We start from the raw sequence: 55617 nt of genomic DNA, 5'->3' as shown, positions 1-55617 counted from the left end.
TTCCCCTTCCCCGACGGCCTGGAGATCCTGACCGAGGCCGGCGTCAAGGCGGTCGTCCAGCCCGGCGGTTCGGTCCGCGACGAGCAGGTGATCGAGGCGGCGAAGAAGGCGGGCGTGACGATGTACTTCACGGGGACGCGGCACTTCTTCCACTGAGTCCACGCGTAAAGGGCCGTGTCCCCCTGATCCGGGTGGGACACGGCCCTCGCTGCGCAAGGGCGCGCACTGTTCAGTACCGCGGGCGCTTGAACCACTCCGCGCTCGACCGCTTCGCCGCGAAGACGATCACCAGGATCGCGAGGATCATGATGAGCAGGCCCAGGAGGTAGATGCCGAGTGCGAAGATGCCGCTGACGATCGCGAACGACGCGTAGACGATCGAGCAGACGCGGACGCCGTTGCGGCCCTTGGCGAACTGCAGCAGCAGCACCAGCCCGAGGATCGCGAAGACGGCGGCCAGGCCCAGGAAGAAGACCACGACGCCCTTGCCCAGATCCGCGTAGCGCTCGGCCTCGGCGTCACCGGTGACGCCCGCCTCGAGCATCGTCTGGTCCCAGTCGGCCAACGCCACGCCGTACACGGCGGCGATGACGATGTGGCACAGGGCGATCACGCCGAGCATGATCTGCGCGGCACGGGTGATGCCGGGCATCTGGGCCGGACCGGCCGGCGGGTAGCCGTAACCGCCGGGGTGCACCGGAGGACCCGCGGGGTAGGCGCCGTAGCCCTGCGGCGGGACGCCGGGCGGCTGGCCCTGCTGCGGATAGCCGTAACCGGGGTTCGGCTGCTGGGGCGGGGGCCCGTACGGGCTGTTCGGTTCGCCGAAACTCATGGCGGTGTTCCTCCGTGTGACTGCGGGGACGACGAGCGGCACGGTTCGGAGGAAGGTTCAACAGATGCGGTTCGTCCCCCCGGTACTGCCCGCGGCACTGTGGCCACAATCGTTCTTCAGTGGCCGGTTCGTTGTCCAGCCGTACTCCCTATGTGTTGTGCAAGTGCAACACACCTGATCATGGGCGGACAGCCGGCCGGGGGCCCGGATTGGAAGAGGGACCCCGTCATCCGCGAGGATGGGGCCATGACCGCCCAGATTCTCGATGGCAAGGCCACCGCAGCCGCGATCAAGTCCGATCTGACCGCCCGTGTGGCGGCGCTGAAGGAGAAGGGCGTCACGCCCGGCCTCGGCACGATCCTGGTCGGGGACGACCCCGGCAGCCAGAAGTACGTCGCCGGCAAGCACCGCGACTGCGCCGAGGTCGGCATCGCCTCCATCCAGCGCCAACTGCCCGCCACCGCCACCCAGGACGAGATCGAGGCGGTCGTACGGGAGCTGAACGAGGACCCCGCCTGCACCGGCTACATCGTCCAGCTGCCGCTGCCCAAGGGCATCGACGAGAACCGCATCCTGGAGCTGATGGACCCGGACAAGGACGCGGACGGCCTGCACCCGATGAACCTCGGCCGCCTCGTCCTGAACGAGCCGGCCCCCCTGCCCTGCACCCCCAACGGCGTCCTCACCCTCCTGCGCCGCTACGGCGTGGAGATCAAGGGCGCCGAGGTCGTGGTCGTCGGCCGTGGTGTGACCATCGGCCGGCCGATGCCGCTGCTGCTCACCCGGCGCAGCGAGAACGCCACCGTGACCCAGTGCCACACCGGCACCCGCGATCTGTCGGCGCACCTCAAGCGCGCGGACATCATCGTCGCGGCCGCCGGTTCCGCCCACCTCATCCGTCCCGAGGACGTGAAGCCCGGCGCGGCCGTGCTCGACGTCGGTGTCTCGCGCAGCGCCGAGGGCAGGATCGTCGGCGACGTCCACCCGGACGTGGCGGAGGTGGCCGGCTGGATCTCCCCCAACCCCGGCGGCGTCGGCCCGATGACCCGGGCCCAGCTGCTGGTCAACGTGGTCGAGGCGGCGGAGCGCAGTGTCGGCTGAGCGGCCCTTCGAGCCGGACGACGAGATCGAGGTCCGGGACGCGGTCAGCGCGCCGGACGCCGAGGGCCGGCCGCGCCGTACGACCCGCCGCTTCCCGCTGTTCACCCGGGACACCGCGCGCCCCGAGGGCGGCGGCCGGGCCGCTCCCGGTGACGCCCCGGCACCGGCTCGCCAGTGGCCGGTCCTGCTGGTGCTCGTGCTCGTCGGCACCGGCCTGCTCGTGACCGCTCTGGACGCCTTCCGCGCCGGGACCCTGCTGATCGGGGTGGCCCTGATCGGTGGCGGGCTGCTGCGCTGGCTGGTCCCGGACGTCGGCATGCTCGCGGTCCGCTCCCGCTTCACCGACATCCTCACCTACGGCGTGCTCGGCACCGCGATTCTCCTGCTGGCGCTGATGGTGCAGCCGGACCCCTTGCTGGAGATCCCGTTCCTCAAGGACACCCTGCACTTCACGGTCAGCAACTAGCACATCCGTACGACGGCGGCCCGTCCTCTCCCCCGAGCAAGGACGGGCCGCCGCCGTGCGTCCACCTTCCCGCGCCGGGAAGTGCCTGTTCAACGGCTGTCAGGGCGCTGTGGCACAGCGGTGACCGTTCCGCCACGGTGTGCGCGGCCTGCCACAGCGCGCGGAGCTCCGGAACCGCTGGGGCCGGATGGGCGTCGTGTGCATGCGGTGACGGGATATGTGCGGTCTGTGTGTTGATGTGTTGACAAGTTTGCGGATTTGGATCGAAGTCGGTCGACAGTCGGGCTAGCGTGGCCAATCGGGACGGTCCGGGACGTCCCGCACGGCTGTCAGCGGCGTCACCGGGGGGAGACGGGCCGAGAGGAAACGGGCGGTGGGAGACTGGACCACGGCCCGCCAGGCGTGCGACGGTGCATGCCCACGGCCCCCTACGCTCCCGTGCGCCCCCACCCCGGGAACTGAGATCCTGACTCGGCGCATCCCACTGGGTAGCCAGAACGGGACTCGGCAGAGGGTGACACGCGCGGGGAACGTACAGCACGAACCGGGGGGAAGAGGGGGGAAGCAATGCCTCGTTGGAAGGACTTGCCGGATGAACTGGATCCGCAGGTCAGAGAGTTCGCCAGCCAGTTGCGCCGACTCGTGGACCGCAGTGGCCTGAGCATCGCAGCGGTGGCCGACCGGACGGGTTACAGCAAGACGTCCTGGGAGCGGTATCTGAACGGGCGGCTGCTCGCGCCGAAGGGCGCGATCGTGGCGCTGGCCGAGGTGACCGGGACCAATCCGGTCCACCTCACGACGATGTGGGAGCTCGCCGAGCGCGCCTGGAGCCGTTCGGAGATGCGGCACGACATGACGATGGAGGCGATCCGGATCTCGCAGGCGCGCGCCGCGCTGGGCGAGTTCGGTGCGCCTCCGGCGAACGCGAAGGGTGCCCGGACGGCCCGCAGGAACGGCAGCGCGACGGCGACGCCGGGCATCGCGGGTCCGGCGGGGGTGGCGCCGACGGTGCCGCCGCGGTCCGCGGACGCCGATGACGTACGGGACTCGGTGGAGGAAGCGGCGGCGTCGGGCCCCAACTCCTGGGGCATGGCGGGGTACCGGGGCCCGTCGCGGACCGGGAGCAACGGCGGCGGTACGGCACCGTCCGCGAGCCCGGCACCGGCTCCGCAGCCGACTCCGTCGTACAGCGAACCGCCGCGTGGGCCGCGGGCCGGGCATGCCGCCGCTCCCTCGGGCGAGAGCCGGGGCAAGCGTCGGCTGACGATGTTCCTGGCGGGCGTCGTGGGCGTGCTGGTGGTGGTCGCCGCCGCGTTCTTCCTGACGGACGGCGGCGGCGCGAAGAACGAGAGCGGTACGAAGTCCCCCTCGCCGACGGTGACCAAGGACGCGGAGCTGCCTCCGGGCGTGGAGTGCAGCGGGGCGTCCTGCACCGGCAAGGACGCGGAGAGCATGGGGTGCAGCGGTGACCTGGTGACGACCGCGAAGACGGCGACCGTGGGCACGACGGTGGTGGAGGTCCGGTACAGCGAGACCTGCAGTGCCGCGTGGGGCCGGATCACCCAGGGGGCCGAGGGCGACCAGGTCCGGGTGAGCGTGGGCAAGTCGGAGCAGACCGGCGCGATCACGGTCACCGGCGACACGATCGCGTACACCCCGATGGTCGCGGTCAAGGACGCGGGCGACGCGACGGCCTGCGTGACCCTCGCGGCGGGTCAGGAGGGCTGCACGAAGTAGCGCGGCGGGCGAGCTGAGCGGGAGGGTGCGTCCCCGCGCGGGGGCCGAGCTGGGGGTGCGTCCGCGCGCGGCGGCCGAGCGGGGGGCGTCCCCCGGTCAGGGGACGTCAGGGGGCGAGGTGCGGCCGCCGGGCCCGGCGGCACCGGGACGGTCGCTGAGGCGGGTAAAGAAATTCGGCGGCGCAGGATTAGCCGCCGTCATCCCGGGCACGCGCACGGTACCCCCACGGGAGTCCGGCAACCCGGCACCCCCACTCGGCGGCCGCCTCGTTCCACCTCTCCCGGACGGGCGGCCGCCCCCTTTGGGGGGTCTGTGGGGTGGGCCACACCGACCCGGACGCCCGGGATCCCGGAGGCGCGATAGCCTGACCGCTGGATCTCTCTTGACGCCAAGAGATCGATCAAACATCCGGGGCAGCGACGCCCCACCGCCAGCTGTCATACGGAGAACGCCATGACCCGCACTCCCGTGAACGTCACCGTCACCGGCGCGGCCGGCCAGATCGGTTACGCCCTGCTCTTCCGCATCGCCTCCGGCCAGCTGCTCGGCGCGGACGTGCCGGTCAAGCTGCGCCTCCTGGAGATCACCCCGGCGCTGAAGGCCGCCGAAGGCACGGCCATGGAGCTGGACGACTGCGCGTTCCCGCTTCTCCAGGGCATCGAGATCAGCGACGACCCGAACGTCGCCTTCGACGGCGCCAACGTCGCCCTCCTCGTCGGCGCCCGCCCCCGCACCAAGGGCATGGAGCGCGGCGACCTGCTGGAGGCCAACGGCGGCATCTTCAAGCCGCAGGGCAAGGCCATCAACGACCACGCCGCGGACGACATCAAGGTCCTCGTCGTCGGCAACCCGGCCAACACCAACGCCCTGATCGCCCAGGCCGCCGCCCCGGACGTACCGGCCGAGCGCTTCACCGCGATGACCCGCCTCGACCACAATCGCGCGCTGACCCAGCTCGCGAAGAAGACCGGTTCCACGGTCGCCGACATCCAGCGGCTCACCATCTGGGGCAACCACTCCGCCACCCAGTACCCGGACATCTTCCACGCCACCATCGCCGGCAAGAACGCCGCCGAGGTCGTGAACGACGAGCAGTGGCTGGCCGACGACTTCATCCCGACCGTCGCCAAGCGTGGCGCCGCCATCATCGAGGCCCGCGGCGCCTCTTCGGCCGCCTCGGCCGCCAACGCCGCCATCGACCACGTTCACACCTGGGTCAACGGCACCGCCGACGGCGACTGGGTCTCCATGGGCATCCCGTCGGACGGCTCCTACGGCGTCCCGGAGGGTCTGATCTCCTCCTTCCCCGTCACCTGCAAGGACGGCAAGTACGAGATCGTCCAGGGCCTGGAGATCAACGAGTTCTCCCGCGCCCGTATCGACGCCTCCGTGGCCGAGCTCGCGGAGGAGCGCGAGGCGGTCCGCGCCCTCGGCCTCATCTGAGCCCCGGCTCGGTCAGTACCCCGCACAGGCCCCGCTCCGGTCTCCGCCGGAACGGGGCCTGTGGTCCGTTCGGTTCACTTCCCCGGGCGGACCGTCACAGCCGCTTCTCGAACCAGTGCCCGGCGTACACGTTGTCGTCGTACCGCGGGATCTCCCGGTACCCGCACGCCCGGTACATCGCCTGCGCCTCCGCGAGCACGACGTGCGTGTCCAGCCGTACGACCGTCAAGTCCCGTGCCGACGCCTCGCGTTCGAGCGCGCTGAGCAGCCGGCGGGCCAGTCCCAGGCGCCGGGCGTCCGGGTGCACCCACACATGGCGGATCTCGCCGACGCCCGGCTCCAGCCGCCGCAGCGCCCCGCAGCCCACCGGCAGGCCCTCCTCGTACGCCACGAAGAACGCCCCGGCGTCCCCGGAGACCTCCTCCGGCCGGACGAGAGCGCCGGGGTCGAAGCCTTCCGGGAAGCGGGCGTCGAGGTCGGTGGCGTAGGCGTCGAGGCACGCGCGTGCGTCCCCGCTCGCGCCGTCGACGTGCCGCACGGTGATGGCGGCGAGGCGCAGCAGGCGGCGGGTGGTGGCCATCGCCTCGGTCAGTTCGGTGCGCTGGCCCTCGGTGAGGCCGCCGAGGAGGTCCGCCACCAGGGCGTTGGCGCGCCGCTGCTGCTCCTTGAGCTCGACGCGTCCGGCGGGCGTCAGCTCCACCATCCGTGACCGGCTGTCCTCGGGATGCACCCTGACCCGGACCACGCCCTGCGCCTCCAGCGCCCGGGTCATCCGGCTCAAGTACCCGGCGTCCAGGCCGAGTCGGCTCCTGAGCTCCCGCAGGGACACCCCGTCACCGATCTCGAACAGCAGCCGGGCCTCGCCGAGAGGGCGGTCCTGGCCGAGGTAGTGGTCGTCGAGGGCGCCGATCCGGCGCGTGAAGTAGCGGTTGAAGCGGCGGAAAGCCGTCACATGCTCCGTCGACACGGGCTCCATATTTCTTTGACTTTAGTCAAAGTTCTCGGGGGAGTCCAGGTTCCAGGAGGACGCGCCGTGTAATTCGCCCTCTTTGCCCGCATCTTCCGTGACGCCGCCCACTTTCGGCCATGGATCGCGCATGCAATCGAGGAGGCCAGGGCAGGTGCTGCCGGTCCCAGAAGGTGACACCCAGGTGACTCAGGGGCACCGAACAGGAACGGAAGGCAATACCGATCATGGCAAGGCAGCACGAACGACGGACGATCCATGTCGGCGGCGAGTGGCGCGAAGCGATCTCCGGCGCCACCCGCGACATCGTCGACCCAGCGGTCGCCCGGCCCTTCGCCGTGGTCGCGGAGGGCGACGAGCAGGACACCGACCTGGCGGTCGCGGCCGCCCGCCGTGCCTTCGACGAGGGCGACTGGCCGCGCACCCCGGCCGCCGAACGCGCCGCCCTGCTGCGCCGCGTCGCCGACCTGCTGGTGCGCGACCGCGAGGAACTCGGCGCGCTGGAGAGCCGGGACGCGGGCAAGACCCTGGAAGAGGGCCGCGTCGACATCGACTGCGTCGCCGATGCCTTCCGCTACTTCGCCGACCTCGTCGCCGCCGAGGCCCCGGGCCGGGTGGTGGACGCGGGCTCACCCGACATCCACAGCGTCGTCGTGCACGAGCCGGTCGGCGTCTGCGCCCTGATCACCCCCTGGAACTACCCGCTCCTCCAGGCCAGTTGGAAGATCGCTCCGGCACTCGCCGCGGGCAACACCTTCGTCGTCAAGCCGAGCGAGATCACCCCGCTGACGACCGTCGCGCTGATCGGCCTGCTGACCGAGGCAGGACTGCCGAGCGGTGTCGCCAACATCGTGACCGGGCCGGGCCATTCGGTCGGCGCCCGGCTCGCCGAGCACCCCGACGTCGACCTCATCTCCTTCACCGGCGGCCTGGTCAGCGGCACCAAGGTGGCGCAGGCCGCCGCACCGGGCGTCAAGAAGGTCGCCCTCGAACTCGGCGGCAAGAACCCCAACGTCGTCTTCGCCGACGCCTGCGCCACCGACGAGAGCTTCGACACCGCCGTCGACCAGGCCCTCAACGCCGCCTTCATCCACAGCGGCCAGGTCTGCTCGGCCGGTGCCCGCCTCATCGTCGAGGAGTCGGTGCGGGACCGCTTCGTCACCGAACTCGCCCGCCGGGCAGGCCGCATCAGGCTCGGCCGCGGCACCGACGAGGGCGTCGAGTGCGGCCCCCTCGTCTCCGAGCAGCAGCGCGCGAAGGTCGAGGCGTACGTCGCCTCCGCGCTGGAGGAGGGCGCCGTCCTGCGCACCGGCGGCAAGCGCCCGGAAGGGCTCGGCGCCGGCTACTTCTACGAGCCGACCGTCCTCGACGCCTGCCACCGCGAGATGAAGGTCGTCCGCGAAGAGGTCTTCGGCCCGGTCCTCACCGTCGAGACCTTCCGCACCGAGGACGAGGCCGTCGCCCTCGCCAACGACACCGAGTACGGCCTCGCGGGCGCCGTCTGGACCGCCGACGCCGGCCGCGCCCGCCGGGTCGCCGGCCGGCTGCGCCACGGCACCGTCTGGATCAACGACTTCCACCCCTACCTCCCGCAGGCGGAGTGGGGCGGCTTCGGCAAGAGCGGCGTCGGCCGCGAGCTGGGCCCCGCCGGCCTCGCCGAGTACCGCGAGAGCAAGCACGTCTACCAGAACCTCGCCCCGAAGCCCGTCCGCTGGTTCGCCGGCTGACCCCCTCCGCCTCGCACCTCCTGGAGCACCCCCATGCCCCCTCTGTCCGCGAACACCCATGTCTACGACTACGTCGTCATCGGCGGCGGCACCGCAGGCTCCGTCATCGCCTCCCGGCTGACCGAGAACCCCGATGTCACCGTCGCCGTCATCGAGGGCGGCCCCAGCGACGTCGGCCGGGACGACGTGCTGACCCTGCGCCGCTGGATGGGCCTGCTCGGCGGCGACCTCGACTACGACTACCCCACCACCGAGCAGCCACGCGGCAACTCCCACATCCGGCACAGCCGCGCCCGCGTGCTCGGCGGATGTTCGTCGCACAACACCCTGATCGCCTTCAAGCCCCTGCCCTCCGACTGGGACGAGTGGGAGGCGGCCGGCGCCGAGGGCTGGGGCGCGGTGCCGATGGAGGCGTACTGGGCGCGGCTGCTGAACAACATCGTCCCGGTCGACGAGAAGGACCGGAACGCCATCGCCCGCGACTTCGTCGACGCGGCGCAGAAGGCGCTCGGCGTCCCGCGCGTGGAGGGCTTCAACGACAAGCCGTTCACCGAGGGCGCCGGCTTCTTCGACCTCGCCTACCACCCGGAGAACAACAAGCGGTCGTCCGCCTCGGTGGCGTATCTGCACCCGGTGATGGACGAGCGCCCCAACCTGACGATCCTGCTGGAGACCTGGGCCTACCGGCTGGAGCTGGACGGCACCCGCGCACAAGGCGTGCACGTACGCGCCAAGGACGGCGAGGAGTTCCTCGTCCGCGCCCGCAACGAGGTGCTGCTGTGCGCCGGTGCCGTCGACTCGCCGCGGCTACTGCTGCACTCGGGCATCGGGCGCCGCGCGGACCTGGAGGCGCTCGGCATACCCGTGGCGCTCGACCTGCCCGGCGTCGGCGAGAACCTGCTCGACCACCCCGAGTCGGTGATCGTCTGGGAGACCGACGGCCCCATCCCGGAGAACTCCGCGATGGACTCCGACGCGGGCCTGTTCGTGCGCCGCGACCCCGAACACGCGGGCCCCGACCTGATGTTCCACTTCTACCAGATCCCCTTCACGGACAACCCCGAGCGCCTGGGCTACCAACGTCCGGAGTTCGGCGTCTCGATGACCCCCAACATCCCCAAGCCGAAGAGCCGTGGCCGGCTGTACCTGACCAGCCCGGACCCCTCGGTCAAGCCCGCGCTGGACTTCCGCTACTTCACCGACGAGGACGACTACGACGCGCGGACCCTGGTCGACGGCATCCGCATCGCCCGCGAGATCGCCAGGACCGAGCCGCTGGCCGGCTGGCTCAAGCGCGAGGTCTGCCCGGGCCCGGAGATCGTCGGTGACGCGGAGCTCAGCGAGTACGCCCGCAAGGCCGCGCACACCGTCTACCACCCGGCCGGCACCTGCCGGATGGGCGCGGCCGACGACGAACTCGCCGTGGTGGACCCCGAGCTGCGCATCCGCGGCCTGGAGAACATCCGCATCGCCGACGCCTCCGTCTTCCCGACCATGCCCGCCGTGAACCCGATGATCGGCGTACTGATGGTCGGGGAACGCGCGGTGGACCTGATCGGCGGCGATGCCCGATGAGCGGCACTCCGGTCTTCTCCGTGCAGGGCCTGTGGAAGGTCTTCGGCCGCAAGGCCGACCGCGTCCCCGCCGACCCCGGACTCGCCGCGCTCGCCCCCGCCGAGCTGCGCGCCCGCACCGGCTGCACGGCGGCGGTGCGGGACGTCTCCTTCGACGTCCGCAAGGGCGAGGTCTTCGTGGTGATGGGCCTGTCCGGCTCGGGCAAGTCCACGCTCGTGCGCTGTCTGACCCGCTTGATCGAGCCGACCTCCGGCACGATCGCCATCGACGGCGAGGACGTCCGCGCCATGGACACCGCCCGGCTGCGCCGGCTGCGCCGCCACCGCGCGGCGATGGTCTTCCAGCACTTCGGCCTGCTGCCCCACCGCACGGTCCTCGACAACGTCGCCTACGGCCTGCAGATCCAGGGCGTCGGCAGGTCCGAACGCCGCGCACGCGCCGCCGAGGTCGTGGCCAAGGTCGGCCTGGCCGGTCTGGAACAGCGCAGACCCAGCCAGCTCTCGGGCGGCCAGCGCCAGCGCGTGGGCCTGGCCCGCGCCCTCGCGGTGGACCCCGAAGTGCTGCTGTTCGACGAGCCCTTCAGCGCCCTCGACCCCCTGATCCGCCGGGACATGCAGGAGGAGGTCGTCCGGCTGCACCGCGAAGAGGGCCGCACCATGGTCTTCATCACGCACGACCTGAACGAGGCCCTCAAACTGGGCGACCGCATCGCCCTGATGCGCGACGGCAAGGTGGTCCAACTGGGCACCCCGGAACAGATCGTGGGCTCCCCGGCCGACGACTACGTCCGGGAGTTCGTCCGGGACGTACCGCGCGAGCAGGTCATGACGGTGCGTACGGCGATGCGGCCCGCGTCCGCGGAGGAGGCCGGCAACGGCCCGGCGCTCGCCCCGGACGCCACGGTGTCCGAGGCCATCGAGGCGGTCGCCCGTACGGGCAGCCCCGCCCGGATCGTGGACCGCGGCCGCTGCCTCGGCGTGGTGGACGCCGCCGCCCTGCTGGGCGTCGTGGCCGGCGGATCCGCCGTCGGCACGGGTGGCCGTGCCGCCGGGCCGACGCCCGTCGATCCCACCCCGGAGCCGGTCTGATGGCGACGATCACCGCACCGGCGCCCCGCACCCTGCCGCGCGTCCTGAGAAACCGAGCCGCGGCCAAGCTCACCCTGCTCGCCCTGGCCGCCGCGATCCTCGTCCCGCTGGCCCACGCCCGCTGGGCGAGCGGCAGCTGGCCGGACGCCCTCACCGTCGACCTCACCGGCCCGCTGACCCTGACCAGCGACTGGATCATCGACAACCGGGACAGCCACCCCCTGTTCCTCCACTTCCTGGGCCACGTCAGCAACACCGTCGTCCTCGGCGTACGCGCCGTGTACCTGGTGCTGCTCGCCGCGGGCTGGGCCGGCGTCACCGCGGTCGGCGCGCTTGTCGCCTGGCGCGTCGCAGGCGCCGGGCTCGCCCTGGGCACCGCCGCCGCCTTTCTGGCCTGCGGCGCCCTCGGCATGTGGGTGCCGACCATGCAGACCCTCGCCCTGATGACGGTCGCCGTGCTGGCGTCCCTCGCCGTCGGCGCCCTCCTCGGGCTCGCCGCGGGCCTCTCGGACCGGATGGACCGCGCCCTGCGCCCGGTCCTGGACACCATGCAGGTCCTCCCCGCCTTCGCCTACCTCCTCCCGGTCGTCCTGGTCTTCGGCATCGGTGTCCCCGCGGCCGTCCTCGCCACCGTCGTCTACGCCGCCCCGCCCATGGCCCGCCTCACCGCGCTCGGCCTGCGCGGCGCCGACCAGGAGGTGCTGGAGGCCGTCGACTCCCTCGGCGCCACCGCCCGCCAGCGGCTGCTGACCGCCCGAATCCCGCTGGCCCGCAAGGAACTCCTCCTCGGCGTCAACCAGTCGATCATGATGGCGCTGTCCATGGCCGTCATCGCGTCGGTCATCGGCGCCGGCGGCCTCGGTGACCGCGTCTACCAGGCGCTGGCCTCGGTCGACGTGGGCGCCGCCCTGGCGGCCGGCATCCCGATCGTGCTGCTGGCGGTCGTCCTGGACCGCGTCACCGCCGCGGCCGCCGACGGCACCGAACGGACGGGCCGCGCGGCATGGGCGTACGCCCTCGGCGCCGCCCTGGCCGCCGCCGTCGCCGGACGTCTCGTGGGCCGCCTCGACTGGCCCGACGCCTGGGTGCTGAACATCGCCGCCCCGGTCAACCGGGCCGTCGACTGGATGACCGCCCACCTCTACTCGGGCGTCCCGGTCGTCGGCGGCACCGCGGAGTGGGCGGGCCACTTCACGACCTGGGTCCTGGACCCCGTACGCGACGGCCTGCAGTGGCTGCCCTGGTGGGCCGTCCTGCTCGTCGTCGCCGCCCTCGCCTGGCTGATCGGCACCTGGCGCACCGCGCTCACCGCGACCCTCGCCATGGCCGCGATCGGCGTGCTCGGAGCCTGGGAACCGTCCCTGGACACCCTGTCCCAGGTGCTCGCCGCCGTCGCCGTCACCCTCGTCCTGGGCGTCGCGACCGGCATCGCCGCGGCCCGCAACGACCGGGTGGACCGCGCTCTGCGCCCCGTCCTGGACGTCTTCCAGACGATGCCGCAGTTCGTGTACCTGATCCCGGTCGTCGCCCTGTTCGGCGTCGGCCGCGCCCCCGCGGTGGCGGCGGCCGTCGTCTACGCCCTGCCCGCCGTCGTCCGGATCACCGCCCAGGGCCTGCGCCGGATCGACCCCGCCGCCCTGGAGTCGGCCCGCTCGCTCGGCGCGACCCCGGCCCAGCAGCTGTGGCAGGTGCAGCTCCCGCTCGCCCGCCGCTCCTTGCTGCTCGCCGTCAACCAGGGCGTGGTCCTGGTCCTCGCCGTCGTCATCATCGGCGGCCTGGTCGGCGGCGGCGCGCTCGGCTACGACGTCGTCTTCGGCCTCGCCCAGGGCGACCTCGCCACCGGCCTGGTGGCCGGCGTCGCGATCGTCTGCCTCGGTCTGATGCTCGACCGGGTGACCCAGCCGACGGAACGCCGCACGAAGAAGGGAGCGTGACATGCGCGTCCGTGTCACCACGACCGCGGCGGTGGGTGCGCTGCTGCTGCTCACCGGCTGCGGCGCCGCCGACATGACCCGGCAGGCCTCGCCGTTCGCCAACGCCCAGGGCGCGAAGACGGTCACCCTGTCCGTCCAGTCCTGGGTCGGCGCCCAGGCCAACGTGGCCGTCGCCCAGTACCTGCTGGAACACGAACTCGGCTACCGCGTCGACACCGTCCAGGTCGACGAGGTCCCCGCCTGGGACGCGCTCAGCCAGGGCCGGGTCGACGCGATCATGGAGGACTGGGGCCACCCCGACCAGGAACAGCGGTACGTCGAGGACAAGAAGACGATCGTGAACGGCGGCGGCCTCGGCGTCACCGGCCACATCGGCTGGTACGTCCCCACGTACTTCGCGAAGCAGCACCCCGACGTCACCGACTGGAAGAACCTCAACCGGTACGCCGACCGGCTCCGCACCCCGGAGAGCGGCGGCAAGGGCCAGCTGTTGGACGGCTCGCCCTCCTACGTCACCCACGACAAGGCACTGGTGAAGAACCTCGACCTGGACTACCAGGTGGTCTTCGCCGGTTCCGAGGCCGCCCAGATCACCCAGATCAAGCAGTTCGCCAAGGAGAGGAAGCCCTTCCTGACCTACTGGTACGCCCCCCAGTGGCTGTTCGGGAAGGTCCCCATGACCGAGGTGAAGCTGCCGGCGTACCAGGAGGGCTGCGACGCGGATCCGGAGAAGGTCGCCTGCGCCTATCCGCACACCCCGCTGCAGAAGTACCTCAACGCCGACTTCGCGCAGGACGGCGGGAAGGCCGCGGCCTTCCTGAAGAAGTTCCGCTGGACGACCGAGGACCAGAACGAGGTCTCCCTGATGATCGCCGAACAGAAGCTCACCCCCGAGGAGGCGGCGAGGAAGTGGGCGGACAGCCACGAGTCCACCTGGCGTCCGTGGCTGTCCTGACGGTCACGGCCCGGACGTGATCCGGGCGCGGCACACCCCGGCGGTCAGTGCCGGCCCGGCTGGTAGTGCCCCGGCGTCACCCGGCAGGTCACGCCGAACCGGTTCCAGGCGTTGATCACCGCGATCGAGGCGATCAACTGGGCCAGTTCCGGCTCCTCGAAGTGGGCGGCGGCCTTCGCGTACACCTCGTCGGGCACGAAACCCTCGGTGAGCACGGTGACCGCCTCGGTCAGCGCGAGCGCCGCGAGCTCCTTCTCGGTGTAGAAGTGCGCCGACTCCTCCCAGGCGGAGAGCTGGATGATCCGCTCCACGCTCTCCCCGGCCGCCAGGGCGTCCTTGGAGTGCATGTCCACGCACATGGCGCAGTGGTTGAGCTGCGAGGCGCGGACCTTCACCAGCTCCAGCAGCTTCGGGTCCAGACCCCGCCGGGCCGCCGCGTCGAGCCGGACCATCGCCTTGTAGACCTCGGGCGCGTGGTCGGCCCAGCGCAGCCGAGGGGGGTGCTCGGGCGCGTACTCGACGGTGGCTTCGGCAGGGGCGGTGTGATCACTGGTCATCGTCATGCCTCGACCCTACGAAGCGAAAGGCCCAGGAGTATGGTCCATTTCCATGGCAGACGCATGGGCCACTTCTCGGGCCCTGGGGATCGACCTCCACCTGGACCCGGCCACCGGACCCGGTCTGCGCCGGGGCCTCACCGACGCCCTGCGCGAGGCCGTCCGCACGGGCCGGCTGGCGCCCGGCACCCGGCTGCCCTCCTCCCGCTCCCTCTCCGCCGACCTCGGCATCGCCCGCAACACGGTCGCCGACGCCTACACCGACCTCGTCGCCGAGGGCTGGCTCACCGCCCGCCAGGGCTCGGGCACCCGGGTCGCCGAGGGCCGCTCCACACCCCCCACGGCCACCGCTCCGACCCGCCGAGCCCGCCCCCGCCCCACCCACGACCTGACCGCCGGCACCCCCGACCTCGCCGCCTTCCCCCGCGCCGAATGGCTCAAGGCGGCCCGCCGAGCCCTCAACACCGCCCCCTACGACGTCCTCGGCTACGGCGACCCCCGCGGCCGCATCGAACTGCGCACCGCCCTCGCGACCTACCTCTCCCGCGCCCGCGGCGTCCGCGCCCACCCCGAACGCATCGTCATCTGCTCCGGCTTCCCCCAGGGCCTGCACCTGCTCGGCTCGGTCCTGCGGGCCCGCGGAGCCCGGACGATCGCCGTCGAGTCGTACGGACTCCCCGAACACCGCGCCGTCCTGGCTGGCACCGGCCTCGCCACCACCCCCTTGCCCTTCGACGAACTCGGCACCGACCCAGCCGACTTGACCGACGAGGGTGCCGTACTGCTCACCCCCGCCCACCAGTTCCCGATGGGCGCCGACCTGCACCGCTCCCGGCGGGCGGCCGTCGTGGACTGGGCCCGCCGCACCGGCGGCCTGATCCTGGAGGACGACTACGACGGCGAGTTCCGCTACGACCGCCAGCCCGTCGGCGCACTCCAGGGCCTGGACCCCGACCACGTCGTCTACCTGGGAACCGCCAGCAAGTCCCTCGCCCCCGGCCTGCGCCTGGCCTGGCTGGTCCTGCCGCCCGCCCTGGTGGAACCGGTGACCCGGGCCAAGGGCGACGTGGACAGCTGCGGGGTGCTCGACCAGCTGACCCTGGCCGAGTTCATCGCCCACGGTGCCCATGACCGCCATGTCCGCGCCTCCCGGCTGCGCTACCGCCGACGCCGGGACGCCCTGGTCACCGCCCTCACCGAGCGCGCCCCGACGGTCCGGGCCACCGGGATCGCGGCCGGCCTGCACGCCGTGCTGTGCCTGCCGCCCGGCACCGAGGCATCGGTCCTCCAGGCGGCCCGCTGGCAGGGCCTGTCCCTGTTCGGCCTGGCCCACTTCCGCCATGACAAGGCCATCGCCGAACCCCTCGACGCCCTGGTCGTCGGCTACGGAACCCCGCCCAACCATGCCTGGGCGGGGGCCCTCGAAGCCCTTTGCCGGGTGCTGCCGTAGGGTAATCGTCCAGCCGAAGGACACGGGGAGAGACGGGACATGGCTCGCACGAAGCGCCGACTGCGCTCCAGCACGGTGGTGTTGGGCGGTATGGGAGTCGTCGCGGCGGCACTGACCTCCTGCGGCTCCGAGCCCGACCGCCGCTGCGTCGACCGGGACAGCTACACCTGGGACGGCTACAAGGTCATCGCCGACAAGAACTGCACGTCGGGCGCCTCGGGTTCCTCCGGCTCCTCGTACGGCAAGGGCGGCAAGAGCGGCAAGAGTGGCAAGAAGAAGGGCGGCGGCGCCGACGCCGCCTGGTACTACGACGCCGAAGTCGACGGCGGCTACGCCGACTACGGCACCTTCAGCCGCAGCGACGCCGTCGACCGCGGCGGCTTCGGGTGCTCGGGCTCCGGCAGCGGCGGCGGCTGACCCGGACCGTCCGGACGTCCACCATGGAACGCCGCACCATAGAACCCCGCCCCGGCTGGCAGCGGACCGTCGAGGAACAGGGCCTGATCTACCCGCTCACCCGCTACCCCGACAACTCCCTGCGCCCGTACTGGGACGAGAGCGCCTACTACGTCTTCTCCCTGGATGAGGTCGAGGCGCTGGAGGAGGTCGTCGAGGAACTCCACCGCATGTGCCTGCGGGCGGCGGAGCACATCGTCACCTCCGGGCGCCTCACCGACCTCGGCATCACCGACCCGCGCGTGGCGGAAGCGGTCACCGAGGCCTGGCACCGCCGCGCCGAACTCCCGTCCCTCTACGGCCGCTTCGACCTGCGCTACGACGGCCGCGGCCCGGCGAAGCTCCTGGAGTACAACGCCGACACCCCCACCTCCCTGGTCGAGGCCGCCTCCCCGCAGTGGTTCTGGATGGAGGAGCGCTTCCCGGGCGCCGACCAGTGGAACTCGCTGCACGAACGCCTGGTCGCCGCCTGGAGGAAACAAGCCCCCCTCCTCCCGCCCGGCAGCCCGCTGTACTTCGCGCACTCCGCCGCCGACGAGCTCGGCGAGGACCTGATGACGGTCGCCTACCTCAAGGAGACCGCCGAGCAGGCCGGCCTCGACACTGACTGGATCTCCATGGAGGAGATCGGCTGGGACCGTCTCTCCGGCCGCTTCGTCGACAACCGGCTCCGCTTCATCCGCAGCTGCTTCAAGCTCTACCCCTGGGAGTGGCTCACCACCGACCGCTTCGCCGGCCACGTCCTGGACACCCTCGACAACGGCGGCGGCACCGGATCCACCCTCTGGATCGAACCCGCCTGGAAGATGCTCCTGTCCAACAAGGCCCTGCTGGCGATGCTCTGGGAGCTCCACCCCGGCCACCCCAACCTGCTCCCCGCCCACCTCGACGGCCCCCGCGACCTCGCCCGCACCACCGGCTACGTCGCCAAGCCCCTGCTGGGCCGCGAAGGCGCGGGCGTCACCGTCCACCAACCGGGGACCGACCCCGTCCCGCGCGACGAGCCCTGCTGCTACCAGGAGCTGGCACCCCTGCCCGACTTCGACGGCAACCGGGTCGTCCTCGGCGCCTGGGTCGTCGAGGACGAAGCGGCGGGCCTGGGCATCCGCGAATCGGCGGGACTGATCACCGACGAGTACGCCCGCTTCCTGCCGCATGTGATCCTCTAGACCCCCAGCACCGTCCGCAGCTGGGCGAGCCCCCAGTCCAGATCCTCCTTGCCGATCACCAGCGGCGGGGCGATCCTCAGCGTCGCGCCATGGGTGTCCTTCACCAGCACACCCCGCTCCATCAGCTTCTCCGACACCTCCCGGCCCGTCCCGTACGCCGGGGCGATGTCCACCCCCGCCCACAGCCCGCGCCCCCGCACCTGTGTCACCCGCCCCATGTCCACCAGGGCGGCCAGCTCCCGGTGCAGATGCGTGCCGAGCTCCGCCGACCGCGCCTGGTACTCGCCCGACCGCACCATCGCGATCACCTCCAGCGCCACCGCACAGGCCAGCGGATTCCCCCCGAACGTCGACCCGTGCTCCCCGGGCCGGAACACCCCCAGCACCTCGGCCGACGACACCACCGCCGACACCGGCACCACGCCACCGCCGAGCGCCTTGCCCAGCACATACATGTCCGGCACCACCCCCTCGTGCTCACACGCGAAGGTCCGCCCCGTCCGCCCGAGCCCCGACTGGATCTCATCGGCCACGAACAGCACGTTCCGCTCCCGGGCCAGCTCCCGCACCGCCGGCAGATAACCGGACGGCGGCACGATCACCCCCGACTCGCCCTGGATCGGCTCCAGCAGCACCGCGACCGTGTTCTCCGTCATCGCCGCCCGCATCGCCGTCAGATCCCCGTACGGCACGATCTCGAACCCGGGCGTGTACGGCCCGAAGTCGGCGCGCGCCTCCCGGTCGGTGGAGAAGCTGATGACCGTCGTCGTACGGCCGTGGAAGTTGCCGCCCGCGACCACGATCTTCGCCATCTCCGCGGGCACGCCCTTGACCCGGTACCCCCACTTCCGGGCCGTCTTCACCGCGGTCTCCACCGCCTCCGCCCCGGTGTTCATCGGCAGCACCATCTCCATGCCGCACAGCCGCGCGAGCTCCTCGCAGAACGCGGCGTACCGGTCGTGATGGAACGCCCGCGACGTCAGCGTCACCCGCTCCAGCTGCGCCTTGGCCGCCTCGATGATCCGCCGGTTGCGATGACCGAAGTTGAGCGCCGAGTAACCGGCCAGCAGATCCAGATACCGCCGCCCCTCCACATCCGTCATCCACGCCCCCTCGGCCGAGGCGACGACGACCGGCAGCGGCGCGTAGTTGTGCGCGCCGTGCGCCTCGGCCGCGGCGATGAGGGTTTCCGTAGTGGTCACGGGACCTCCAGAAGACTCCGGGAGACGAGCGGAGTCCCCTTCCTATCCTCGCTCGGATGGTGGACGCGGGACCTTCACCCGACGGCGCGCCCGGTAGGCTGACGGCGGGCCGTGACTGGCGCGCTGGGATGGGACCGACCATCGGGGAGCGGCCCGGTCGTGACTGTGTGCCGTGCGCCTGGGCCGAACCGTGAACGCTGAAACCACGCCGTCCGGAGGCCGACTTGCCCGAGCAGCCCCTTTCCCACGAATCCACCGCCTTCCGCGCCGCCCTCGACGTCATCCGCGCCGTGGAACCGCGGGTCGCCGACGCCATCGGCCAGGAGGTCCACGACCAGCGCGAGATGCTCAAGCTGATCGCCTCCGAGAACTACGCCTCCCCGGCCACCCTGCTGGCGATGGGCAACTGGTTCAGCGACAAGTACGCCGAGGGCACCGTCGGCCGCCGCTTCTACGCCGGCTGCCGCAACGTCGACACCGTCGAGTCGCTCGCCGCCGAACACGCCAGGGAACTCTTCGGCGCCCGCCACGCCTACGTCCAGCCGCACTCCGGCATCGACGCCAACCTCGTCGCCTTCTGGTCGGTCCTCGCCGCCCGTGTCGAGGCCCCCGCCCTGGAGAAGGCCGGCGTCCGCCAGGTCAACGAGCTCTCCGATGCCGACTGGGCCGAACTGCGCCAGGCCTTCGGCAACCAGCGGATGCTCGGCATGTCCCTGGACGCCGGCGGCCATCTCACCCACGGCTTCCGCCCGAACATCTCCGGCAAGATGTTCGACCAGCGCTCCTACGGCACCGACCCCGCCACCGGCCTCATCGACTACGAGGCCCTGCGCACCTCCGCCCGCGACTTCAAGCCGCTGATCATCGTCGCCGGCTACTCCGCCTACCCCCGTCTGGTGAACTTCCGGATCATGCGTGAGATCGCCGACGAGGTCGGCGCGACCCTGATGGTCGACATGGCCCACTTCGCGGGACTGGTCGCCGGCAAGGTCCTCACCGGCGACTTCGACCCGGTCCCGCACGCCCAGATCGTCACCACGACCACCCACAAGTCGCTGCGCGGCCCGCGCGGCGGCATGGTCCTGTGCGACGACTCCCTCAAGGACCAGGTCGACCGCGGCTGCCCGATGGTCCTCGGCGGCCCGCTCCCGCACGTCATGGCCGCCAAGGCCGTCGCCCTCGCCGAGGCCCGGCAGCCCTCCTTCCAGGACTACGCCCAGCGCATCGTCGACAACTCCCGCGCCCTCGCCGAGGGCCTGATGCGCCGGGGCGCGACCCTGGTCACGGGCGGCACGGACAACCACCTGAACCTGATCGACGTGGCCACCTCCTACGGCCTCACCGGCCGCCAGGCCGAGGCCGCGCTGCTGGAGTCCGGCATCGTCACCAACCGCAACGCCATCCCGGCCGACCCCAACGGCGCCTGGTACACCTCCGGCGTCCGCATCGGCACCCCCGCCCTGACCACCCGTGGTCTGGGCACCGCCGAGATGGACGAGGTCGCCGGTCTCATCGACCGCGTCCTGACCACCGCGGAGCCCGGCACCACCAAGTCGGGCGCCCCCTCCAAGGCCGCCCACGTCCTCGACCCAAAGATCGCGGACGAGATCTCCCGCCGGGCGACCGACCTGGTGGCCGGTTTCCCGCTGTACCCGGAGATCGACCTCGGCTGACCGGCACTCCCTGTTGAGTTGTCAAGGAACGGTGACGCGCACGGGTCGGTGACACTCACGGATCGGTGACGCGCACGGATCGGTGACGCTCACAGATCGATGAGCTGCTGTCGTGGCTCCTCCCGCGGCGGCCCCCCTCCAGGGCGGGCCGCCGCGCGGCGTATCGCCAGCGTGCCGCCCGCCCCGGCCGCGAAGCCCACCGCCAGCCCCGGTATCGCCCACCACACGGCGTCCACCGCCGGGACCGGGCCGTCGGCCTCGGCCGAGGCCGTCCGCACCGGGCCGCCGAGCAGCCCCGACCGGTCCAGCCGCTCGAAGACCGAGCGCGGCGCCCGATGCCAGCGGATGTCGTCGTCCTCCACATCCGGCGCCGGATCCGAGCGCACCCACGGTGTGCCGTCCTCGGCGACGAACAGCTGATCCTGCCGCTGCATCGCCACGTCCCCGCCCGGCGGACTGTCGGTCATGGGCCGGCCGCCCACCCCCGTCAGCCCCCACACCACCATGAGCCGCACCGGCGGATGCCGGCCCTCGGTCCACGCCTCGGGCACCCGCTCGGTCCCGGTGTACGTCGGCTCCAGCAGCTGCCACAGCCGGGCGAACCGCGGTTCCCCGGACCGCACCGCGGTCGGCTGCCCCGCGCCGCCCGCGACCACCATCGCCAGATCGGGAGCCCGCCCCGCACCCCCTACCGCACCGCCCACAGCACCGCCCATCGCCCCGCCCACCGCCCCGGCCGCCGGTGCTCCGCCGCACAGCGCCAGCACCGCCGACACCGGCCCCAGCAGCACCAGTCGCGCAGCCATCCGCCCCCTGGGCACCCTCATCCGCCCTCGACCTCCCCGTGCCGATCCCGTCCGCCCGTGCCCCTCACGCGTCCCGCAACTCCTGCCGGGGCCCCGGCTCGTCCCTCCGGCTGCCCAGCGGCACCCGCGAGACGAAGGGCCGCAGCGTCAGCGCCAGCACCGCCCCGGCCGCACCGCCGGGCAGGGCCCACCACCAGTCGGTGTCCTCGCCCGTCCCCGAAGCCGCCACGGGCCGGGACGCCGCGGCACCCTCCACCGGCGCCTCCGTCTCCGTCTCCGGGACGCTCCCGTGCTCCCCGCCGGCCGTGTACACCTCCCGCAGCGCGAAGGACGACAGGTCCGCACCACCGTCCCCCTGACTCAGCACGCCCACGTCCGCCAGCAGGGCCCGCAGCCGCTCGGGATTCGGGGCACGGTGCCAGCTGCCGTCCGTCCGTTCGGTGACGTCCATCGCCCGGTGCACCCAGACGTCCTCGCCCCCGGTGACGGGGAAGATCTGGTCGACCCGCCACGGAGAGGTGTCGTGTACCAGCCAGGTGACGGTGACGCGCCGGTCCGCCATCGCGTCCTTGGGCGGGGTGCCCGGGGTGCCCGCCTGGAGGAGGGAATCCAGCTGGGCGTACCTGCGGTCCGAGGCGTACAGCCCTCCCGCCTTCCCGGTCTCCGGGGAGGCCAGGAACGCGCTCGTCGGCCCCCCGGCCGAGGCCGGTGCCGCCCCCCACACCAGCATCCCCAGCGCCACCGTCAACGCCCCTGCCGACGCCGTCAGCCGACGCCGTCCGCCTCTCGAACCGAGCACTCGCCCGCGCATCCGAACCCCCAAGCAGTCGATCACCGAGCGGCCCGTCCGCGAGCCGCGTGTCAGTTCTGGTACACCGCCCGGCCCGCCGGGGTTCCCACCCCCGACCGACTATTCGGAGGCCCCTTCCGGCGACTGCGCGGCCTCCAGCGACATCGCGATCTCCGTCGCACGCTCCTTCGACGCGACGCCCTCAAGACGCAGCGTGAGGATGTCGTCGTCCGCCGTGCCCGTCCCGTGCATCCACAGCAGGGTCGGCCCCGCCGTCCGCTCCTCGCGGGTGTACGGAGAACCGTCCGCGCCCACCAGCCAGAAGCTCAGCAGATGCGGTCGCGCGAACCACAGCGCGGGCTCCGGCGCCGAGGAGCGGCCCAGCGTGAGCCACTCCGGCTGCTCCCGCACGGTCTTGATGAAACCGGTGTCCAGCCGGGCCGAGAACTCGTCCAGCCGGATCGTCCGGCCGCCCTCCTGCCAGCACAGGCTCACCAGGAACCGCCCCCGCGGCTCCCCGGTCACCGTCACCGCGTCCGGCGCGCCCAGCGCCCCCGGCACGGCCGGCTCGAACCCGGCCCGGCGCCCGGCCTGCGCGAGCGACACCGAACCCGAGCCCTCGCAGCGAGGCACCTCGGCGCTCGCCGACGGCCGGGCGGACGGGTCGTAGCGCACCTCGACCCCGCCGAAGCCGAACCAGTCGAAGACCGCCGCCCGCACCGGGGGAGTGAGCACGAGCACTGTGAGCAGACCGCACAGCGCCGCCGTCAGCGAACGCCGGCGCGCCGCCACCCACCGCCGCGCCGCCCGCATCCGCTCCCGGGCCCCCGCCGGCTCGGCCACCGGCGTCGGGATCCGCTCGGCGAGTATCTGCCCCAGCACCCGCTCGGCCATCGTCTCGGCACCGGCCGGCTCAGGCCGGTCCAGGGACCGCCCGAGCGAGCGCAGCTCCTCCGGCAGCCCGCGGCTGCCGTCACCGTCGTACGCCTCGCGCTCCTCACTCATGCTTCTCACCTCCTTCCCCGGGCTCGAAATCCGGCAGCAGCTTGCCGAGCTTGCGCAGTGCGCGGTTGAGCCGGGACTTCACCGTCCCGCGGGGCCAGCCCAGCGCCTGGGCCGTCTCCGGCTCGTCCATCTCCAGCAGATAGCGGTAGGTGACGACCAGGCGGTGCTCCTCGCTCAGTTTCTCCAGGGCGGCCAGCAGGGCCGCGCGGCGCTCCTGGCGCAGCGTCGCCGCCGCCGGGTCCGCCGATTCCGGTATCAGCGGCTCGGCCTCCACGAAGGCGGCCTCCCGGCCGGCGAGCGTGCGCTGCCGGGCCGCCGTGCGCACTGTGTTCCTCGTCTCATTGGCGACGATCGACAACAGCCACGGCCGGAACGCCGAACCGTCCCGGAACCGCCCCAGCGCGCAGTACGCCTTGACGAAGGCCTGCTGCACCACGTCCTCCGCGTCCGCACCGGCTCCGAGCGCGGCGGCCGCCCGCAGCGCGATGCCCGTATGGGCACGTACCAACTGGGCGTACGCCTCCGGATCCCCGGCGCGTACGCGAGCGATCACCGCGGCCTCATCGACGATGCGGCCCCCCTCCCGCGTTCTCACACCCTTGTTACACCGCAGCAGACGGATCGGTTCCCACCTGTTGCGGACCAGTTCGCGATCGGTTCCGGATCGGGCGCCGAGACCTGAGAGAATGGTGAGCATGGCTTCTGACCGACCCCGTGTGCTCTCCGGAATCCAGCCCACCGCAGGCTCGTTCCACCTCGGCAACTACCTGGGCGCCGTCCGCCAGTGGGTGGCCCTCCAGGAGACCCACGACGCGTTCTACATGGTCGTCGACCTGCACGCGATCACGGTCCCGCAGGACCCGGCGGAGCTGCGCGGGAACACCCGGCTGGCCGTCGCCCAGCTCCTCGCCGCCGGTCTCGACCCCGAGCGCTGCACGCTCTTCGTCCAGAGCCATGTCCCCGAGCACGCCCAGCTCGGCTGGGTCATGAACTGCCTCACCGGTTTCGGCGAGGCCTCCCGCATGACCCAGTTCAAGGACAAGTCCGCCAAGCAGGGCACGGAGCGGGCCTCGGTCGGCCTGTTCACGTACCCGGTCCTCCAGGTCGCCGACATCCTGCTCTACCAGGCCCACGAGGTCCCGGTCGGCGAGGACCAGCGCCAGCACATCGAGCTGACCCGCGACCTCGCCGAGCGCTTCAACGGCCGGTTCGGCGCGACCTTCACGATCCCCAAGCCGTACATCCTCAAAGAGACGGCGAAGATCTACGACCTTCAGGACCCGTCGATCAAGATGAGCAAGTCGGCGTCCACGCCGAAGGGTCTGATCAACCTCCTCGACGAGCCCAAGGCCACCGCGAAGAAGGTCAAGAGCGCGGTCACCGACACCGACACCGTCATCCGCTACGACGCCGCGAACAAGCCGGGCGTCAGCAACCTGCTCACGATCTACTCGACCCTCACGGGGGCCGGAATCGCGGAACTGGAGCAGAAGTACGACGGCAAGGGCTACGGTGCGCTCAAGACGGACCTCGCCGAGGTCATGGTCGAGTTCGTGACGCCGTTCCGGGAGCGGACCCAGCAGTATCTGGACGACCCGGAGACGCTCGACTCGATCCTGGCCAAGGGTGCCGAGAAGGCGCGTGCCGTCGCCGCGGAGACGCTGGCGCAGGCCTACGACAGGGTCGGCTTCCTGCCCGCCAAGCACTGAGGCGCACCACCGCACACACGTACTACTGGCAGAGCGCTGCACATCACTTCCCTTGCGCCTGCCCGCAGCACAGCCGTGGCCGTACAGTCGATAGCCGACGGCTGAGAGAACCGACCGTCACGACGACAGGAGACGACGTGGGGACCGTAACGATCGGCGTGTCGATCGCGGTCCCGGAGCCTCACGGCAGCCTGCTCCAGGAGCGGCGCGCGGGCTTCGGCGACGCCGCGGCTCACGGCATCCCCACGCATGTCACCCTGCTGCCGCCCACCGAGGTGGACGCCTCGCTGCTGCCGGCGATCGAGGCGCACCTGATGGAGGTGGCGGCGGCCGGGCGGCCCTTCCCGATGCGGCTGTCCGGCACGGGGACCTTCCGGCCCCTGTCACCGGTCGTCTTCGTCCAGGTCGTCCAGGGGGCGGACGCCTGTACGTGGCTGCAGAAGCAGGTGCGGGACGCGTCCGGTCCGGTGGCGCGTGAGCTTCAGTTCCCGTACCACCCGCATGTGACGGTCGCGCACGGCATCGACGAGGCGGCGATGGACCGCGCGTTCGAGGAACTCGCCGACTACGAGGCCGAGTGGCCCTGCACCGGGTTCGCGCTCTACGAGCAGGGCGCGGACGGCGTGTGGCGCAAGCTCCGGGAGTACGCCTTCGGCGGGGCGGTGGTGCCGCCGCAGGCGAGCCACGTCAAGCGCGGGTCGATCCCGGCGAGTTGACTCGCCGGGAGGGCCGGACAAAGGTCGTGGGTGATCTGCGGGCCGGTGGGGGCTGGTCGCGCCCCTGACACCGGCGACGCCGATCTCCCGCCTAGGGCGTGCTGTGAAAGTGCTAGATCGGTAGCCGCCGGAACACGCCACGCGGCAGGTGCCGCAGCGCCGACATCACCATGCGCAGAGCCCCGGGTACCCACACCGTCTCCGACCGGCGCCTGAGCCCCAGCTCGATCGCCGTCGCCACGGCTTCCGGGGTCGTCGACAGGGGGGATTCCTCCAGCCCGGCGGTCATCTTCGAGCGTACGAAGCCGGGGCGTACGACCATCACGTGGGCGCCCGTGCCGTGCAGAGCGTCACCGAGGCCCTGGGCGAAGGTGTCGAGTCCCGCCTTGCTTGAGCCGTAGATGAAGTTGGCGCGGCGGGCGCGTTCGCCGGCCACCGAGGACAGCACGACCAGGGAGCCGTGGCCCTGGTTCTGGAGGGCGCCGGCGCAGATCAGGCCCGCCGAGACCGCGCCGGTGTAGTTCGTCTGGGCCACGCGCACCGCGGCCACCGGGTCGCGCTCGTCGTGGGCCTGGTCGCCGAGGACGCCGAACGCCAGCAGCACGAGGTCGATGTCCCCCTCGGCGAAGATCTTGCCGAGCACCCACTCGTGGGACTCGGTGTCCAGCGCGTCGAAGGCGACGGTGTGCACGCGGGCGCCCAGCGCGCGCAGTTGCTCGGCCGACTCCTCCAGGGCGGGGGTCGGACGTCCCGCCAGCCACACCGTGCGGGTGCGCCGGGCGATCAGCCGGCGGGCGGTCGCCATCGCGATCTCGGACGTGCCGCCGAGGACGAGCAGGGACTGGGGGAGGCCGAAGGCGTCCTTCATGACGGCTCCTTGGGGGAGGGGGCGGTGAGGGGTGGAGTGGCGGGCCACAGGCCGACGGGCGTGGGCTACAGGCCGAGGCGGCGGGAGAGGTCCGATGTGAAGACCCCGCGCGGGTCCGTCTCGGCGCGCAGGGCGCGGAAGTCGGCCACGCGCGGGTACATCGCGGCGAGCAGCTCCGGGCGCAGGCGGGAGTCCTTGGCGAGGTAGACGCGGCCGCCCGCCGAGGCCACCTCCTCGTCCAGTTCGTCGAGGAGGGGGCTGAGGCCGGGCAGGTTCGCCGGGATGTCCAGGGCCAGCGTCCAGCCGGGGACCGGGAAGGACAGCCACCCGGGATCGGCGTCCCCGAAGCGCTTGAGGACCGCCAGGAAGGACGGGCACCGGTGGTCCGAGATGCGCCGCACGATCCGGCGCAGGGCGTCTTCCCGCCCGTGTCCGACGACGAACTGGTACTGCACGAAGCCGCCGCGGCCGTAGACGCGGTTCCAGTGGGGGACCCCGTCCAGGGGGTGGAAGAACGTGGAGATCCGCTGGAGTTCGCCGGTACGCGCGCGGGGCGCCCTGCGGTACCAGATCTCGTTGAACAGGCCGACCGTGCGGCGGCTGAGCAGGCCCTCGGGGAACAGGGCGGGCGGGGACGGAAGCTGGGAGGGGCGGAAGGCCAGCGGGTCCCTCCGTGCGCGTGTGCCGTCGCCCAGCGCCTCCAGGGGGGCGTGGTCGCCGCGGGTGAGGACCGCGCGGCCGGTCGCGGCCCCGCGGGCCAGGAGGTCGATCCAGGCCACCGAGTAGCGGTAGCGGTGGTCGGTGGCGGTGAGGCGGGCCATCAGGTCGTCGAGGTCCGTCGCGCGCTCGGTGTCGACCGACATCAGCGAGGTCTCCACCGGCAGCAACTGGAGCGTGGCCGTCAGGATCACGCCCGTCAGGCCCATGCCGCCCGCGGTCGCGTCGAACAACGGCGTCCCCCGGCCGACGGTGCGGATCTCGCCGTCCGCGGTGAGCAGTTCGAGGGAGAGGACGTGCCGGGAGAAGGACCCGGAGACATGGTGGTTCTTGCCGTGGATGTCCGCGCCGATCGCCCCGCCGACGGTCACCTGGCGGGTGCCGGGCGTCACCGGCACGAACCAGCCGAGCGGCAGCAGCACCTGCATCAGCCGGTGCAGGGAGATGCCCGCGTCGCACAGGACGGTGCCGCCGTCGGCGTCGATGGCGTGCACCCGGTCCAGGCCCGTCATGTCGAGCACGGCGCCACCGGCGTTCTGCGCCGCGTCCCCGTACGCCCGCCCCAGGCCTCTCGGGATGCCGCCCCGGGGCCCGCACGCGCGGACGGCGGCCGCGGCCTCCTCGTACGTCCGGGGGCGGATCAGACGGGCGGCGGTGGGAGCGGTGCGGCCCCATCCCGTGACGGAAACGGTGTCGGCAGGCATGTCGGCGACCGTATCGCCGGTTAACGAGCGATTCGTTGTGAAACATCCCTACTCTCCCCGAAATGGGTGATTAATGGGATGTCGCTCAATATTGCCGGAGTTACGGCGGGGTCGGCGTGAACAGTGAGTCCCCATGGACCATCTGGACCACCGAATCCTTTCGGCGCTGCGTGTGTACGGCGGTGATCCGCGCGTCGCCGGCGCCGCGCGGGCCCTGTCCTGGGCCGGTGAGCACGGTGCCCTGTGGCTGGCGGCGGGCCTCGCGGGAGCCGCCGCCGACGGAGCGCGGCGCGGCGCCTGGTTGCGCGGGACCGCGCTCACCGCGGGGGCGCACCTCGCCAGCATGGGAGTGAAGAGGGTGGTGCGCCGCCCGCGCCCCGCGCACGTCGCCCCCCTCGTACGCACCGCGGGCCGCCACTCCTTCCCCAGCTCCCACGCGGCCTCCGCAGCGGCCGCCGCGGTCGCCTTCGGCATGCTGACGGCGCGCGGCAGCACAGCGCCATCCCTGGCCGCCACGGCAGCCGCGCCCGCACGCCGGGCAGCCGCGCCCGCCCGCAAGGCAGTCGCGCCCGCCCGCCAGGCAGCCGACACCGCCCTCCGGGCAACTGACACCGCCAGCACGGCACCCCACCCTGCCCTCACGGCCACCAGCCCTGCCCTTACGCCCGCCAGCCCCGTCGGCACGGCCGCCCGCTCCGCCGACACGGCGCCTCACCTCGCCCTCACGGCCAAGCGCCTGCCGCCCACGGAACCCCACCCCGCCCTTACGACCGCCCGCCCTGCCGACACGGCCCACCCCGTAGGCACGGCCACCCGCCCCGCCGACACCACACCCCGTCCCGCCGACACCACCCCGCACCCCACCCCTCACCCCACCCTCACAGTCGCCCGCGTCGTCCTCCCGCCCCTCGCTGCCGCCGTGTGTCTCTCCCGTCTGGTCGTCGGCGTCCACTACCCCTCCGACGTGGTGGCGGGCGCCGCCCTGGGAGTTCTCACGGCGTGTGCGGGCGCGCGGTGGATGAAGGGCGGCGCGCATGACTGAGATCACGCCCCTGGCCGGTGCCACGCCCGGCACCAGAGAACCCGCGCTCCTGGAACAGCGCACGCCCCCGCGCGCCACCGGCACCACGACCCCCGGCCTCCTGCGCGGCCTCCTCCGGACCGCCCGCCCCAAACAGTGGGTCAAGAACGTCCTGGTGGTAGCCGCCCCCGCCGCCGCGGGCCAGCTCTTCACGACCCACGCCCTCACCCAACTCGCCCTCGTCTTCACCCTCTTCACCGCCTGCGCCGCGGCTGTCTACCTGATCAACGACGCCCGCGACGCGGAGGCCGACCGCGCCCACCCCACCAAACGGCACCGCCCGGTCGCGGCCGGCCAGGTCCCCGTACCGGTCGCCTACGCCGTCGGCGGCGCCCTCGCCGTCCTCGCCCCGGCCGCCGCCGCCTGGCTGAGCGACCCCCTGGTCGCCGCCCTGCTCGCCGCCTACCTGGGCATGCAACTGGCGTACTGCGTCAGCCTCAAGCACGTCCTGGTCGTCGACCTGGTGGTCGTGACCACGGGCTTCCTGATGCGGGCCATGGTCGGCGGGCTCGCGCTCGGCATCCCGCTCTCGCGCTGGTTCCTGATCACGACCGGCTTCGGCGCGCTGTTCATGGTGTCGGCCAAGCGCTACTCCGAAGCCGTGCAGATGGCCGGAAAGGCGGGCGCCACGCGCGCGTTGCTCACCGAGTACACCACCGGCTACCTGCGCTTCGTGTGGCAGCTCGCGGCCGGGGTCGCCGTCCTCGGGTACTGCCTGTGGGCGCTGGAGGAGGGCGGGGTCCCGCACACCAGCGTGCTGCCCTGGCGGCAGCTGTCCATGGTCGCGTTCATCCTCGCGATCCTCCGGTACGCCGTCTTCGCCGACCGCGGCACGGCGGGCGAACCCGAGGACGTCGTACTGCGCGACCGCGCCCTCGCCCTGATCGCGCTCGTCTGGCTCGCCATGTACGGCCTGGCGGTGGCCAATTGGTGAGGACGCGCGCGTGGGCGGACCGGCGGGAACTGCTGGGCTTCGCCGCCGCGGGCCTGCTCGCCTACGCCGTCGACACGGGCCTGTTCGTCGTCCTGCGCGGACCGGCCGGCCTCGACCCGCTCACCGCCAAGGCGCTGTCCTTCGTGGCCGGTTGCACGGTGGCCTACGCGGGCAACGCGCTCGGCACCTACCGGCACACCCGCCCCAGGGGCCTGCGCCCGTACGCCGCCTTCTTCGCGGTGAACGTCGCCGGGGCCGCCGTACAACTGCTCTGCCTCGCCGTCAGCCACTACGGCCTGGGGTTCACCTCCCCGCGCGCGGACGTCGTGTCCGGCGCCGGAGTGGGCATGGCGCTGGCGACTGTCCTGCGGTTCTGGGGAACCCGTACATGGGTCTTTCGCAACGAGGGGAGAGTCGGATCATGGACTGGCTGAAAAAGCTCCCCGTCATCGGGCCGCTCATGGCCCGGTTGATGACCACGCACGCGTGGCGGTCGTACGAGCGCATGGACCGGGTGAAATGGACGCGGCTGGCCGCGGCGATGACGTTCACCAGTTTCGTCGCGCTGTTCCCCATGCTCGCCGTGGCGGCCGCGATCGCCGCCGCCACGCTCAGCAGCGACCAGCAGAACACGCTCGAGGACAAGATCGCCGAGCAGGTGCCCGGCATCTCCGACCAGCTGAACGTCGACGGCCTGGTGGACAACGCCGGCACCATCGGCCTCATCGCCGGCGCCCTGCTGCTGTTCACCGGCATCAGCTGGGTCGGCTCCATGCGCGAGTGCCTGCGCGCGGTGTGGGAGCTGGACGACGAGGAGGACAACCCCGTCCTGCACAAGGCGAAGGACGCGGGCATCCTGCTGGGTCTCGGCGGCGCCGTGCTGGTCACGATCGCCGCCTCCGCCGTGGCGTCCGCGCTGGTCGGCCGGCTGATCAAGGAGCTGGGGATCGCCGAGGGCGGCTTCGGCAGCGTCCTGCTGCACATCGTCGCCTTCGCGGTCGCCGTCCTCGCCGACTTCCTGGTCCTGCTCTACGTCCTCACGCTGCTGCCCGGGGTCGAGCCGCCGCGCCGCCGCCTGATGGTGGCCGCGCTGATCGGCGCGATCGGCTTCGAACTGCTGAAGCTGCTGCTCAGCGGCTATATGCAGGGCGTGGCCTCGAAGAGCATGTACGGCGCCTTCGGGGTGCCGGTCGCCCTGCTGCTGTGGATCAACTTCACCTCGAAGCTCGTGGTGTTCTGCGCGGCGTGGACGGCGACCGGCACCAAGGCGGAAGAGGTCACCGACGTCGGCGTACCAGATCCGGCAGCGGCCACCGGCGGTTGACCAGGAGCGCGCCCGCCGCGAGCAGCACCAGCAGCCCACCGGTCACCCCGAGCGCGATCCCGACGCCGCTCGAACCGCCCTCGGCCGTGGCACCCACCACCGGCTTCGCGACCGGCTCGCCGTCCCCGGAGCCGCCGGCCTCGCCGGAGCCGGCGCCGGAGTCGCTGGCGCCCGGCTGGGCGCTCGCCTCGACGGCGCTCCTCGGCGGCACCAGCTCGCCCACCGGCTGGACCTTGCCGGCCGCCTTGAAGCCCCAGTCGAAGAGCTGCGCGGTCTCCTTGTAGACCTCGTTGTGCTCGTCCTTCTCCGGGTTCATGACGGTGACCAGCAGCACCTTGCCGTCGCGCTCGGCGACCCCGGTGAAGGTGGCGCCCGCGTTGGTGGTGTTGCCGTTCTTCACGCCCGCGATGCCCTGGTAGACGGAGATGCCGGCGTCCCCGCTGAGCAGCCGGTTGGTGTTCTGGATCTCGAAGGACTCGCGGACCTTCTTGCCCTTCTTGGTCTTCTTCGTCTCGCCCGGGAACTTCGCGGAGACCGTCGAGCAGTACTTCCGGAAATCCTCCTTCTGCAGTCCGGAGCGGGCGATCAGGGTCAGGTCGTAGGCGGAGGAGACCTGTCCGGGGGCGTCGTAGCCGTCGGGGGAGACCGCGTGGGTGTCGAGCGCCTGGAGTTTCTCGGCGTGCGCGTTCATCTCCGCCACGGTCTTGTCGATGCCGCCGTTCATCTTCGACAGCACATGCACGGCGTCGTTGCCGGAGCGCAGGAAGACACCCAGCCACAGATCGTGGACGGTGTAGCTCTCGCCCTCCTTTATCCCGACCAGGCTGGACCCGGATCCCACGTCCACCAGGTCGGAGGGGACCACCTTGTGCTGGGTGGAGGAGGGGAACTTCGGCAGCAGGGTGTCCGCGAACAGCATCTTCAGCGTGCTCGCGGGGGCGAGCCGCCAGTGCGCGTTGTGCGCGGCGAGCACCTCGCCGGACTCGGCGTCGGCGACGATCCACGAGCGCGCGGACAGCTTCTTGGGCAGTACGGGCACCCCGCTCGCCAGCTCGACCTGTGTCCCCGGCTGCCCGAGCCGCTCGCCGCCCACCGTCGACATGGTCGCCGGGGGAGTCGCGGACGGAGTCGGTGAGGGACTCGGGGCCGCGTGAGAGACGGGCACGCTCAGCGCGAGGGAGGCGGCAACGGCGGAAGTGACCAGCAGCGATCGCCTGGTGGTCTTCTGGGGTGCGGGCACGGACGAGAACGTACAGGGCACCGCGGGTGATGTCCCGCCCCGACCCCCACCCCGGCCGTGGAACCGGACACGCGGCGGTGATACTGAACGTATGAAGCTCAGCCGCCCCGTCTCCTGGTTCCTGCTCGCCTTCGGGGTGTGGAGCTGGTTCATCTGGATCACTTTCGTCAAGAACCTCGTCAAGGACGGCAGCGGGCTCGCGTTCGACGACGCGGGCGACCCGACGGGCTACTTCTGGGTGCACCTGCTGCTCGCGGTCGTCTCCTTCGTATTGGGGACGGTTGTCGGGGCCATCGGGTTGCGCGGGGTGCGCGCATTGCGCCGGACGTCATAGGCAGAGGGATACGACTTCGTGGTCATCGTCTTCGTGGTGCTCGTCCTGGCGGTCATGGTGACCGCCAACTGGTACGTGTGGCGCCGCCTGTTCCGCGACACCTCCAGCGGCCCCGGCTGGGTCCGCCGCGCGGGCGCCGCGCTGATCGCCGGCGGCTGGCTGCTGGCGTTCGCCGCCCTGGTGGCCGAGCGCACCGGCGCGCCCTTCTGGCTGCAGCAGGTGCTGGCGTGGCCGGGCTTCCTGTGGCTGGCGCTCTCGATGTACCTGCTGCTGGCCCTGCTGGCGGGCGAGGCCCTACGACCGCTGCTGCGCCGCCTGCTGGAGCGCCGCAAGCCCGCCGAGGCGCCCGTGCGGCAGGCCGAGCCGGTGCCGGTGGGCGCGCCCTCCTCGCCCGAGCCCGAGGGCCCGCTGCTGGTGGCCGCCCCCTCCCGCCGCCTGTTCGTCTCCCGTGTCATCGGCGGCGCCGCCGCGGCGGCGGCCGTGGGGACCGTCGGGATCGGCACGTACGGCGTGCTGAACGGGCCGAGCGTGAAGCGGGTCACCGTCCCGCTCGCCAAGCTCCCGCGCGCGGCCCACGGTTACCGCATCGCCGTCGTCAGCGACGTCCACCTGGGCCCGGTCCTCGGCAGGGGCTTCGCGCAACGGGTCGTCGACACCATCAACTCCACCCGGCCGGACCTCGTCGCCGTCGTCGGTGACCTCGTCGACGGCAGCGTGCGGGACCTCGCCCCGGCCGTGGCCCCGCTGCGCGGCCTCGACGCCCCCGCCTACTTCGTCACCGGCAACCACGAGTACTTCTCGGGCGCCGAGCAGTGGGTCGAGGAGGTGCGGCGCCTCGGTCTGCTCCCGCTGGAGAACGCCCGGACCGAACTGCCCTGGTTCGACCTCGCAGGAGTCAACGACATCGCGGGCGAGGAGGAGGGCCAGGGCCCCGACTTCGCCAAGGCGCTCGGCGACCGCGACCCGGCACGCGCGTGCGTGCTCCTCGCCCACCAGCCCGTGCAGATCCACGACGCCGTCGAGCACGGCGTCGACCTCCAGCTCTCCGGCCACACCCACGGCGGCCAGCTCTGGCCCGGCAACCTCGTCGCGGCCGGCGCCAACCCGACCCTGGCGGGCCTGGAGCGGTACGGCGACACTCAGCTCTACGTCAGCCGCGGCGCCGGCGCGTGGGGCCCGCCCACGCGAGTCGGGGCCGAGTCGGACATCACGGTCATCCAACTGGCCTCCAGGCAGGCCTGATCCGGGGTCTGTCGACGGCACCCCGCCCCCTCACATCGGCAGGGTCACCGTCACCGTCAGCCCCTCGCCCGGCGCCGTGTCCACCGCCACCTCGCCCCCGTGCGCCTTCACCACCCCCTGCACGATCGCCATGCCCAGGCCGCTGCCCGCGCCTCCTCCGGCCCGGAAGAAGCGGTCGAAGATGCGGGCCGCGTCCTCCTGGGCCAGCCCTGGGCCCCGGTCCGCCACGCGCATCCGCACGACACCGTCCGCCCGCTCCACCGCGAGGTGGACCGGGGCGTCGACGGGCGTGTGCGTGCGGACGTTCCCGGTCAGGTTGCCCACCACCTGCCGCAGCCCCGACTCGTCGGCCCGGACCAGGAGGGCGCCCTCCGCCGACACCGTCACCGGACGCTCCGGCTGCTGGACGCGCAGGTCCTCCGCCGCGTCCCGGACCAGCCGGCTGATGTCCACGTTGCGGAACCGGAGTTCGGGCTGCTGGTCCAGGCGGGCCAGGCACAGCAGCTCGTCCACCAGGCGGCCCATCCGGTCGGCCTCCGCCAGCACCCGCTCCCAGGCCCGTTTGCGCTGGTCGGGGTCGCTGAGCATGCCCTTGTCGTAGAGCTGCAGATAGCCGCGTATCGCCGCCAGCGGGGTGCGCAGTTCGTGCGAGGCGTCCGCCACGAAGCGGCGGAGCTGGGCCGCGCTGCGTTCACGGGTGCGGTAGGCCAACTCCACCTGGTGGAGCATGGAGTTGAGGGCCAGCCGCAGCTGCTCCACCTCCAGGGTGGCGTCCCGGCTGGAGGGCACTCTGCGGGTCAGGTCGCCCTCCGCGATGGCCGAGGAGGTCTCCACCATGTCCTCCAGCGGACGCATCCTGCGGCTGACGCTGAACAGGGTCAGACAGGCCAGCAGGGCCAGCAGCAGGGTGCCGAAGGCGAGGTCCAGCTTGAGCGCCTTGGCCATGCCCTCGTGCAGGGCGTCGGTGGAGATCGCGATCAGGACCACCGGACCGTCGGACAGGCGGGCGGCGACCACCCGGTACGGGGTGCCCTCCACCTCGATGTCCCGGGGTTCCGCCGCGGCGGCCAGGACCGTGGGATCACCGACCTCGGCGGCCACCGAACGCTGCCGTGCCGTCGGTGCCAGCGGGCCCAGGGAGACGGGCCGGCCCGCGCGGTCGACGGCCACGAAGACCGACCCGGTCGAACTCGGCAGGGATTCGGCGCCGCTGCCCGCGAACTGGTCCATGGCGATGCCCAGTTCACCGAGCGACTCGATCTGGCGCATGCTGAACCCGGCGTTCTGCAGGGTGGTGCGGGTCGCGAGCAGCTCGGAGTCGATCTTGTCGAGGAGATAGTGGCGGGCGGCCATCAGGCTGATCGCGGTCGCCGCGACGATGCCCAGGGCCAGCAGGGCCACGTTCGCCAGGGTCAGCTTGGCGCGCAGCGAGTGGATGCCGCGATGCCCCCGGCCCAGGCACCGGAACCTCATGCCAGTCCGTAGCCGACGCCCCGGCGGGTGGTGATGACGGGCGGTCCGAGGGTGTCGAGCTTGCGGCGCAGATAGCTGATGTAGGTCTCCACGACGGTCGACTCGGGCGGGGTGTGCTCGTACTGCCAGACGTGCCGCAGCAGTTGCTCCTTGGGCACGATCCGGCCGCCGTTGCGGACCAGGAAGCGCAGCAGGGCGTACTCGGTGGGGGTGAGCTCGACGGTGCGGCCCGCGCGGTGCACGGAGTACGTCGACTCGTCCAGCTCCAGATCGCCGTAGCGCAGCGGCGGGCGCTGGGGGAGGACGTCGGCGGCGCGGGTGCGGCGCAGGACGGCGGTGACGCGGGCGATCACCACGTCGATGTCGAAGGGCTTGGTGATGTAGTCGTCGCCGAAGCCCAGGGCGCCGACGATCTCGGCGGGCGAGTCGCGGGCGGTGAGGAAGACCAGCGCCAGCTCCGGCTGATGGACGCGCAGCTGACGGCCGAGGGCGCGGCCGTCGCCGTCCGGCAGCATCACGTCCAGCAGCGCCACATCGGGCCGGGTGCGCCCGGCGAGCGCCAGGGCCTCACGGACGGTGCCCGCGGTCATCACCTCGAACCGGTGGTAGCGCAGGGCGATGGCGAGGACGTCCGCGATGCTCTCCTCGTCCTCCACGACCAGCACGGTGCCCACAGCCGTAGTCATGTGCCCAGTATCGGCGCGACCACTGACAACCGGGCCGGTTCCCGGTTTGGAGTTCCTTGAGAGTCGAGCCCGTCGGCTGTCCGCGCGCGAGCGGCGGCCCCGATGGTGGTGTGCAGGACCTGGGGGACCGACCGACGACCGATGAAGGAGCGTTGAGCGTGGCGACATTGGCACGGTGGTGCTATCGGCACCGGCTGGTGGTCCTGTTGCTGTGGGTGGGGGCACTGTTCGGCCTGGGCTTCGGCGGTTCCGCCGCGGGCACGGACTACGCGAACGTCTTCTCCCTGCCGGACACGGACTCCAAGCGCGCGTACGACCTGATGGAGAAGGCCTTCCCGGAGCGCGCCGGAGACACCGACACGGTGGTGTGGAAGGTGGACGAGGGCTCCGTGCGGGACGCGGCCGTGGAGAGCCGCGTACGGCCCGCGCTGGAGGAGATCGCGGGGATGGACGGGGTCGGTGAGGTCACCGACCCGCAGGTCAGCGAGAACGGGCGGATCGCGTACGCCCAGATCACCTTCAAGGAGCAGGCCAACGCCATCCCGAAGGAGGTGATCGAGGACATCGTCGACACCGCGCAGGCCGCCGAGCGGGACGGACTCCAGGTGGAGCTGGGCGGACAGGCGATCGCCCGTACGCAGGAGCCGCCGGCCGGCACCGCCGAGGCGGTCGGCATCCTCGCCGCGGCGGTCGTGCTGTTCCTCGCCTTCGGCTCGCTGTTCGCGATGCTGGTGCCGATCGTGGTGGCGATCGCGGGCGTGGGCACCGGCATGCTCTCCACGATGCTGCTCAGCCATGTCACGGACGTGCCCGAGGTCGCCCCGCTGCTCGGCTCGCTGATCGGCCTCGGCGTCGGCATCGACTACGCGCTGTTCATCGTGACCCGGCACCGGCGCGGCATCCTGCGCGGGATGAAGCCGGAGGAGGCCGCGGTGACGGCCCTGAACACCTCCGGGCGTGCGGTGCTGTTCGCGGGCGGCACGGTGTGCATCGCGCTCGCCGGCATGCTGGTGATGAACATGCGGTTCCTGGACGGCGTGGTCATCGCGACCTCGCTGACGGTGGTGCTCAGCGTGCTCGCCGCGATCACCCTGCTGCCCGCGCTGCTGGGCCTGCTCGGCCCGCGGGTGCTCAGCCGCAGGCAGCGCCGTCGGCTGGCCGCCACGGGACCGGAGCCGGACGAGGCGAGCGGGCTCGCGGCGCGCTGGTCGGTGTACGTCCAGAAGCGGCCGCGGACGGTCGCCGCGGGCGCCCTCGTCGTCATGGCGGTGCTGGCGCTGCCGGTGCTGTCGATCCGGCTCGGCGCCACCGACCAGGGCAACCACCAGGAGTCCACGACCACCCGGCAGGCCTACGACCTGCTCGCCGAGGGCTTCGGACCCGGTGTCAACGGCCCGCTCCAGGTCGTCGTGGACGGCCCCGCCCCCGACTCGCTCGTCACCGCCATCGAGTCCACCGAGGGAGTGGCCCAGGTGGCCGCCGTACCGCCCGCCAACGGCGTCTCGGTGATCAACGTGGTGCCGACGACCTCACCGCAGTCGGAGCAGACCGACCAGCTGATCGACCGGCTGCGCGACGACGTGATCGCCCAGGCGGGCGTCGAGGCCCATGTGGGCGGTGTGACGGCCGTGTTCAAGGACTTCGCGTCGGTGACCTCGGACCGGCTGCCCTACTTCATCGCGGCGATCATCGCGCTGGGCTTCCTGCTCCTGCTGGTGGCGTTCCGCTCGCTGGTCGTGCCGCTGACGGCCGCGCTGATGAACCTGATCGCGGCCGCCGCGTCCTTCGGTGTACTGGTGGCGATCTTCCAGTGGGGCTGGGGCACCGAACTGATCGGCGTCGGCAAGGAGGGCCCGATCACGTCGTTCCTGCCGGTCATCATGCTCTCGCTGCTCTTCGGCCTCTCCATGGACTACCAGGTCTTCCTGGTCAGCCGGATGCACGAGGAATGGGTGCACACCAAGGACAACGCGCGCGCCGTGCGGGTGGGCCTGGCGGAGACCAGCCGGGTCATCAACTGCGCGGCCCTGATCATGATCTGCGTGTTCTCCGCGTTCGTCCTCAGCGGTGACATGGAGGGCGCGATGGCGGGCGTCGGTCTCGCGGCGGCGGTGGCGCTGGACGCGTTCATCCTGCGTACGGCGCTGGTGCCGGCCGCGATGTTCCTGCTCGGCAAGTCCAACTGGTGGCTGCCGGCCGGTCTGGAGAAGCGGCTGCCGCATCTGGCGGTCGAGCCGAAGGAGGAGGCGCTGGAGCAGCGGCCGGCGGTCGAGGGCGGTGCCTCGGTGGTGCACGGCTTCATCCGTACCGCGGACGGCGACCCGGTGCCGGGAGCGGCCGTCACCCTGCTGTCCAAGGGCGGCCGCCAACTGGACCGGGTGACCTCCCTGGCGGACGGCTCGTACATCGTCTCGGTCCCGGCGCCGGGCACCTATCTGCTGGCGGCGACGGCCTCGGCGCACGGCTCGCGCGCGGGGCACGTGGTGGTGGACGGTGAGCCGCTGGTCTACGACGTGGAGCTCGCCGAGGGCGAGGTCGACGCGGTCAACTGAACGGATACGGCTTCCTGCCGGGGGCGGCGTCACCCGCGTCATCCCCGGCAGGAAGTCCGTGCACCGACCGGTGCGGATCAGGACGACTGTGCCGCCTGGTACAGGTTCTGCGCGTCGGCGCCGAAGTAGGGGCCGTACATCCGGTTCGGGAGGAAGTTGTACTTGAAGCTGTTCACCGAGGACAGCAGTCCGGTGCCGGTGGACTCGTTGAACTGGGTGAACCAGGGGCCGCCGCTGGAGCCGCCGGTCATGTTGCAGGTCATGCCGTGGTCGTTGGAGAGCAGGAAGTCCCGGCTGGTGCTGCCGGAGCAGTAGATGAACTTCTCCCCGTCGTAGGGGCTCGCGGCCGGGAAGCCGAAGGCGTACATGCGCAGGTTGTAGCCCGTGTTGAAGGCGAGGCCCTGTCCGCCGACGACGTCCGTCAGAGACCGCCCGTTCAGCGGGGCGACGACGGCGGCGCCGATGTCGTAGTTGATGTCCTCGCTCGCCGTCCACTGCGGGGTGGCGAGGGTCCTGGTGGCGGTCCAGCGGCCGTGGGGGGACTGGCCGTCGTGGTAGCCGGGCACGAAGACCCAGTTGGTGTGCCAGGCGCCGCCCATCCGCACGCAGTGGCCCGCGGTGATGACGGTGCTCTTGTTGGCGCTGGTGACGGCGTTGCCGGAACAGGACGCCGTACGGCCCTGGTAGGTGAAGAAGACCCGGCCCGCCGTGGAGACCACGGCCCCGCCGCCGGTCCAGGCGCCGCCGCCGTGCGGGAAGGCCTGGATGCCGGTGCCGGCGTCGGTGGCCGGGACGGTGGCCGGGACGGTGGTCCGGGCGCCCTTGGCCGGCGCCGTGCCGCGGTGGCCGCTCACCGGGAGCAGGTCCAGCGGCTCGGCCGCCCGCATCCGCGCGGGGGTCCAGAACGCGGCGGCTCTCTCCTGCGCGGCTTGGGTGACCGGACGGACGCCGGTGTCGGACCGGGGCCCGGCGCTCGCCGGTACGGCCAGTGCCCCGGCGGCGGTGAGCAGGGCGGTGACGCCGACGAGGAGGGAGCGGGATATCCGAGGTATGCCTCGCACGCGTACTCCTTTGTGAGGGGTGCGGAGTGGATCGAAGCTGTCAGGAGCGTCCCACCTGAGCGCCATTTTGGAAGGGTGCATGCCAAGTCGGTGGTCGAAAACCGGCCGCCTCGGCAGGTGCGGGTCCGCCTCGGCAGGTGCGGGTCCGCCTCAGGGGCGTCGGCCGAGCGCCGGGCGCTTGGTGTAGTCGGTGAGGCCGAGGACGTTCCCCCAGGGGTCGGCGACCTCGACGGTCCATCCGGTGGCCCCCGGGAACGGCTCGTCCAGCGGCGTGATTCCGGCGTCGGCGAGCCGGCGGGCGGCCGCGCGGGCGTCCGGCACCTCCAGCCACAGACGGGGGGCGTGCCAGGGCGGCGGGCGGTGGTTCAGCCCCTCCTCCTGCCGCAGCAGGATGCCGGGGGTCTCCCCGCCCACCTTCAGCAGCGCGATCCCCGCCTCGTCGAACCGGAACGCCGTCGTGAACCCGGCGCGTTCGTAGAACCCGACGGCCTCACCGAGGTCACCGACGGGCAGCAGCACGTTGTCGAACCCGAGCAGTTCGTAGGACTCGTCATCTGACACACAGTCAGAGTAGGTGGATGATCGGCCGGATCCCGGGATTGTCAGCGGCGGCTCGTACGGTTGGCGCATGGGACAGGCCACGGTGCAGAGGGCCCCGGAAAGCCCGGAGGCCCCGCTCCCGATGCGACGGAAGCAGGGCCCTCGGCCAACGCGGCGGAGCTCAGAAGCGGCGCGTGATCAGCGCCTTCTTGACCTCGGCGATCGCCTTGGTGACCTCGATGCCACGCGGACAGGCGTCCGTGCAGTTGAAGGTCGTGCGGCAACGCCACACGCCGTCCTTGTCGTTGAGGATCTCCAGGCGCTGCTCGCCGGCCTCGTCACGCGAGTCGAAGATGAAGCGGTGCGCGTTGACGATGGCCGCCGGGCCGAAGTACTGGCCGTCGTTCCAGAAGACCGGGCAGGACGACGTGCACGCGGCGCACAGGATGCACTTGGTGGTGTCGTCGAACCGCTCGCGGTCCTCGGCGCTCTGCAGCCGCTCACGCGTCGGCTCGTTGGTGTCCTTCGTGATGAGGAAGGGCATCACGTCGCGGTACGCCTGGAAGAACGGCTCCATGTCGACCACGAGGTCCTTCAGGACCGTGAGGCCCTTGATGGGCTCGACCGTGATCGGCTTCTCGGGGTTGATGTCCTTGATCAGCGTCTTGCAGGCGAGACGGTTCTTGCCGTTGATCCGCATGGCGTCGGAACCGCAGATGCCGTGCGCGCAGGAGCGACGGAAGGTCAGCGTGCCGTCGACCTCCCACTTGATCTTGTGCAGACCGTCGAGGACGCGCTCCTTGGGGTCGATCTCCAGCTGGAAGTCTTCCCAGGTCGCCTCGGCCGAGACCTCCGGGTTGAACCGGCGGACGCGGAAGGTGACGGTGATGTAGGGAGAGGCGGCGGAGTCCGCCTCCACCTTGTCCAGAACGGGGGTTGCCATCAGTACTTACGCTCCATCGGCTGGTAGCGGGTCTGGACGACCGGCTTGTAGTCGAGACGTACGGACTCCGTGCCGTCGTCGCCCACCTCGCGGTACGCCATGGTGTGGCGCATGAAGTTGACGTCGTCGCGGTTGGGGTAGTCCTCGCGGTAGTGACCGCCGCGGGACTCCTTGCGGGCGAGCGCGGAGACGGCCATGACCTCGGCGAGGTCGAGCAGGTTGCCCAGCTCGATGGCCTCCAGCAGGTCGGTGTTGAACCGCTTGCCCTTGTCCTGGATCGACACGTTCCGGTAGCGCTCGCGCAGTTCGGCGATCTTCTCGACCGCCGTCTTGATCGTCTGCTCGGTGCGGAACACCATGACGTTGGCGTCCATGGTCTCCTGCAGCTCCTTGCGCAGCGTCGCCACCCGCTCGGTGCCGGTGGACGTGCGCAGGCTCTCCACCTGGGCCAGCACCAGCTCCGCCGGGTTCTCCGGCAGCTCGACGAAGTCGGCCTTCTGGGAGTACTCGGCGGCGGCGATGCCCGCGCGCTTGCCGAAGACGTTGATGTCCAGCAGCGAGTTGGTGCCCAGCCGGTTGGCGCCGTGCACCGACACACACGCGACCTCGCCGGCGGCGTACAGGCCCGGGACCACGGTCGTGTTGTCGGCGAGCACCTCACCCTGGACGTTGGTCGGGATGCCGCCCATCGCGTAGTGCGCGGTCGGCTGGATCGGGATCGGGTCCGTGTAGGGCTCGATGCCGAGGTAGGTCCGCGCGAACTCGGTGATGTCCGGGAGCTTGGCGTCCAGCTGCTCCGGCGGGAGGTGGGTGAGGTCCAGGTAGACGTGGTCGCCCTCGGGACCGCAGCCGCGGCCCTCGCGGATCTCCGTGTAGATGGAGCGCGAGACGACGTCCCGGGAGGCGAGGTCCTTCATGACCGGCGCGTACTTCTCCATGAAGCGCTCGCCGTCCTTGTTGCGGAGGATGCCGCCCTCACCGCGGGCGCCCTCCGTCAGCAGGATGCCCATGCGCCAGATGCCGGTCGGGTGGAACTGGAAGAACTCCATGTCCTCCAGCGGCAGCCCGCGCCGGTAGACGGCGGCCTGGCCGTCACCGGTCAGGGTGTGCGCGTTCGACGTCACCTTGAAGAACTTTCCGCAGCCGCCGGAGGCATAGATGACGGCCTTCGCCTGGAAGACGTGGATCTCACCGGTGGCCAGCTCGTACGCCACCACACCGGCGGAGCGCTTGACGCCGTCCACCTCGGTGATCAGCTGGTCCAGGACGTAGAACTCGTTGAAGAACTCCACGCCCTGCTTGACGCAGTTCTGGTACAGCGTCTGGAGGATCATGTGGCCGGTGCGGTCCGCGGCATAGCAGGACCGGCGGACCGGGGCCTCGCCGTGGTTGCGGCTGTGACCGCCGAAGCGGCGCTGGTCGATGGTGCCGTTCGGGGTGCGGTTGAACGGCAGGCCCATCTTCTCCAGGTCGAGGACCGAGTCGATGGCCTCCTTCGCCAGGATCTCGGCGGCGTCCTGGTCGACCAGGTAGTCACCGCCCTTGACCGTGTCGAAGGTGTGCCACTCCCAGTTGTCCTCCTCCACGTTGGCCAGCGCGGCGGCCATGCCGCCCTGCGCGGCGCCCGTGTGGGAGCGGGTGGGGTAGAGCTTGGTGAGCACGGCGGTGCGGCTGCGCTTGGTGGACTCGATGGCCGCGCGCATGCCCGCGCCACCGGCGCCGACGATGACGGTGTCGTACTTGTGGATCTTCATGATTCTCGCAGCCCCGTGCCTAGCGGATGTTCGGGTCGAAGGTGAAGATCACCAGCGTGCCCAGCAGGATGGTGAACACCGTGGCGGTGTAGAGCAGGCCCTTCAGCCACAGCCGGGTGTTCGCGCGCTCCGCGTAGTCGTTGATGACCGTGCGCAGGCCGTTGGCGCCGTGCAGCGTCGCCAGCCAGAGCATCAGCAGATCCCAGACCTGCCAGAACGGGGATGCCCAGCGGCCCGCCACGAAGGCGAAACCGATCTTGGAGACGCCGCCGTCGAGCACCAGCTGGATCAGCAGGTGGCCGATGACCAGGACGACCAGGACGATGCCGGACAGCCGCATGAAGAGCCAGGCGGCCATCTCGAAGTTGCCCCGGGTCGACTTCGGGGTGTTCTTGGTGCGCTTGCGCGGGGCCTCGATGTAGGGCGCCGGGTTGTCGACGTCGTAACCGGAGGGGCCCTCGACGGGGCCGATTCCGGACGCGGTCTTCTCAGTCGTGGACATGGGCGTCAGCTCCCGAACAGTTCACGAGCGGCGTGGCCGAGGAGGGGGTAGATCGCCCCCAGCATCAGCACCAGCCACAGACCGACGGCGGCCCAGAGCATCTGCTTCTGGTAGCGCGGGCCCTTGGACCAGAAGTCGACGGCGATGATGCGCAGACCGTTGAGCGCGTGGAAGAGGACGGCGGCGGACAGCCCGTACTCCATCAGCGCGATGATCGGCGTCTTGTACGTCGCGACGACCTCGTCGTAGGTCTCGGGGGAGACACGCACGAGAGAGGTGTCCAGTACGTGAACGAACAGGAAGAAGAAGATGAGGACGCCGGTGACTCGGTGAGCCACCCAGGACCACATTCCTTCCCGGCCGCGGTACAGCGTTCCAGCCGGCACGGAAGTCCCTCCGGGAGCGGGGATTGGGGCCGCGCCGGCTTGTGCTGTCGGTCGGGCCCGGCCGGGTACGGTCCTCCGGCCCCCAGCATCGTAGCGACGCGCTGTCGGGATGCTTACGCCGGGCCTGTCGGTGTGATCAAAGTGGCACGCATATGGGTGAGCGCGGGCGGCTACGTGGGCGGTGTGTCCTGTTGTGTGCCGAGTGCGGGTGCGTTGTGGCTGGTCGCGCAGTTCCCCGCGCCCCTCAGGGAGTCCAGCAAGCGTCCTCTCGCCAGGCGGCGGAGTTCCTCCCAGGCCACCACCCGCTCCTCCTCCGGATCGTTTGTCAATCGTGACCGGATGGCCGTCAGGACGTGGTCCAGGCACTCGTTCGGCGGCACCTCGTCGAGGCAAATGACGAACACATGGCCGAATTTCGCCTCGTAGGCGGCATTCGCGGCGTCCAGTGCCGTGTGGGCGGCCGAGTACGCGTCCTCCGGCAGCACCGGCAGCGTCTCGCCGGCCAGCGCCTCCGTCAGGTCCGCCGGGGTCAGGTCGTACGCCGCTTCGTCCGACGCGGCCAGCAGGGCTTCCGGGGTCGGGTAGGGCCGGTGGGCCGTGATGCGGTGGGCCCAGCGGAGGCTGCGCAGGCAGGTCAGGAGGGTGTGCCGGAGCTCGTCGGCGCATGCCGTGTTGAAGCGCTCCAGGGTGGTGCCGCGCTGCTGGTGGGGTACGGCCACTCGGCCAGGGAGGTGTGTGGGCGTCACGTGTGTTTCGGCAGGGGATGCTGTGAGAGATGTGTCGCCACGGTATCGACAGGGCACCTGAGTCGTCCGACCGAGGACCGAATTTCAGCCGAACGGGAGAGTTTCGGAACGTGTGGTGGACGCGTACCGCGCTCGCCGGTCGTAGGTTGGCCGGGTGAGCCAGCACAGGCGCCGGGCGCCGGAGAAGAAGGTCGGACAGCGAGCCCTCCTGGTCGGGGCCCTGGTCGCCGCGTTCGGCGTGGGCCTCGGAGTGTGGGCCTCCGGCGACGGCGGCGGCTCCGCCGGGCCCACGGGGGCCGCGGTGCGGCAGCCGTCCGGCGAGGCCACGTCCCGGTCGGCCGGGGCGTCCCGCTCCGCGGCGGCGCCGGTGCCGAGCCCCAGCCCGTCGTACGCGCTGTCCCGCACCCCCCGGACCATTCCGGCGGTCCGCTCGCACGCGCCCGCACGTGGGCCGGGGTGGCGGCCCGAGCGGGGCGGGCGGGTGGTCGTCGGGGACGCGGACCTGGCGGACGAGGGGCGGCTGGTCGCCGAGGAGCTGGGGCTGACCTACGCGGGCGAGAAGGACGACGTGCGGGCCGGTGACGTAAGGCTGTCGCTCAACGACGACGAGGGCGCCGATCCGGAGTCGTACGCGCTGACCGTGCGCGGCGGGCGGGTGAACATCAGCGGGCCCGCCGACGCGGGCGTGTTCTACGGCACCCGGACGCTGAAGCAGGCGGTGCACGGCGGGGGGACGGCGCCGGAGGGGGTCGTACGGGACGAACCGGCGAAGAAGGTGCGCGGGTTCATGCTGGACATCGCGCGCAAGAACTTCACCGCCGAGTGGATCGAGGACCGGGTCCGGGAGCTGGGGGACCTGAAGTTCAACCAGCTGGGGCTGCACTTCTCCGACGACCAGGCGTTCCGGATCGAGTCCTCCTCGCACCCCGAGGTCGTCTCCGATCCGCATCTGACCAAGGCCCAGGTCCGGCGGATCGTCCGGATCGCGGCGGAGCGGCACATCACCGTCGTGCCCGAGATCGACTCCCCGGGGCATCTGGGGGCGGTGCTCGCGGCCCACCCCGGCCTCCAGCTGCGCAACGCCTCGGGCGCGGCCACGCGCGGGGCGATCGACATCTCCCAGGACGAGTCCGCCGAGATCGTCGACGACCTGCTGAACGAGTACGCCGAGCTGTTCCCGGGCGGCCCGTGGCATCTCGGCGGTGACGAGTACCGGGCGCTGACCGTCGCCGACCCCGAGGCGTCCTACCCGCAGCTCGCGACCGCGGCGCGGGAGGCCTACGGCTCCGGGGCGACCGTCGAGGACCTGACCACCGGCTGGCTCAACGACCGCGCCGACACGGTCCGCGTCCACGACAAGTACCCCCGGGCCTGGAACGACGGCTTCTTCCGCGGCACCTCCGTCAAGGCCGACGAGGACATCGTGGTCGCCTACTGGACCGGCAAGGAGATCGGCGCCCGGCCCCCGGCGGAGTACCTGGCGGAGGGGCGGCAGGTCATCAACTACAACGACGAGTTCCTGTACTACGTCCTCGGGGAGCCGCAGACCTTCGTCTATCCGACCGGGCAGCGCATCTACGAGCAGTGGACGCCGCGCGTGCTGCGCGGCACCCAGGCGGTGGCGGCGCAGTACGACGACCAGATCCTCGGCGGGTCCTTCGCCGTCTGGTGCGACCTCGCGAACTCCCAGACCCAGGACCAGGTGGCGGCCGGCATCCGGATGCCGCTGCGGGCGACCGTCGAGAAGCTCTGGAACCCGGGCACGCCCCGGCAGTCCTGGGCGGACTTCAAGGCGCTGGGCGACCGCCTGGGCTGAGGCCCCGATGCCCGCCCGGGAGCCGGATCGTCCGATCCGGCTGCGAACGGGCGTACGGCTGTGGTGTATTCGGCCCGAGTCGAAGCAACAAAGCCTGGGGGAACGAAGATGGGCTATTGGGGGTATTTCGTCGTGGGGCGTGCCGAGCGGCCGCTCGCGGAGCTGGCGGCGCTGGCCGGCGCGCCGGGGCTGACCCTGCGCCAGGAGGCGCCGGGCGGCTGGCAGGTCTGGGAGTACCCGGGCGGTGAGGGCGACGTCGGGAACATGCACGAGCTCGCCCATCAGACCGGGGAGCCCGCGCTGTTCGGGTACGTCATGGACAGCGACTGCGCGGTGGTGGAGGCGGCGGGCCCGGAGAGCGGGGCGTGGACGGCCTGCCTCGGGCGGGCGGCGATGGCCGAGCGGCTCGGCGCGGGCGAGGGGCTCGTCCTGGAGGACTACTTCCTGGAGCCCCGTGGCGCCGCCGAGCGGGCCGTCGCCTGGGCGGCCGAGGCCGGGCACACCGTGGCGGCCGGACCGCTGCTCGACGTGTTCGGCGCCGACCCCGATCCGTTGGCCGAAAACCTCTTCTTCCGGATGCTCGACCGGCTCGGAGTGGTGCCCCTGTGACACTCCTGGGGCGTCGCACGCAGTAAGGGGAAGTGCGGGCTCCGTGAGGAAGGTGCCCCGGTGGAGCCCCACAAAGGCCCGCAAGAGGGAGGCGTGGATGAGCCTGGTGGAGTTGATCGCTCAGGCCGACGAACGCGGACTGGCCGCAAGCGGGTTGGCTTGTTTGGATCGGTGCGTCCCCCTGCTGGGCGGTGACGACGACCTGCTGCGGCCCCTGTGGACGAGCCTCGCGGACCCCTCCGGCGACGACTGGACCGACCGCCTCGCCCAGGTGCGCGACACGCTCGGCGGCGGGGCGGACGCGCCGACCCAGGCCGCGGACGAGGCCGTACGGCTGGCCCGCCGGATGCTGGAGGCGGTCCCGGCCCGCCACGCGGCCGCCGAGGTGCGGGTGTGGGCGGACGCCTGCTCGGTCGCCTCGCTGCAGATCCACCGGATGCTCGACCTGGTCGCCGACGAGGCGTCCTCGGTCGACGCCCGCCGCCAAGGCCGCACGCAGGGCATGTCGCCGCTCGTCGCCGCCGAACTGCGGCGCCAGATCACCGTCCTGGAGCTGCTCGCCGGGCACGGCGCGGGCGGGCTGCGGCCGGCGCTGGAGGTGTCCACCGAGGGGCGGCGGGTGCTGCGCGCGGTGGTGTCACGGCGGGCGCGGGGCCGTGTCTGAGGGGCTCGCGACCATCGCTCCCGCACAGCTGCGGGGTGACGAAACCCCGCGCCGCCGCGCTCTTGTCGGTGTGACGACGACAGAGCAGCAGACCAGGCCCTCCGCTGCGGCGAAGCCGGTGCGGTGGGCGGCGGACGTGGTTTCGACGATGCGTGAAGGGGCGCGGCTGCGTCTCGACTACTCGGCGCAGAGCCTGTGGCGGCTGGACCGGGTGATCGACGATCTGCGCCGGGAGGGCACCCCGCCGGCGGCCGTGGAGTGCGTGCTGCGCGGATTCGGCGCGTACGCCGGTGAGGTGATCGTCCGTCAGTGCGGCGCCGAGTGGTGGTCGTCCGGCGGCGACCACTGGATACGTACGCCCGACGGCAAGCTGTGGGACCCCCTGGAGGAGGCCCGCCGGTGTTTCACCGGGGACGGGTCGCTGCGCCTGCTGTGCCGGGACGCGGTGCGCGGAGGTTGTACCGCGGAACGCGTGTGACATGGCCGCCGGCCTGAGCGTCCTCGCCCTGCGGCTGCGCACCCGCCTGCGGAACCGGGCTGACGGAACGACGAAAGCGGCCGGCGCCCACGCAGTGGTGTGGGCCCGGCCGCTTCGCTGTGCCGCCGTTACGGCGCCAGCACCTGCCCGAGCCCGCCGTCGGTCGGCGTGCCCAGGGTGGTCTTGCTGTAGATCAGCGAGTCGCCGTAGCCGATGCCCGTGCTGTTGCTCGGGATGTGCAGCAGGACGCCGTCCGTGCCGTCCTCGCCGTTCGCGCCCACGGTGAGGTCGGCGCGGCCGTAGCCGGACAGGTCGGTCAGCGTCACCGACGTACCGAACAGGTCGCCCGCCTCCGCGGCGCCGGGGACGCCCGTGGTGTCCTGCGAGATCGCCGCCGAGCCCGAGCCGGTCAGGCCCGTCGGGCTGCCCTTGACGAGGACCACGGAGCCCGCGTTGGCGTGGCTGACGCCGCTGCGGGTGAGGTCCTCGCCGCGGGCGCCGGCCAGGGCGTCGGCGTAGCCGTCGGCGTCGAGGTCGCCCGCCGAGACCGAGATGCCGAAGGAGTCGCCGGACTCGTTGCCGCCCGGGACGCCCGAGGTGTCCTGGTGGATGACCTTCATGCCGGTGGTGGTGAAGCCGGTCGAGGTGCCGAACAGCATGGTGATCTGGCCGCCCGAGACGGCACCCGACTCCGAGGCGACCGGCTGGCCGATGACGATGTCGTCGTAGCCGTTGCCGTTGAAGTCACCGGCGGCTATGGAGCGGCCGCCCTTGACCGAGAGGACCCCGGCCTTGGTCAGACCGGTCGCCGAGCCCGCGAAGCGGACGATCCGGCCGATGCCGCCGGTGTCGCGGTAGTTGAGGGCGACGTCCGCGTAACCGTCCCGGTTGAAGTCGCCGGTCGTGGCGTCGAGGTGGGCGACGGCGCCGGTGGCGGAGGTGAGCGTGCCGTACGTGGTGCCGGCGCCGGTCAGCCGGACGTGGTAGTTGCCGCCCTTGCCGGTGCCGGCGGAGAAGACGTCGGCCTGGCCGTCGCCGTTGAAGTCGCCGACGGTGACGGCCGAACCGAGCTTGGCGCCGGCCGCGGTGACGCCGGTCGTGGTGTACGAGAAACCGGTGGTGAGGGCAGGGCCGTACATCACCGTGACCTGGCCGCGGTCGGCGTTGCCGCTGGTGTCGTCCTCACCCGGCGCGCCGATCGCGAGGTCGGCGTGGCCGTCGCCGTTGACGTCGCCCCAGGCGGTCGCGGCACCGAAGGAGTCACCGGACTCCGAGGTGCCGGGGACCCCGGCGCTGTTCTGGGTGAAGCCGGTCCGGGACGCGGTGACGGGGCCGTCGGTGCCGCCCGGGACCACGGTGACGCGGTTGGCCTTCGGGGTGCCGGCGACCAGGTCGCTGACGCCGTCGCGGTTGTAGTCGGTGGTGGCCAGGGCGTGCGAGATGCCCGGCGTCCTGGCCAGCGAGGCGATCTGCCCGAGCTTGGGGTACAGGTTGAGGCCGGGGCAGGCCGTGGCGTTGGTGTCCTTGTGCCCGAAGACGCGCGGCAGCGTGATCTGCGTGCCCTCGGCGACCCTGTTGCCGCTGTAGTTGAGCGGGGCCCGCGAGGTCAGCGTGACCTTGCCGGCCGGGTCGATGCCGTACATCCCGAACTTCCAGGCCACGACCCGGGCGATGGCGTCGAGGGCGGCCTTGGTCGGCTTGGCCGACTCGAAGTTGCCGATGTAGGAGATGCCGAGCGTGTCGGTGTTGAACCCGGCGTCGTGCGCGCCGGTCACCGGCAGGTCCATGCCGCCGCTGCGGCCCTCGAAGATCTGACCGCACTTGTCGACGACGAAGTTGTAGCCGATGTCGAAGTAGTCCTGCCCGAAGTGCGCCTGCTGGATGGTGCGCATCCGGGCCCGGGACTCGGCGCAGGACAGCGTGTTGTCGCTGTCGACGCCGGTGTGGTGAACGACGGCGGCCTTGATGTCGGTGCCATAGCTCGGCGTGCCGTTGTAGTCCGTCGACGCGCCCCACTCGGCCTGCGTGATGATCGGGGGCTTCACCACCGTGGAGGGACGGGGCGCCGGGACCGTGGGCGTCGGGGTCGGGGAAGTCGATGAACCGGGCGTCGCCGACGCGGAAGTCGACGAACCGGGCGTCGCCGACGGGGAGGTCGAGGCGCTGGGGGTGACCGACGCCGAGGCCGAGGCGCTGTCCGACGGTGTCACCGCGGGCGTGGCCGACTCCTCCACCGCGAAGGCCGCGGGCTCCACCCCGCCCTCCGGGTCCGTGCCCGGGTCCAGCAGCTTGACGTCCATGCCGGCCGGCTGCCCGCCGACCTCGGTGCCGGCGGAGTCGACCACCCGCACCTCGACGCCGTCGGACGCGCCGGTCCACACCGACTCCGTACCGCCCCGCAGCGCGGCCCGTTCGGCCTCGGCGCCGTCCGCCTGGCTCGGCTCCGGGACCAGCTCGCGCCACGGCGACCAGGCGCCGGTCTCGATGTCCCGGGTGCGCACCTCGGGCGTGCCCTTGGCTTCGGCCTCGGGGTCGTCCCAGGTCACCACCACCGCGCTGAACTGCTCGGTCTCCCGCTTGTCCAGGCCCTTGCGGCCCGAGCCCTCGTTCTCGAGCTTCAGCGTGTGCACGGCGGGCTCGCGCTCGCCCGCCTTGTCGTCGGACGACACGGGCTGGTCCGCCATCGCATACGTGACGACACCCGCTCCGCTCAGCACCACCGCCCCGACGGTCAGCCAGGCCCGCCGCCGGAGACCGATCGGCTTGTACGCATGGGTCCTACGAGGACTCAACTACCCCACCCCTAGAGATTGGACACGATCGCCACACCTGTAACAGGCGCGCTCTCCTGTCAGCGTTGAGTCCGGTTCAAACATCACCCGGGCAAAGGGTTGTACGACCTCATGACTTTTCTGTGTGTGCATGAGCACAGCCGTGACGTGTGATGCCGATGTGCCGGAATCCGCTGGATGCTGTGGGGGATTCGCAGACGTTCCCCCGTGGATCGACGGGAGGGGTCGGCCGATGGACCAGGGGGACGAGCGAAGAGGGCACGCGAACGCGATGCGCGGGCTCACGGCGGCTTTCGTCGCCGGTGTCACCGCCCGGAACCGGCTGCCGCTCGACTACTCGGTGGCCAGCCTGCGCGTCGTGGACTTCCTGATCGACGGCCTGCGCAAGGGCGGCGCCGACCAGGAACGCGCCCGCGAGACGCTCTTCGGACTCGGTGCGTACGTCGGTGAGGTGCTGGTGCGCCGGGCGGGCGCCGTCTGGGTCGACTTCGACGCCCACCAGCGCGCCTACTTCGGCCAGCCGGTCGGCGTACGGATGCCGGACGGCCGCGTCTGGAACCCGCTCGGCAAGGTCCACAACCGCTTCGACGCGGGCGGCCCCGAGGAGTCCCTGCACACCTTCTACCTCACCCTGCCCGGCCGGGTCCGGCGGGCCGCCGCATGAGCCGCACGAGATTACGGCGGCCGCTGTGACACTTCTGTGCGGCCCGGCGCTGTTGACCATGAGGGGCGTGGGCAGAGGACGGAGCCGTGCCGGGGGGTGCGGTCCGGCCATGAACTCGGCGGGACGAGGACAGTAGTTGGGCCAGGGAGCGGAACCCCGTCGCGGGCACGCGCACGACGGGGAGCTGGGCGCGGCCGTCGCGCGGGCGCAGGAGGGTGACGAGGCGGCCTTCGCGGTCGCCTACCGCATCGTGCAGCCCGGACTCCTCGGCTATCTGCGCGGCATCGTCGGCGACGACGCCGAGGACGTGGCCTCCGACGCCTGGCTGGAGATCGCCCGCGACCTCGGCCGGTTCAAGGGCGACGGGGCGGGCTTCCGCGGCTGGAGCGCGACCATCGCCCGGCACCGGGCGCTGGACCACTTGCGCCGGCAGCGGGTACGGCCCCGGTCGACGGCGACCGATCAGGACGTACTCGATCTGCCGGGCCCGCACAGCACGCACGAGCAGGCACTGGAGTCCATCTCCACCGAGTACGCCCTGGAGCTGGTCCGGGGGCTGCCGCGCGACCAGGCCGAGGCCGTGCTGCTGCGGGTGGTGGTGGGCCTGGACGGCCCGGCGGCCGCCCGGGTGCTCGGCAAGCGTCCCGGCGCGGTGCGCACCGCCGCGTACCGGGGTCTGAAGCGCCTGGCGAGCCAGCTGGGCGCCGAGGGTGTGACGGATGACGGCCCCCGGACGCTGGGGGAGTCGAAATGAACGGAGCGGGGAGCGCGGGCGTAGCACGGGGGGAGCACCGCGCCTCCACAGGTCGCGGACGCCGTGTACCCCTCGGGGCGCGCGGCCCGCAGGGGCCCCACGGGCCACACAGGATCCAGCGGGACCATGGGCCCCGGATCGGTCAGGTCGGACAGGAACGGAAACGGACATGGGTGAACAGCTGAGCGACGGCGGCACCGCCGACCGTCGGCCCGCGCACCCGCACGGCACCCCGTCCGGCCCGCCCGTGGACGCCGGCCGGCCCGACCTGGAGGCCCTGCTCGCCGCCGCGATGCGCCCCGCCGCTGTCGACGCCGAGGGCGAGCGGCGTGCCGTCGCCGCGTTCCGGGCCGCCCGGGAGGCGGGCGCGCACCGGACCCGCACCCGGCGCCGGGACGACTGGCGGCCCCGGACGCGCGGCCGTTCCGTGCGCTCGCTGCGGGCCACGCTCTCGCTGTTCGTCGCGAGCCTCGCCCTTGGCGGGGCCGCCTTCGCGGCGATCGGTACGGCCGGTTCCTCCTCGGACGCCTCCGACGGCCCCGGCACGCCCCCGCCGTCCGCCGCTCCCGCCGACCCGGACCCCGAGCCCCGAGCCACGGCCTCCGGCACCGCCACCGCGCCCCGGGACCGTCCGTCCGCCGCCGCGGACACCGAGGCCAAGTGCCGGGCCTACGAGCGGGTCCGGGGCAACGGCAAAGCGCTGGACGCCCCGGCCTGGCAGCGGCTGACCGAGGCGGCGGGCGGCGCGGAGAAGGTGGCCGCGTACTGCGCGCAGCGACTCGCGGAGGCGACGGCGCAGAGCAAGCCGGGCGCCGGGAAGACCAACGGCACGGGTACGGGCAACAACGGCACCGGTACGGGCTCCGGCTCCGGCACGGGCAACGGCACCGGGACCGGCTCCGGCTCGGGTTCCGGCTCGGGTTCCGACAACGGCTCCGGCAAGAGCGACAACAAGCCGGGCAAGAAGAACTGACACCGGTCGGCCGGGAGTTGTCCTCACCGGCCCGCTGATTCGGCCACCTGGGGCCCCCGCCAAAGCAACGGCCGGGGCCGCCACCCCCCACAGGAGAGGCCCCGGCCGTCGCGCGGCACGGGCCGCGCGGCGGCCCGTATTTCCTACAGCGCCATGAGTGCGGTTTCTGTCACACCCCGATGTGTCCCCGGCCCGCCGCCCCTTGTCCGGACATGGACGAGCAGCGGTTTCAGGTCGTAACGTGCCTTTCGCGTCGCACGGGGAAGTTGAACGATCACTGAAACCGGCGGCGGGCCGCCGAGCCGGGGCCATCCACCGACCATCTACCGAGGTACCGAGTGCTGGGGGACGACGCGGAGCTGACGGCCGCGGTGCTTGCGGCACAGGACGGGGACGAGACCGCGTTCCGGACTGTGTACCGCTCGGTGCACCCGCGGCTGCTCGGCTACGTACGGACGCTGGTCGGCGACCCGGACGCCGAGGACGTGGCGTCGGAGTCCTGGCTCCAGATAGCGCGCGACCTGGATCGCTTCAGCGGGGACGCGGACCGCTTCCGCGGCTGGGCCGCCCGGATAGCCCGCAACCGCGCGCTGGACCACATACGCATGCGCGGCCGCCGCCCCGCGATCGGCGGCGACGAGACCGAACTGACCGGCCGGGCCGCCGAGTGCGACACCGCGGGCGAGGCCATCGAGGCCCTGGCCACCGACGGCACCCTCTCCCTGATCGCCCGGCTGCCGCAGGACCAGGCCGAGGCCGTGGTGCTGCGCGTGGTGGTGGGCCTGGACGCGAAGACCGCCGCGGAGACGCTGGGCAAGCGCCCGGGCGCGGTCCGCACGGCGGCGCACCGGGGTCTCAAACGCCTCGCCGAACTGCTCGGCGACCCTTCGGAGAACGATCCGGAATCGGCCGGGGTCCTCGCCGCCCTGCCGCCCCAGCGAGAACCGCGCGGCCGCGCCGTGACGTCCGCGACTGTGACGCATACGCGTGCGCGGACGCAGAAGGATGTGTGATGGCCGACGAGCAGTACAGGTGGCTGGACCGGAGGACGGCGGAACGTCTGCTGAGCGGGGAGCCACTGGAAGCTGTGGACGCGGCCGACCGCGACCGGGCGGAACGCCTCGCCAAGGCGCTTGAGGCCCTGACCGCCCAACCCCCTGCGACCTCCGCCGAACTCCCCGGCGAGGCCGCCGCGCTGGCCGCCTTCCGCGCCGCCCGCTCCGAGTCCGCCGCCGCCCCCGCGACCCCCGGCCACGGCTCCCGGCCGCACTCCGGCGACGCCGGCCTCGTCCGCATCGGCACGCCCCCGCCCGGGGCCCGCAGTCCCCGCTGGGCGCGCCCGGTGCGCCTCGGTCTGGCCGCCGCGCTGGCGGTCGGCATGGTCGGCGGCGTCGCGGTCGCGGCCGGAACCGGAGTCCTGCCCACGCCGTTCGAGGGCGGCGCACCGGAGCCCGCCGCGTCGGTCTCGGCCGCCGTGCCGCCCGAGCGCCCGCAGGAGTCGCCGTCCCCGGAGGACGCCGTGGAGGGCGAGTCCGTGCCCGACGGGACGTCCGGCGGGGCCGCGCCGGACCCGGACACCTCGCGGGAGACCGGGGGCGACGGCACCGACCCCGGCGCCGCGAACGGTGACCCCAAGGACCGGTGGAGCGGCGGCAAGCACAAGAGCGCCGCCGTCGCGGCCTGCCGTGACGTCAGCGCCGGCAAGCGGCTCGCCGACGACAGCAGGCGGGCTCTGGAGGCCGCTGCGGGCGGCTCCGCGCGCGTGTGGACCTACTGCAAGGGACTGCTCGGCGAGGCCGGGTCCGGGTCGGGGTCCGAGTCCGGGTCGGGGTCGGAGTCCGGGTCGGGGGAGGGCAAGTCCCACGGCCGGGAGGAGAACGCCGGCCGGGGCAGCGGCCAGGACGAGGACGACGACCAGGGCGACCAGGGCGAGAAGGACGAGAAGGACGAGAAGGGCGACCGGGGCCGCGGTGAGGGCGGCCGCGACAAGGGGAAAGGCAACGGTCACAGCCGCCCCGAGGACCACCGGCGCACCGACGGCACCACCACCGGGACGCCCTCGTCGCCGCCCGGGACCCCCGTGCCGGACCGCTCCGATTCCCCGGTGGCACCGGACGCTCTGGACGTCTCACCGAGCCCGCCGTCCACCGCGCCGTGATCCCCGCGCGGGTGCTACGACACGCCCGCTGAGCTGCGGTTCTGTAAACCGCGGAACTTTTTTCGCGCGGGGTGTGACGTTTTCGCCGATCCCGGCGCAGTATTCAGTGAGCCGACTGGTCATCGGCCGTCGCACGGAGCCGGGGTTCCCCCCGTACCTTCGGCTCGTGCACCTGGCGCGGGGGGGGCCCCCGGCCCCCCCCCCCCCCCCCCCCCCCACCCCGGGCCCCCGACCCTGTAGCCGGTCCGCACCGGCGCGCACACT

General features: G+C 72.2%; 53 protein-coding genes, 1 pseudogene and 1 riboswitch (1 of these 55 only partly in view). Of the genes and pseudogenes, 33 read left to right on the top strand and 21 right to left on the bottom strand.

Going from position 1 to position 55617, the window contains the following annotated elements; translation table 11 throughout:
• Positions 1-156: the 3' end of a bifunctional phosphoribosylaminoimidazolecarboxamide formyltransferase/IMP cyclohydrolase gene (gene purH / locus ACFYW5_RS03935; protein ID WP_389415337.1), read on the top strand. It extends 1407 nt beyond the left edge of the window; 156 of the gene's 1563 nt are visible here — the last part of the coding sequence; the start codon falls outside the window, past its left edge; its stop codon occupies positions 154-156.
• Positions 157-229: 73 nt separating this feature from the next.
• Here purH and ACFYW5_RS03930 read toward each other — a convergent pair whose 3' ends face one another.
• Positions 230-832, bottom strand: coding sequence for a proline-rich domain-containing protein (locus ACFYW5_RS03930; protein WP_389415336.1), 603 nt, complete (start codon positions 830-832; stop codon positions 230-232).
• Positions 833-1078: 246 nt separating this feature from the next.
• Between ACFYW5_RS03930 and ACFYW5_RS03925 the strand changes: the two genes are divergently transcribed.
• From ACFYW5_RS03925 to ACFYW5_RS03910, 4 genes are all read left to right on the top strand, one after another.
• Positions 1079-1933: a bifunctional methylenetetrahydrofolate dehydrogenase/methenyltetrahydrofolate cyclohydrolase gene (locus ACFYW5_RS03925; RefSeq protein WP_389415335.1), complete on the top strand. Its 855-nt coding sequence runs from the start codon at positions 1079-1081 to the stop codon at positions 1931-1933.
• Positions 1923-2399 carry a DUF3017 domain-containing protein gene (locus ACFYW5_RS03920; protein WP_389415334.1) on the top strand — a complete coding sequence of 159 codons (477 nt, stop codon included), beginning with the start codon at positions 1923-1925 and terminating at the stop codon, positions 2397-2399. Before ACFYW5_RS03925 ends, ACFYW5_RS03920 begins: the two co-directional genes overlap by 11 nt.
• 567 nt (positions 2400-2966) lie before the next feature.
• Positions 2967-4136: a DUF2690 domain-containing protein gene (locus tag ACFYW5_RS03915; protein WP_389415333.1), complete on the top strand. Its 1170-nt coding sequence runs from the start codon at positions 2967-2969 to the stop codon at positions 4134-4136.
• Positions 4137-4589: 453 nt separating this feature from the next.
• Positions 4590-5579, top strand: a complete 990-nt coding sequence (locus tag ACFYW5_RS03910) for a malate dehydrogenase (protein ID WP_389415332.1) — start codon at positions 4590-4592, stop codon at positions 5577-5579.
• Positions 5580-5673: 94 nt separating this feature from the next.
• Here the strand turns inward: ACFYW5_RS03910 and ACFYW5_RS03905 are convergent, their stop codons facing one another.
• Positions 5674-6555, bottom strand: coding sequence for a GNAT family N-acetyltransferase (locus ACFYW5_RS03905; protein ID WP_389415331.1), 882 nt, complete (start codon positions 6553-6555; stop codon positions 5674-5676).
• Positions 6556-6773: 218 nt separating this feature from the next.
• On the opposite strand from ACFYW5_RS03905, the gene ACFYW5_RS03900 reads away from it, so the two are divergent.
• Genes ACFYW5_RS03900 through ACFYW5_RS03880 form a run of 5 tightly spaced genes read left to right on the top strand, consistent with a single transcriptional unit; the run spans position 6774 to position 13825 of the window.
• Positions 6774-8273 carry an aldehyde dehydrogenase family protein gene (locus tag ACFYW5_RS03900; RefSeq protein WP_389415330.1) on the top strand — a complete coding sequence of 500 codons (1500 nt, stop codon included), beginning with the start codon at positions 6774-6776 and terminating at the stop codon, positions 8271-8273.
• A gap of 33 nt (positions 8274-8306) precedes the next feature.
• Entirely contained in the window at positions 8307-9848 is a 1542-nt protein-coding gene (locus ACFYW5_RS03895) for a GMC family oxidoreductase (protein WP_389415329.1), read from the top strand.
• The gene (locus ACFYW5_RS03890) at positions 9845-10936 is read left to right on the top strand and encodes a glycine betaine/L-proline ABC transporter ATP-binding protein (protein WP_389415328.1); all 1092 of its coding nucleotides are present in this window, start codon (positions 9845-9847) and stop codon (positions 10934-10936) included. Before ACFYW5_RS03895 ends, ACFYW5_RS03890 begins: the two co-directional genes overlap by 4 nt.
• Positions 10936-12870 (top strand): ABC transporter permease, encoded by a 1935-nt coding sequence (locus tag ACFYW5_RS03885; RefSeq protein ID WP_389415327.1) that lies wholly within the window; start codon positions 10936-10938, stop codon positions 12868-12870. Before ACFYW5_RS03890 ends, ACFYW5_RS03885 begins: the two co-directional genes overlap by 1 nt.
• A gap of 1 nt (position 12871) precedes the next feature.
• Positions 12872-13825: an ABC transporter substrate-binding protein gene (locus ACFYW5_RS03880; RefSeq protein WP_389415326.1), complete on the top strand. Its 954-nt coding sequence runs from the start codon at positions 12872-12874 to the stop codon at positions 13823-13825.
• A 44-nt stretch (positions 13826-13869) separates the two neighbouring features.
• Here ACFYW5_RS03880 and ACFYW5_RS03875 read toward each other — a convergent pair whose 3' ends face one another.
• Positions 13870-14382, bottom strand: a complete 513-nt coding sequence (locus tag ACFYW5_RS03875) for a carboxymuconolactone decarboxylase family protein (RefSeq protein WP_389415634.1) — start codon at positions 14380-14382, stop codon at positions 13870-13872.
• A gap of 52 nt (positions 14383-14434) precedes the next feature.
• Between ACFYW5_RS03875 and ACFYW5_RS03870 the strand changes: the two genes are divergently transcribed.
• Genes ACFYW5_RS03870 through ACFYW5_RS03860 form a run of 3 tightly spaced genes read left to right on the top strand, consistent with a single transcriptional unit; the run spans position 14435 to position 17457 of the window.
• Positions 14435-15832, top strand: coding sequence for a PLP-dependent aminotransferase family protein (locus ACFYW5_RS03870; RefSeq protein WP_389415325.1), 1398 nt, complete (start codon positions 14435-14437; stop codon positions 15830-15832).
• Between the two features lie 39 nt (positions 15833-15871).
• Positions 15872-16249 (top strand): hypothetical protein, encoded by a 378-nt coding sequence (locus ACFYW5_RS03865; protein WP_389415324.1) that lies wholly within the window; start codon positions 15872-15874, stop codon positions 16247-16249.
• Positions 16250-16272: 23 nt separating this feature from the next.
• Entirely contained in the window at positions 16273-17457 is a 1185-nt protein-coding gene (locus ACFYW5_RS03860; protein ID WP_389415323.1) for a glutathionylspermidine synthase family protein, read from the top strand.
• Here ACFYW5_RS03860 and rocD read toward each other — a convergent pair.
• Complete coding sequence (gene rocD, locus ACFYW5_RS03855; RefSeq protein ID WP_389415322.1) at positions 17454-18659, bottom strand: ornithine--oxo-acid transaminase; 1206 nt, start codon at positions 18657-18659, stop codon at positions 17454-17456. The genes ACFYW5_RS03860 and rocD overlap by 4 nt on opposite strands.
• Before the next feature lie 101 nt (positions 18660-18760).
• Positions 18761-18850: riboswitch (ZMP/ZTP riboswitch) on the top strand.
• A gap of 33 nt (positions 18851-18883) precedes the next feature.
• On the opposite strand from rocD, the gene ACFYW5_RS03850 reads away from it, so the two are divergent.
• A complete protein-coding gene (locus tag ACFYW5_RS03850; protein WP_389415321.1) occupies positions 18884-20332 on the top strand; it encodes a glycine hydroxymethyltransferase in 1449 nt (482 codons plus the stop codon).
• A gap of 89 nt (positions 20333-20421) precedes the next feature.
• Here ACFYW5_RS03850 and ACFYW5_RS03845 read toward each other — a convergent pair whose 3' ends face one another.
• The 4 genes from ACFYW5_RS03845 to ACFYW5_RS03830 form a co-directional block, all read right to left on the bottom strand.
• The gene (locus ACFYW5_RS03845) at positions 20422-21138 is read right to left on the bottom strand and encodes a hypothetical protein (RefSeq protein WP_389415320.1); all 717 of its coding nucleotides are present in this window, start codon (positions 21136-21138) and stop codon (positions 20422-20424) included.
• A 64-nt stretch (positions 21139-21202) separates the two neighbouring features.
• A complete protein-coding gene (locus ACFYW5_RS03840) occupies positions 21203-21880 on the bottom strand; it encodes a hypothetical protein (RefSeq protein ID WP_389415319.1) in 678 nt (225 codons plus the stop codon).
• A 168-nt stretch (positions 21881-22048) separates the two neighbouring features.
• Positions 22049-22933 carry a hypothetical protein gene (locus tag ACFYW5_RS03835; RefSeq protein ID WP_389415318.1) on the bottom strand — a complete coding sequence of 295 codons (885 nt, stop codon included), beginning with the start codon at positions 22931-22933 and terminating at the stop codon, positions 22049-22051.
• Complete coding sequence (locus ACFYW5_RS03830; RefSeq protein WP_389415317.1) at positions 22926-23486, bottom strand: RNA polymerase sigma factor; 561 nt, start codon at positions 23484-23486, stop codon at positions 22926-22928. The genes ACFYW5_RS03835 and ACFYW5_RS03830 overlap by 8 nt, the downstream gene beginning before the upstream one ends.
• A 142-nt stretch (positions 23487-23628) precedes the next feature.
• On the opposite strand from ACFYW5_RS03830, the gene trpS reads away from it, so the two are divergent.
• Positions 23629-24642 carry a tryptophan--tRNA ligase gene (trpS, locus tag ACFYW5_RS03825; RefSeq protein ID WP_389415316.1) on the top strand — a complete coding sequence of 338 codons (1014 nt, stop codon included), beginning with the start codon at positions 23629-23631 and terminating at the stop codon, positions 24640-24642.
• A 137-nt stretch (positions 24643-24779) separates the two neighbouring features.
• On the top strand, positions 24780-25358 hold the full coding sequence (locus tag ACFYW5_RS03820; protein ID WP_389415315.1) for a 2'-5' RNA ligase family protein: 579 nt from the start codon (positions 24780-24782) through the stop codon (positions 25356-25358).
• Between the two features lie 112 nt (positions 25359-25470).
• Here ACFYW5_RS03820 and ACFYW5_RS03815 read toward each other — a convergent pair whose 3' ends face one another.
• Positions 25471-26226 carry a decaprenylphospho-beta-D-erythro-pentofuranosid-2-ulose 2-reductase gene (locus tag ACFYW5_RS03815; RefSeq protein ID WP_389415314.1) on the bottom strand — a complete coding sequence of 252 codons (756 nt, stop codon included), beginning with the start codon at positions 26224-26226 and terminating at the stop codon, positions 25471-25473.
• Between the two features lie 65 nt (positions 26227-26291).
• A complete protein-coding gene (locus ACFYW5_RS03810; protein ID WP_389415313.1) occupies positions 26292-27647 on the bottom strand; it encodes an FAD-binding protein in 1356 nt (451 codons plus the stop codon).
• A 133-nt stretch (positions 27648-27780) separates the two neighbouring features.
• Here ACFYW5_RS03810 and ACFYW5_RS03805 point away from each other — a divergent pair.
• From ACFYW5_RS03805 to ACFYW5_RS03785, 5 genes and pseudogenes are all read left to right on the top strand, one after another.
• Positions 27781-28272: pseudogene (locus tag ACFYW5_RS03805) on the top strand (phosphatase PAP2 family protein); the annotation flags it as partial.
• A gap of 111 nt (positions 28273-28383) precedes the next feature.
• Positions 28384-28689, top strand: coding sequence for a phosphatase PAP2 family protein (locus ACFYW5_RS03800; protein ID WP_389415633.1), 306 nt, complete (start codon positions 28384-28386; stop codon positions 28687-28689).
• The gene (locus ACFYW5_RS03795; RefSeq protein WP_389415312.1) at positions 28682-29662 is read left to right on the top strand and encodes a decaprenyl-phosphate phosphoribosyltransferase; all 981 of its coding nucleotides are present in this window, start codon (positions 28682-28684) and stop codon (positions 29660-29662) included. The genes ACFYW5_RS03800 and ACFYW5_RS03795 overlap by 8 nt, the downstream gene beginning before the upstream one ends.
• Positions 29659-30096 carry a GtrA family protein gene (locus ACFYW5_RS03790; protein WP_389415311.1) on the top strand — a complete coding sequence of 146 codons (438 nt, stop codon included), beginning with the start codon at positions 29659-29661 and terminating at the stop codon, positions 30094-30096. Before ACFYW5_RS03795 ends, ACFYW5_RS03790 begins: the two co-directional genes overlap by 4 nt.
• Entirely contained in the window at positions 30084-30986 is a 903-nt protein-coding gene (locus ACFYW5_RS03785) for a YihY/virulence factor BrkB family protein (protein WP_389415310.1), read from the top strand. Before ACFYW5_RS03790 ends, ACFYW5_RS03785 begins: the two co-directional genes overlap by 13 nt.
• On the opposite strand, the gene ACFYW5_RS03780 is transcribed toward ACFYW5_RS03785, so the two are convergent.
• The gene (locus tag ACFYW5_RS03780; RefSeq protein ID WP_389415309.1) at positions 30940-32226 is read right to left on the bottom strand and encodes a D-alanyl-D-alanine carboxypeptidase family protein; all 1287 of its coding nucleotides are present in this window, start codon (positions 32224-32226) and stop codon (positions 30940-30942) included. The genes ACFYW5_RS03785 and ACFYW5_RS03780 overlap by 47 nt on opposite strands.
• A 91-nt stretch (positions 32227-32317) precedes the next feature.
• Here ACFYW5_RS03780 and ACFYW5_RS03775 point away from each other — a divergent pair, with 91 nt between their 5' ends.
• Both ACFYW5_RS03775 and ACFYW5_RS03770 read left to right on the top strand, forming a co-directional pair.
• Positions 32318-32560, top strand: a complete 243-nt coding sequence (locus ACFYW5_RS03775) for an SCO4848 family membrane protein (RefSeq protein ID WP_389415308.1) — start codon at positions 32318-32320, stop codon at positions 32558-32560.
• Between the two features lie 18 nt (positions 32561-32578).
• Positions 32579-33802 carry a metallophosphoesterase gene (locus ACFYW5_RS03770; protein ID WP_389415307.1) on the top strand — a complete coding sequence of 408 codons (1224 nt, stop codon included), beginning with the start codon at positions 32579-32581 and terminating at the stop codon, positions 33800-33802.
• A gap of 30 nt (positions 33803-33832) precedes the next feature.
• Here ACFYW5_RS03770 and ACFYW5_RS03765 read toward each other — a convergent pair whose 3' ends face one another.
• Both ACFYW5_RS03765 and ACFYW5_RS03760 read right to left on the bottom strand, forming a co-directional pair.
• Entirely contained in the window at positions 33833-35275 is a 1443-nt protein-coding gene (locus ACFYW5_RS03765; RefSeq protein WP_389415306.1) for a sensor histidine kinase, read from the bottom strand.
• Positions 35272-35961 (bottom strand): response regulator transcription factor, encoded by a 690-nt coding sequence (locus tag ACFYW5_RS03760; protein WP_389415305.1) that lies wholly within the window; start codon positions 35959-35961, stop codon positions 35272-35274. Before ACFYW5_RS03760 ends, ACFYW5_RS03765 begins: the two co-directional genes overlap by 4 nt.
• A 167-nt stretch (positions 35962-36128) precedes the next feature.
• On the opposite strand from ACFYW5_RS03760, the gene ACFYW5_RS03755 reads away from it, so the two are divergent.
• Positions 36129-38513: an MMPL family transporter gene (locus tag ACFYW5_RS03755; RefSeq protein ID WP_389415632.1), complete on the top strand. Its 2385-nt coding sequence runs from the start codon at positions 36129-36131 to the stop codon at positions 38511-38513.
• A 77-nt stretch (positions 38514-38590) separates the two neighbouring features.
• Here the strand turns inward: ACFYW5_RS03755 and ACFYW5_RS03750 are convergent, their stop codons facing one another.
• From ACFYW5_RS03750 to ACFYW5_RS03720, 7 genes are all read right to left on the bottom strand, one after another.
• Positions 38591-39574, bottom strand: a complete 984-nt coding sequence (locus ACFYW5_RS03750) for a trypsin-like serine peptidase (protein WP_389415304.1) — start codon at positions 39572-39574, stop codon at positions 38591-38593.
• A gap of 150 nt (positions 39575-39724) precedes the next feature.
• Positions 39725-40135, bottom strand: a complete 411-nt coding sequence (locus ACFYW5_RS03745) for a VOC family protein (RefSeq protein WP_389415303.1) — start codon at positions 40133-40135, stop codon at positions 39725-39727.
• A 160-nt stretch (positions 40136-40295) separates the two neighbouring features.
• On the bottom strand, positions 40296-41057 hold the full coding sequence (locus ACFYW5_RS03740) for a succinate dehydrogenase iron-sulfur subunit (protein WP_389415302.1): 762 nt from the start codon (positions 41055-41057) through the stop codon (positions 40296-40298).
• Entirely contained in the window at positions 41057-42811 is a 1755-nt protein-coding gene (gene sdhA, locus ACFYW5_RS03735; RefSeq protein ID WP_389415301.1) for a succinate dehydrogenase flavoprotein subunit, read from the bottom strand. Before sdhA ends, ACFYW5_RS03740 begins: the two co-directional genes overlap by 1 nt.
• A gap of 19 nt (positions 42812-42830) precedes the next feature.
• A complete protein-coding gene (locus ACFYW5_RS03730) occupies positions 42831-43313 on the bottom strand; it encodes a succinate dehydrogenase hydrophobic membrane anchor subunit (RefSeq protein WP_250077920.1) in 483 nt (160 codons plus the stop codon).
• A gap of 5 nt (positions 43314-43318) precedes the next feature.
• Positions 43319-43699: a succinate dehydrogenase, cytochrome b556 subunit gene (gene sdhC / locus ACFYW5_RS03725; protein WP_308293287.1), complete on the bottom strand. Its 381-nt coding sequence runs from the start codon at positions 43697-43699 to the stop codon at positions 43319-43321.
• Between the two features lie 170 nt (positions 43700-43869).
• Entirely contained in the window at positions 43870-44445 is a 576-nt protein-coding gene (locus ACFYW5_RS03720) for a 2-oxo-4-hydroxy-4-carboxy-5-ureidoimidazoline decarboxylase (protein ID WP_389415300.1), read from the bottom strand.
• A 154-nt stretch (positions 44446-44599) separates the two neighbouring features.
• Between ACFYW5_RS03720 and ACFYW5_RS03715 the strand changes: the two genes are divergently transcribed.
• From ACFYW5_RS03715 to ACFYW5_RS03700, 4 genes are all read left to right on the top strand, one after another.
• Entirely contained in the window at positions 44600-46261 is a 1662-nt protein-coding gene (locus ACFYW5_RS03715; RefSeq protein ID WP_389415299.1) for a glycoside hydrolase family 20 protein, read from the top strand.
• A gap of 108 nt (positions 46262-46369) precedes the next feature.
• Positions 46370-46870 carry a hypothetical protein gene (locus ACFYW5_RS03710; RefSeq protein ID WP_389415298.1) on the top strand — a complete coding sequence of 167 codons (501 nt, stop codon included), beginning with the start codon at positions 46370-46372 and terminating at the stop codon, positions 46868-46870.
• A 97-nt stretch (positions 46871-46967) separates the two neighbouring features.
• On the top strand, positions 46968-47534 hold the full coding sequence (locus tag ACFYW5_RS03705) for a hypothetical protein (protein ID WP_389415297.1): 567 nt from the start codon (positions 46968-46970) through the stop codon (positions 47532-47534).
• A 70-nt stretch (positions 47535-47604) separates the two neighbouring features.
• A complete protein-coding gene (locus ACFYW5_RS03700) occupies positions 47605-48012 on the top strand; it encodes a hypothetical protein (protein WP_389415296.1) in 408 nt (135 codons plus the stop codon).
• A 128-nt stretch (positions 48013-48140) separates the two neighbouring features.
• Here ACFYW5_RS03700 and ACFYW5_RS03695 read toward each other — a convergent pair whose 3' ends face one another.
• Positions 48141-50804: an FG-GAP-like repeat-containing protein gene (locus tag ACFYW5_RS03695; protein WP_389415295.1), complete on the bottom strand. Its 2664-nt coding sequence runs from the start codon at positions 50802-50804 to the stop codon at positions 48141-48143.
• Between the two features lie 232 nt (positions 50805-51036).
• On the opposite strand from ACFYW5_RS03695, the gene ACFYW5_RS03690 reads away from it, so the two are divergent.
• The 5 genes from ACFYW5_RS03690 to ACFYW5_RS03670 all read left to right on the top strand — a co-directional run bounded on the left by ACFYW5_RS03690 (position 51037) and on the right by ACFYW5_RS03670 (position 55353).
• Positions 51037-51468, top strand: a complete 432-nt coding sequence (locus tag ACFYW5_RS03690) for a hypothetical protein (protein WP_389415294.1) — start codon at positions 51037-51039, stop codon at positions 51466-51468.
• A 136-nt stretch (positions 51469-51604) separates the two neighbouring features.
• Positions 51605-52222 carry an RNA polymerase sigma factor gene (locus ACFYW5_RS03685; protein WP_389415293.1) on the top strand — a complete coding sequence of 206 codons (618 nt, stop codon included), beginning with the start codon at positions 51605-51607 and terminating at the stop codon, positions 52220-52222.
• Between the two features lie 169 nt (positions 52223-52391).
• On the top strand, positions 52392-53195 hold the full coding sequence (locus ACFYW5_RS03680; RefSeq protein WP_389415292.1) for a hypothetical protein: 804 nt from the start codon (positions 52392-52394) through the stop codon (positions 53193-53195).
• 338 nt (positions 53196-53533) lie between these two features.
• Complete coding sequence (locus ACFYW5_RS03675; RefSeq protein ID WP_389415291.1) at positions 53534-54208, top strand: RNA polymerase sigma factor; 675 nt, start codon at positions 53534-53536, stop codon at positions 54206-54208.
• Entirely contained in the window at positions 54208-55353 is a 1146-nt protein-coding gene (locus ACFYW5_RS03670) for a hypothetical protein (protein WP_389415290.1), read from the top strand. The genes ACFYW5_RS03675 and ACFYW5_RS03670 overlap by 1 nt, the downstream gene beginning before the upstream one ends.
• Positions 55354-55617: the final 264 nt, after the last annotated feature.

It is taken from the genome of Streptomyces sp. NPDC002779, assembly GCF_042888685.1.
Taxonomy (GTDB): domain Bacteria; phylum Actinomycetota; class Actinomycetes; order Streptomycetales; family Streptomycetaceae; genus Streptomyces.
Note: the sequence above shows the minus strand (reverse complement) of the source record. Positions and strands in the feature narration are given on the sequence as shown.

Excerpts from the sequence above, each read along its gene's own strand:
- ACFYW5_RS03930 (WP_389415336.1), bottom strand. The coding sequence starts at position 832 with ATGAGTTTCGGCGAACCGAACAGCCCGTACGGGCCCCCGCCCCAGCAG.
- ACFYW5_RS03925 (WP_389415335.1), top strand. The coding sequence starts at position 1,079 with ATGACCGCCCAGATTCTCGATGGCAAGGCCACCGCAGCCGCGATCAAG.
- ACFYW5_RS03915 (WP_389415333.1), top strand. The coding sequence starts at position 2,967 with ATGCCTCGTTGGAAGGACTTGCCGGATGAACTGGATCCGCAGGTCAGA.
- ACFYW5_RS03910 (WP_389415332.1), top strand. The coding sequence starts at position 4,590 with ATGACCCGCACTCCCGTGAACGTCACCGTCACCGGCGCGGCCGGCCAG.
- ACFYW5_RS03905 (WP_389415331.1), bottom strand. The coding sequence starts at position 6,555 with ATGGAGCCCGTGTCGACGGAGCATGTGACGGCTTTCCGCCGCTTCAAC.
- ACFYW5_RS03900 (WP_389415330.1), top strand. The coding sequence starts at position 6,774 with ATGGCAAGGCAGCACGAACGACGGACGATCCATGTCGGCGGCGAGTGG.
- ACFYW5_RS03895 (WP_389415329.1), top strand. The coding sequence starts at position 8,307 with ATGCCCCCTCTGTCCGCGAACACCCATGTCTACGACTACGTCGTCATC.
- ACFYW5_RS03890 (WP_389415328.1), top strand. The coding sequence starts at position 9,845 with ATGAGCGGCACTCCGGTCTTCTCCGTGCAGGGCCTGTGGAAGGTCTTC.
- ACFYW5_RS03885 (WP_389415327.1), top strand. The coding sequence starts at position 10,936 with ATGGCGACGATCACCGCACCGGCGCCCCGCACCCTGCCGCGCGTCCTG.
- ACFYW5_RS03880 (WP_389415326.1), top strand. The coding sequence starts at position 12,872 with ATGCGCGTCCGTGTCACCACGACCGCGGCGGTGGGTGCGCTGCTGCTG.
- ACFYW5_RS03875 (WP_389415634.1), bottom strand. The coding sequence starts at position 14,382 with ATGACCAGTGATCACACCGCCCCTGCCGAAGCCACCGTCGAGTACGCG.
- ACFYW5_RS03870 (WP_389415325.1), top strand. The coding sequence starts at position 14,435 with ATGGCAGACGCATGGGCCACTTCTCGGGCCCTGGGGATCGACCTCCAC.
- ACFYW5_RS03865 (WP_389415324.1), top strand. The coding sequence starts at position 15,872 with ATGGCTCGCACGAAGCGCCGACTGCGCTCCAGCACGGTGGTGTTGGGC.
- ACFYW5_RS03860 (WP_389415323.1), top strand. The coding sequence starts at position 16,273 with ATGGAACGCCGCACCATAGAACCCCGCCCCGGCTGGCAGCGGACCGTC.
- ACFYW5_RS03845 (WP_389415320.1), bottom strand. The coding sequence starts at position 21,138 with ATGGCTGCGCGACTGGTGCTGCTGGGGCCGGTGTCGGCGGTGCTGGCG.
- ACFYW5_RS03835 (WP_389415318.1), bottom strand. The coding sequence starts at position 22,933 with ATGAGTGAGGAGCGCGAGGCGTACGACGGTGACGGCAGCCGCGGGCTG.
- trpS (WP_389415316.1), top strand. The coding sequence starts at position 23,629 with ATGGCTTCTGACCGACCCCGTGTGCTCTCCGGAATCCAGCCCACCGCA.
- ACFYW5_RS03815 (WP_389415314.1), bottom strand. The coding sequence starts at position 26,226 with ATGAAGGACGCCTTCGGCCTCCCCCAGTCCCTGCTCGTCCTCGGCGGC.
- ACFYW5_RS03810 (WP_389415313.1), bottom strand. The coding sequence starts at position 27,647 with ATGCCTGCCGACACCGTTTCCGTCACGGGATGGGGCCGCACCGCTCCC.
- ACFYW5_RS03795 (WP_389415312.1), top strand. The coding sequence starts at position 28,682 with ATGACTGAGATCACGCCCCTGGCCGGTGCCACGCCCGGCACCAGAGAA.
- ACFYW5_RS03785 (WP_389415310.1), top strand. The coding sequence starts at position 30,084 with ATGGACTGGCTGAAAAAGCTCCCCGTCATCGGGCCGCTCATGGCCCGG.
- ACFYW5_RS03775 (WP_389415308.1), top strand. The coding sequence starts at position 32,318 with ATGAAGCTCAGCCGCCCCGTCTCCTGGTTCCTGCTCGCCTTCGGGGTG.
- ACFYW5_RS03765 (WP_389415306.1), bottom strand. The coding sequence starts at position 35,275 with ATGAGGTTCCGGTGCCTGGGCCGGGGGCATCGCGGCATCCACTCGCTG.
- ACFYW5_RS03760 (WP_389415305.1), bottom strand. The coding sequence starts at position 35,961 with ATGACTACGGCTGTGGGCACCGTGCTGGTCGTGGAGGACGAGGAGAGC.
- ACFYW5_RS03740 (WP_389415302.1), bottom strand. The coding sequence starts at position 41,057 with ATGGCAACCCCCGTTCTGGACAAGGTGGAGGCGGACTCCGCCGCCTCT.
- sdhA (WP_389415301.1), bottom strand. The coding sequence starts at position 42,811 with ATGAAGATCCACAAGTACGACACCGTCATCGTCGGCGCCGGTGGCGCG.
- ACFYW5_RS03730 (WP_250077920.1), bottom strand. The coding sequence starts at position 43,313 with ATGTCCACGACTGAGAAGACCGCGTCCGGAATCGGCCCCGTCGAGGGC.
- ACFYW5_RS03710 (WP_389415298.1), top strand. The coding sequence starts at position 46,370 with ATGGGCTATTGGGGGTATTTCGTCGTGGGGCGTGCCGAGCGGCCGCTC.
- ACFYW5_RS03705 (WP_389415297.1), top strand. The coding sequence starts at position 46,968 with ATGAGCCTGGTGGAGTTGATCGCTCAGGCCGACGAACGCGGACTGGCC.
- ACFYW5_RS03690 (WP_389415294.1), top strand. The coding sequence starts at position 51,037 with ATGGACCAGGGGGACGAGCGAAGAGGGCACGCGAACGCGATGCGCGGG.
- ACFYW5_RS03680 (WP_389415292.1), top strand. The coding sequence starts at position 52,392 with ATGGGTGAACAGCTGAGCGACGGCGGCACCGCCGACCGTCGGCCCGCG.
- ACFYW5_RS03670 (WP_389415290.1), top strand. The coding sequence starts at position 54,208 with ATGGCCGACGAGCAGTACAGGTGGCTGGACCGGAGGACGGCGGAACGT.